The sequence below is a fragment of the Mesorhizobium sp. M0904 genome, from assembly GCF_040319475.1.
GTDB lineage: Bacteria > Pseudomonadota > Alphaproteobacteria > Rhizobiales > Rhizobiaceae > Mesorhizobium.
Genome location: NZ_JAMYOC010000037.1, coordinates 1 through 41,133 on the forward strand (window position 1 = coordinate 1; position 41,133 = coordinate 41,133).

Annotated in this window: 39 protein-coding genes and 2 pseudogenes; 19 read left to right on the top strand and 22 right to left on the bottom strand. The window is 59.2% G+C overall.

Annotation, left to right across the window (positions count from 1 at the left end):
- The first annotated feature begins 74 nt into the window (after positions 1-74).
- Entirely contained in the window at positions 75-836 is a 762-nt protein-coding gene (locus NKH80_RS28415; protein WP_352995049.1) for a tyrosine-type recombinase/integrase, read from the top strand.
- A gap of 10 nt (positions 837-846) precedes the next feature.
- Positions 847-2,005: pseudogene (locus tag NKH80_RS28420) on the top strand (IS91 family transposase); the annotation flags it as partial.
- Positions 2,006-2,626: 621 nt separating this feature from the next.
- Here the strand turns inward: NKH80_RS28420 and NKH80_RS28425 are convergent.
- From NKH80_RS28425 to NKH80_RS28480, 14 genes and pseudogenes are all read right to left on the bottom strand, one after another.
- Positions 2,627-4,774: a type IV secretory system conjugative DNA transfer family protein gene (locus NKH80_RS28425; RefSeq protein WP_352995052.1), complete on the bottom strand. Its 2,148-nt coding sequence runs from the start codon at positions 4,772-4,774 to the stop codon at positions 2,627-2,629.
- A gap of 12 nt (positions 4,775-4,786) precedes the next feature.
- Entirely contained in the window at positions 4,787-5,812 is a 1,026-nt protein-coding gene (gene virB11, locus NKH80_RS28430; RefSeq protein WP_023749594.1) for a P-type DNA transfer ATPase VirB11, read from the bottom strand.
- Positions 5,809-7,272 (bottom strand): type IV secretion system protein VirB10, encoded by a 1,464-nt coding sequence (virB10, locus tag NKH80_RS28435; RefSeq protein WP_352995055.1) that lies wholly within the window; start codon positions 7,270-7,272, stop codon positions 5,809-5,811. The genes virB11 and virB10 overlap by 4 nt, the downstream gene beginning before the upstream one ends.
- Positions 7,272-8,069: a TrbG/VirB9 family P-type conjugative transfer protein gene (locus tag NKH80_RS28440; RefSeq protein WP_352995058.1), complete on the bottom strand. Its 798-nt coding sequence runs from the start codon at positions 8,067-8,069 to the stop codon at positions 7,272-7,274. Before NKH80_RS28440 ends, virB10 begins: the two co-directional genes overlap by 1 nt.
- On the bottom strand, positions 8,066-8,842 hold the full coding sequence (locus NKH80_RS28445; protein ID WP_352725856.1) for a VirB8 family type IV secretion system protein: 777 nt from the start codon (positions 8,840-8,842) through the stop codon (positions 8,066-8,068). Before NKH80_RS28445 ends, NKH80_RS28440 begins: the two co-directional genes overlap by 4 nt.
- Before the next feature lie 8 nt (positions 8,843-8,850).
- Positions 8,851-9,894 (bottom strand): TrbL/VirB6 family protein, encoded by a 1,044-nt coding sequence (locus tag NKH80_RS28450; RefSeq protein WP_352995063.1) that lies wholly within the window; start codon positions 9,892-9,894, stop codon positions 8,851-8,853.
- A 183-nt stretch (positions 9,895-10,077) separates the two neighbouring features.
- Positions 10,078-10,812 carry a type IV secretion system protein gene (locus tag NKH80_RS28455; RefSeq protein ID WP_352919983.1) on the bottom strand — a complete coding sequence of 245 codons (735 nt, stop codon included), beginning with the start codon at positions 10,810-10,812 and terminating at the stop codon, positions 10,078-10,080.
- Between the two features lie 9 nt (positions 10,813-10,821).
- Positions 10,822-11,979 carry a transglycosylase SLT domain-containing protein gene (locus NKH80_RS28460; protein ID WP_352995066.1) on the bottom strand — a complete coding sequence of 386 codons (1,158 nt, stop codon included), beginning with the start codon at positions 11,977-11,979 and terminating at the stop codon, positions 10,822-10,824.
- The gene (locus NKH80_RS30180) at positions 11,963-12,541 is read right to left on the bottom strand and encodes a VirB4 family type IV secretion system protein (RefSeq protein WP_502901002.1); all 579 of its coding nucleotides are present in this window, start codon (positions 12,539-12,541) and stop codon (positions 11,963-11,965) included. The genes NKH80_RS28460 and NKH80_RS30180 overlap by 17 nt, the downstream gene beginning before the upstream one ends.
- Entirely contained in the window at positions 12,474-13,949 is a 1,476-nt protein-coding gene (locus NKH80_RS30185; protein WP_502901003.1) for a VirB4 family type IV secretion/conjugal transfer ATPase, read from the bottom strand. The genes NKH80_RS30180 and NKH80_RS30185 overlap by 68 nt, the downstream gene beginning before the upstream one ends.
- Before the next feature lie 78 nt (positions 13,950-14,027).
- Positions 14,028-14,366: pseudogene (locus NKH80_RS30190) on the bottom strand (VirB4 family type IV secretion/conjugal transfer ATPase); the annotation flags it as partial.
- Complete coding sequence (locus NKH80_RS28470) at positions 14,363-14,656, bottom strand: VirB3 family type IV secretion system protein (protein WP_023720449.1); 294 nt, start codon at positions 14,654-14,656, stop codon at positions 14,363-14,365. The pseudogene NKH80_RS30190 and the gene NKH80_RS28470, both read right to left, overlap by 4 nt.
- 3 nt (positions 14,657-14,659) lie before the next feature.
- Positions 14,660-14,974, bottom strand: a complete 315-nt coding sequence (locus tag NKH80_RS28475) for a TrbC/VirB2 family type IV secretion system protein (protein ID WP_023749602.1) — start codon at positions 14,972-14,974, stop codon at positions 14,660-14,662.
- A gap of 12 nt (positions 14,975-14,986) precedes the next feature.
- Positions 14,987-15,640 (bottom strand): lytic transglycosylase domain-containing protein, encoded by a 654-nt coding sequence (locus NKH80_RS28480; protein WP_051410263.1) that lies wholly within the window; start codon positions 15,638-15,640, stop codon positions 14,987-14,989.
- 27 nt (positions 15,641-15,667) lie between these two features.
- Here NKH80_RS28480 and NKH80_RS28485 point away from each other — a divergent pair, with 27 nt between their 5' ends.
- The 3 genes from NKH80_RS28485 to NKH80_RS28495 are packed head-to-tail and all read left to right on the top strand — an operon-like array spanning position 15,668 to position 17,036.
- Positions 15,668-16,330 (top strand): hypothetical protein, encoded by a 663-nt coding sequence (locus NKH80_RS28485; RefSeq protein WP_156942071.1) that lies wholly within the window; start codon positions 15,668-15,670, stop codon positions 16,328-16,330.
- A complete protein-coding gene (locus NKH80_RS28490) occupies positions 16,327-16,872 on the top strand; it encodes a thermonuclease family protein (RefSeq protein WP_352995069.1) in 546 nt (181 codons plus the stop codon). The genes NKH80_RS28485 and NKH80_RS28490 overlap by 4 nt, the downstream gene beginning before the upstream one ends.
- Positions 16,872-17,036 carry a hypothetical protein gene (locus NKH80_RS28495; RefSeq protein ID WP_352916715.1) on the top strand — a complete coding sequence of 55 codons (165 nt, stop codon included), beginning with the start codon at positions 16,872-16,874 and terminating at the stop codon, positions 17,034-17,036. The genes NKH80_RS28490 and NKH80_RS28495 overlap by 1 nt, the downstream gene beginning before the upstream one ends.
- Here NKH80_RS28495 and NKH80_RS28500 read toward each other — a convergent pair.
- Positions 17,033-17,377 (bottom strand): hypothetical protein, encoded by a 345-nt coding sequence (locus NKH80_RS28500; protein WP_352916713.1) that lies wholly within the window; start codon positions 17,375-17,377, stop codon positions 17,033-17,035. The two genes, NKH80_RS28495 and NKH80_RS28500, sit on opposite strands and share 4 nt — an antisense overlap.
- A gap of 140 nt (positions 17,378-17,517) precedes the next feature.
- Between NKH80_RS28500 and NKH80_RS28505 the strand changes: the two genes are divergently transcribed.
- Genes NKH80_RS28505 through NKH80_RS28520 form a run of 4 tightly spaced genes read left to right on the top strand, consistent with a single transcriptional unit; the run spans position 17,518 to position 20,701 of the window.
- Positions 17,518-18,147, top strand: a complete 630-nt coding sequence (locus NKH80_RS28505; protein WP_023785088.1) for a response regulator — start codon at positions 17,518-17,520, stop codon at positions 18,145-18,147.
- 4 nt (positions 18,148-18,151) lie between these two features.
- Complete coding sequence (locus NKH80_RS28510) at positions 18,152-18,853, top strand: FkbM family methyltransferase (RefSeq protein ID WP_352853628.1); 702 nt, start codon at positions 18,152-18,154, stop codon at positions 18,851-18,853.
- Positions 18,843-19,388, top strand: coding sequence for a putative pterin-binding protein (locus NKH80_RS28515; protein ID WP_352995074.1), 546 nt, complete (start codon positions 18,843-18,845; stop codon positions 19,386-19,388). The genes NKH80_RS28510 and NKH80_RS28515 overlap by 11 nt, the downstream gene beginning before the upstream one ends.
- Positions 19,385-20,701 carry a sensor histidine kinase gene (locus NKH80_RS28520; protein WP_352995077.1) on the top strand — a complete coding sequence of 439 codons (1,317 nt, stop codon included), beginning with the start codon at positions 19,385-19,387 and terminating at the stop codon, positions 20,699-20,701. The genes NKH80_RS28515 and NKH80_RS28520 overlap by 4 nt, the downstream gene beginning before the upstream one ends.
- A 129-nt stretch (positions 20,702-20,830) precedes the next feature.
- Here NKH80_RS28520 and NKH80_RS28525 read toward each other — a convergent pair whose 3' ends face one another.
- Entirely contained in the window at positions 20,831-21,430 is a 600-nt protein-coding gene (locus NKH80_RS28525) for a helix-turn-helix domain-containing protein (protein WP_352995079.1), read from the bottom strand.
- 34 nt (positions 21,431-21,464) lie between these two features.
- Between NKH80_RS28525 and NKH80_RS28530 the strand changes: the two genes are divergently transcribed.
- The 5 genes from NKH80_RS28530 (at position 21,465) to NKH80_RS28550 (ending at position 25,976) form a co-directional block, all read left to right on the top strand.
- Positions 21,465-22,067 (top strand): hypothetical protein, encoded by a 603-nt coding sequence (locus NKH80_RS28530; protein ID WP_352995082.1) that lies wholly within the window; start codon positions 21,465-21,467, stop codon positions 22,065-22,067.
- A 53-nt stretch (positions 22,068-22,120) separates the two neighbouring features.
- Entirely contained in the window at positions 22,121-22,579 is a 459-nt protein-coding gene (locus NKH80_RS28535) for a hypothetical protein (protein WP_352995085.1), read from the top strand.
- 587 nt (positions 22,580-23,166) lie between these two features.
- Positions 23,167-24,249, top strand: coding sequence for an MBL fold metallo-hydrolase (locus NKH80_RS28540; RefSeq protein ID WP_352995088.1), 1,083 nt, complete (start codon positions 23,167-23,169; stop codon positions 24,247-24,249).
- Between the two features lie 2 nt (positions 24,250-24,251).
- Positions 24,252-25,091, top strand: a complete 840-nt coding sequence (locus tag NKH80_RS28545) for a hypothetical protein (RefSeq protein WP_352995091.1) — start codon at positions 24,252-24,254, stop codon at positions 25,089-25,091.
- A gap of 3 nt (positions 25,092-25,094) precedes the next feature.
- Positions 25,095-25,976: a ComEC/Rec2 family competence protein gene (locus tag NKH80_RS28550; RefSeq protein ID WP_352995094.1), complete on the top strand. Its 882-nt coding sequence runs from the start codon at positions 25,095-25,097 to the stop codon at positions 25,974-25,976.
- A 39-nt stretch (positions 25,977-26,015) separates the two neighbouring features.
- Here NKH80_RS28550 and NKH80_RS28555 read toward each other — a convergent pair whose 3' ends face one another.
- Both NKH80_RS28555 and NKH80_RS28560 read right to left on the bottom strand, forming a co-directional pair.
- Positions 26,016-26,969 carry a toll/interleukin-1 receptor domain-containing protein gene (locus NKH80_RS28555; protein ID WP_352647630.1) on the bottom strand — a complete coding sequence of 318 codons (954 nt, stop codon included), beginning with the start codon at positions 26,967-26,969 and terminating at the stop codon, positions 26,016-26,018.
- A gap of 143 nt (positions 26,970-27,112) precedes the next feature.
- The gene (locus NKH80_RS28560) at positions 27,113-27,571 is read right to left on the bottom strand and encodes a hypothetical protein (protein WP_352995098.1); all 459 of its coding nucleotides are present in this window, start codon (positions 27,569-27,571) and stop codon (positions 27,113-27,115) included.
- 325 nt (positions 27,572-27,896) lie between these two features.
- Here NKH80_RS28560 and NKH80_RS28565 point away from each other — a divergent pair, with 325 nt between their 5' ends.
- On the top strand, positions 27,897-29,066 hold the full coding sequence (locus NKH80_RS28565; protein WP_352995101.1) for a T6SS phospholipase effector Tle1-like catalytic domain-containing protein: 1,170 nt from the start codon (positions 27,897-27,899) through the stop codon (positions 29,064-29,066).
- Positions 29,067-30,610: 1,544 nt separating this feature from the next.
- Here NKH80_RS28565 and NKH80_RS28570 read toward each other — a convergent pair.
- From NKH80_RS28570 to NKH80_RS28585, 4 genes are all read right to left on the bottom strand, one after another.
- Positions 30,611-31,933 carry an NAD(P)/FAD-dependent oxidoreductase gene (locus NKH80_RS28570; RefSeq protein WP_352995104.1) on the bottom strand — a complete coding sequence of 441 codons (1,323 nt, stop codon included), beginning with the start codon at positions 31,931-31,933 and terminating at the stop codon, positions 30,611-30,613.
- Positions 31,934-31,946: 13 nt separating this feature from the next.
- Entirely contained in the window at positions 31,947-33,473 is a 1,527-nt protein-coding gene (locus NKH80_RS28575; protein WP_352995107.1) for an aldehyde dehydrogenase, read from the bottom strand.
- Positions 33,451-34,395 carry a dihydrodipicolinate synthase family protein gene (locus tag NKH80_RS28580; protein ID WP_352995110.1) on the bottom strand — a complete coding sequence of 315 codons (945 nt, stop codon included), beginning with the start codon at positions 34,393-34,395 and terminating at the stop codon, positions 33,451-33,453. The genes NKH80_RS28575 and NKH80_RS28580 overlap by 23 nt, the downstream gene beginning before the upstream one ends.
- 548 nt (positions 34,396-34,943) lie before the next feature.
- A complete protein-coding gene (locus tag NKH80_RS28585; protein ID WP_352995113.1) occupies positions 34,944-35,855 on the bottom strand; it encodes a LysR substrate-binding domain-containing protein in 912 nt (303 codons plus the stop codon).
- 159 nt (positions 35,856-36,014) lie between these two features.
- On the opposite strand from NKH80_RS28585, the gene NKH80_RS28590 reads away from it, so the two are divergent.
- From NKH80_RS28590 to NKH80_RS28605, 4 genes are all read left to right on the top strand, one after another.
- Positions 36,015-37,568 (top strand): trimethylamine methyltransferase family protein, encoded by a 1,554-nt coding sequence (locus NKH80_RS28590; RefSeq protein ID WP_352995116.1) that lies wholly within the window; start codon positions 36,015-36,017, stop codon positions 37,566-37,568.
- An 8-nt stretch (positions 37,569-37,576) separates the two neighbouring features.
- Positions 37,577-38,686: a mandelate racemase/muconate lactonizing enzyme family protein gene (locus NKH80_RS28595; RefSeq protein WP_352995119.1), complete on the top strand. Its 1,110-nt coding sequence runs from the start codon at positions 37,577-37,579 to the stop codon at positions 38,684-38,686.
- Positions 38,686-39,732 carry a GlxA family transcriptional regulator gene (locus tag NKH80_RS28600; RefSeq protein ID WP_352995122.1) on the top strand — a complete coding sequence of 349 codons (1,047 nt, stop codon included), beginning with the start codon at positions 38,686-38,688 and terminating at the stop codon, positions 39,730-39,732. The genes NKH80_RS28595 and NKH80_RS28600 overlap by 1 nt, the downstream gene beginning before the upstream one ends.
- Positions 39,733-40,273: 541 nt before the next feature.
- Positions 40,274-41,029 (top strand): ABC transporter permease, encoded by a 756-nt coding sequence (locus tag NKH80_RS28605; protein WP_352995125.1) that lies wholly within the window; start codon positions 40,274-40,276, stop codon positions 41,027-41,029.
- The last annotated feature ends 104 nt before the right edge of the window (positions 41,030-41,133 follow it).

Sequence of the window (41,133 nt, forward strand, 5' to 3'; positions counted from 1 at the left end):
GTAAACCGCTTTCTCTTCATCAGTCCGTCCTTCAATCGAGGCCGGACTCTAATCTCAGATGGAGGAAATTACCCGTGGCAGGTCAGCGCGAGGACATTCGGACCTATCAGGTCTATCTGACCAACGAGAAGAAGCTGGCGCCCGGCTCGATCCACATCGCCATTGCGGCGCTGCGCTTTCTCTACAAGGTGACGCTCGAAAGGGACTGGGCGCTTGAAGAGGTCCTGCCGCTTCCCAAGAAGCCGCAGAAGCTGCCGATCATCCTCAGTCCCGAGGAAGTTCAGCGGTTCCTCGGTTGCGTCCTCGACGTCAAACACCACGCCATCCTGACCACTTGCTATGCCGCCGGCTTGCGCATCTCGGAAGCGGTTCGGCTGAAGCCCACGGGCATCGACAGCCAGAGAATGGTCATCCGCGTCGAGCAGGGCAAAGGCCAGAAGGACCGCTACGTGATGCTGTCGCCCAAGCTGCTGGAGATCCTGCGCAACTATTGGAAGGTGCGCCGGCCAAAGGCGTGGCTCTTCCCCGGCGATCGTGCCGACCAGCCGATCACCAGGGATGCCGTGGGACACGCCTGCGCGAAAGCGCGCGACCGCTCCGGCTTGTCCAAACCGGTCACGCCCCACAGTTTGCGGCACGCCTTCGCCGTCCATCTGTTGGAGGCCGGCGCCGACGAGCGCACCATTCAAGTCTTGCTCGGTCACCGCAGCCTCGCGACCACCGCCCATTACCTGCGGATTGCCACCAACAAAGTCTGCGCCACATCGAGCCCTTTTGAGCTCTTACCGCGTCCGGCGCCCATCCTGCCGCCACCCGCCAAGCCTCAGTACTTCTGAGCTCGCGCCGATGGCCCGCTCGGGGCCGGAAGTGGCGGATATCTTCCGCTACTACGGCGAAGCCTATCGCGAGCAGCATGACGCGTCGCTGTCGACCGCCCAGCGCCGCGTCATGACGGCGATCGAACTGTGCCGGACCGCCGCGCTCGGCGGGCATGTCGAGCAGTGCGATCACTGCGGCCATAACCGCATCGCCTTCAACAGCTGCCGCGATCGTCATTGCCCCCGCTGCCAGTCGCTGGCCCGCGCGCAATGGCTGGAGGATCGTCGCGCCGAGCTTCTCGACACGCAATACTTCCACGTCGTCTTCACGCTGCCGGAGCCCGTTGCCGCCATTGCCTATCAGAACAAGGCACTCGTCTACAGTCTTCTCTTCCGCGCCACCGCCGAGACCCATGCGCACCATCGCTGCCGACCCCAAGCACCTGGGCGCCGAGATCGGCTTCTTCGCCGTGCTGCACACCTGGGGCCAGAACCTGCTCCATCATCCGCATCTACATTGCGTCGTCCCAGGCGGCGGCCTTTCTGCCGACGGCCATCGATGGATCGCCTGCAAGCCCGGCTTCTTTCTGCCGGTCCGGGTGCTCTCACGCCTGTTCCGACGATTGTTCCTGGAGCATCTGGAGAAAGCCTTCGACGCCGGCCAGTTGAAGTTCTTCTCTGACTTGCAGGCCTTGAGCGAGCGCGATGCGTTCCGGCGCTATCTGGCACCGCTACGAAAGGCCGAATGGGTCATCTATGCCAAGCCACCCTTCGCCGGTCCCGAACAGGTCCTCGACTACGTAGGCCGCTATACCCACCGCGTCGCCATTTCCAACAATCGCCTCGTGGCCATCGAGGATGGCGCGGTCGCCTTTCGCTGGAAGGACTATCGGCACGGCAGTCGGCAGAAGGTCATGACCGTGGCGGCCGATGAGTTCATTCGTCGCTTCCTGCTACACGTCCTGCCCGAGGGCTTCCATCGCATCCGCTATTACGGCTTCCTCGGCAATCGCTATCGCGCGCAAAACCTCGCCTGCTGTCGTGACCTGCTCGGCATGCCGGTTCCTGAGCCGTCGGACAGCCGATCCGCAAAGGACTACCGCGACCGCTACGAGGCCCTCACCGGGCATTCCCTCAGGCAATGCCCCGCCTGTCGTCAAGGCCAGATGATCATCATCGAAACATTCGACGGCGTCACCGGACACCCGCCATACCAGGACACGTCATGAAGCAGGGACGTCGCCTTCCTATGGTCATCAGCATCGCGCCGGCCCCCTTGGAAGCCAAACTGAGCCGGTCCCGCAAAAGTGTGCGCTGTCATCACCGGCAACCTCTCCCAGGCAGGGCGCGGCGCCGATCCTCACATGCCGGAACCGATATCCGTGCCGCTTTCGGCGCACGCCACGCCTTCAATCGCCGCGTCCGCGACGCATCCGCACCGCCACGCGATGCCTGTTCATGGGTGCGGCCCCAATTGAAAACCCATAGCGGCCACCCGCGCCGGCGGCTTAGTCCAACACGTTTTTAGCTCACCGCCGCGATCCACCCCAGCGCACTCTCGCCATCCGCCTTGCAGCGCGACGCCAAGCTAAAAACGCTCTGCATTATGAGAAATTAAGTTATTAATATCAACGCAATAAACCTAAGTTCCATAGCAGATATTTCGCGATTTTGGAAAGGAAAAACTGCCACTGAGACGCGGAAGCTACTTTGAGCTCCCAGTTTAAACCGTGGCGGCTGGCGCATCAAATGCGGCCTTTTACGGTTGGCGGGAGGCCCGTTGGCGGCCATCGCCGTAGGCTGGTAGGCTAATCGACTAGATCAGGCAAAGCATCTTCGACGATGCTCAGATTTCGATCGAAAGTCTCGGTGTCGGATGCGTTGGCGCGCAGAGACCGCACCTTGTTCAGGATCGCCGCAACCGCCGCTTCCTTGTCGGGGGCTATGCGTGTTGTCACCGCTTTGGCGGTCAAAGCGGTAAAATCTATAGCGGCATAGACTGGTACGGCTGCAGCCTCTGTTGCTTTCAGGCGGTCTTTCACGATTGCGCGCCGGCCCGGAGGCGGAGCTATAGGGCCTGCTTTTGCGGCAAATGTTGCGCCGCGCCGCAGGCGGGTCTGCAAGAGGCCTGAGCGGTACGCCGGTGCTGTCGGCACAATTGTCGGGAGCGCAGGAGGTGGAACCCCCGCGGAAGCGTCCAATGCAGGGCTTTTCGTGCGCGAAGCGTCGGTAGAGGCGGGCAGGGGCATGAACGCGCGTTTGGCGAGCTGGCCGTCGGCGAAATAGAAATTGCGCGTGCCGAGGATCGGCAGTTCCCCACGCGGCAATATGATGACCTTGTTCTTGTCGAGCGTACGGATTTCATCCGGCCGCATGAGGGGCCGCCGCACTTCCTTGCGGTGCTCCGAACGCGTGTAATAAGTGTCAAACAACGTTGCCTTGGTGCGCGTCACGTCCTTCTGCACGTCCGACGTTTCGCCGAGCTGCTCGGAAACGTAGCGCAGATCGTCAACGTCCTGCGCACCGAAAAAGATCTGCACGCGAGCGGCGTTGATGAGCGTCTTGCGCCCTTCCTGGCGATAGATCTCGTCTACAGCCTTCAGCGACTGCACGAAGAACCACATGGAAACGCCGTTGCCGCCGAGCACGCTCGCCATTTCAGTCACGTTCTCGAGTTTGCCGAGGTTCTGGAACTCGTCGAGCAGCACGAGCACTGGATGCTCGCCCGGCTGCGGCAGACTTTCCGACATGAAGTTCATCATCTGCGTAATCAGGACATTGAACAGCGATCCAAGCGACGTAATCTGCTCACGCCGCACGTCGAGATAAAGAGAGATCCGGTCGCGCTTGAGCTTGCGAATATCGAACGTGCTGCGCGACGTGGCTCGCATTAGGCGCTCGTTGAGAAAGGGCGCCATCCCGGTGCGTACGCCAGCGTAGATTCCGGAAAACTGCCGCTCGGACATCTCAAAATATGGCAGCAGGGTTTGCAGGGTAAAATGCGAACATTCGCGGCGGCGTTCCTCGCGCAGTGAGCCAATGAATTCCAGGAGCGGCTGCTCGGCGCCGTTCATGATCTCGAGGATTGTGGCAAAGGTTTTTTTCTCGTTTGGGATCGCGGGCGATTCCATGACGAAGGACGCGATGCCGGTAAAAAGGAGGCGGGCATCGTTGACCCAGTACGGGTCTGCGTTGGACGGGGGCCGCGGAAACAATGCCGCAGCGATGTTGCGAAGGTCGATGTCGCGCTGTGCCGAATCCAGCGAGATGAAGTCCATCGGATTGTAGCATGCGGTATTGCTGTCCGGATCTGCCGGCGCGAAACGCACCACGCGGCTCATGGTGGAACGGTAGCCGGCGGTCGCCGCATAGGTCTCGCCGCGCAGGTCGAGAACCACGAGCGAATGCGGCCAGGTCAAGGCGTTCGGGATGATGAGAGACGTGCCTTTACCCGAGCGCGGCGGCCCTATGACGAAGCCGCCGACATCATCGCCATCAATCCACAATTTCTTGCCGCCAATCAGCCTGCGCTGCGTCAAGCGGAACTTGCCTGAGCGCTGATCGCGGCGGGGCGACAAAATTTCGGCCAGCCTGCCGCCGGCTCGACCGACGAAGACGCCGCCCACTTTCGTCAGGCCGGTTTTTGATACGTCGCTCATGGTCATGAAGCGAGAGTCATTGCGCTTTCTCGGACGCATGAGAAACAAGCTGACCAGTGGCAAGAGAAACCCCAATGCTCCTGCCGCAACGGCGTATTGTATCCGGCCAAAATTCCTCGCCATCGTGTCCGCCCAAGCCTGACGAACGACCGGCAAGGGATTGGCGTTCAGCTGGTCGAACAGGACGTGGGAGCCCGTCTGGTACCAATCCGTCGCGGCATAGGCGACGGTGAAGACCAGGGCGCCCAGGGCCATCGCCATGAGCACCATGAAAATTGCTGTTGCGACTTTCTGCATGGATGGGCCCCGCTAGATCGTCTCCGCCTTGGTGAACTTGATCTCGCTGATGCCACGCCGTCCGCCTTCGGTGCGGACCATCTGCACGACCACCGGAATGACCTCGCGCAGGTAGTCGAGGATTTCGCTTCGTGCGAGGCCCGAGCTGCCCTGCATGACCATGAGCGCCAGGCGCTCGTAGGCGGACCGGGCGGAATTGGCATGAACGGTGGTGAGCGAACCCGGGTGGCCGGTGTTGATCGCCTGGAGGAACGCGAAGGTTTCAGCGCCGCGCAACTCGCCCAACAGCAGACGGTCGGGCCGCATGCGAAGCGAGGCCTCGAGCAGCTGTTGCGCGGAGACCTTGGCAAGCCCCTGGTCGCCCTTCGAGGCTATCAGGGTAACGTTGTTGGGGGCCGGCAGCCTCAGTTCGCGGGTGTCTTCGATTGTGATGATCCGTTCATGGGCTGGGATCTCCTTCAGGAGTGCATTCAAGAACGTCGTCTTGCCGGTCGACGTACCGCCTGAAACAACGATCGAGACGCGGTTGCGTACCGCATACTGCAGGAACTCCATCGGCGAAGTGTCGTGCAGCATTTCGACAAGTCGCTTTTCTTCGGCTGACAGCGCAAGTCCGCTGCCCATCGCCGTGTTCTCGAATGCGCCGAGATCGTTGTAGGCATCAAGGCTCATATCCATGATGACCTGCTTGCGGATCGAAATCGCCCCGCCTTCGGGAGCCGCCGGCGGCAAGATGCATTGGATGCGCTCGCCCGAGGGAAGAGCGGCCGACAGGACCGGCTTTTCTTCGTTGATGACCTGGTTGGTCGCCGAGGCGACGCCGGTCGAGATATGCCTAATCCAGCCGGGTGTGACCTCTCGCTTGACGACGTGCTCCATCTCTTTCGCGCCGAGGCGTTCGATGAACAATTCACCCGGCCTGTTGATCGCAATCTCGGACACCGCATCTTCGTTCAAATAGGGCCATATCGGCTCCAGATGAGCGCGCAGGACCGGGGCTCTCGCCCATGGGTCGGGGAGGGGATGCACGGCATTCATTTCACCGCGCTCCGATAGCCGGGATAGAAATGATCCTTCGGCGTGCCGTATAGAGGCGTCGGATCGATCGCCGTCTTCGGCCGCCCGCCTGCCTTCAGGCGTGCAACTTCTTCCTGGACAGGATCGGCGTACAAATCCGAGAAATCGAGATCTCGGCGCACCAGCACGACAACCGATGTGCCCTGGTCGACGTAGACCGTCGGGCCAATGTTCTGCGTATCACGAAACGCCTCTTGCGCGAGTTGCTGCAGGGCGGTCGATGATTTGTCGAAGGCGATGCTACGCGCGTCGTGCTGCGAGCCATTGCCGCCATAAGTTACGGTCGTGGTCTCGCCGGTCACGGGATCGACCGTCGACACCTGGCGCTGTTGTCCATTCTGGCTGCTATCCGAAAGCGAGGACAGATATTCAGAGACACCGCCAACGACGGAAAGCATGATGGCGTTGCCGTAGCGTTCAACCCAGTGCGTATCAACACGCCCGCCCATGCCGCCACGGCCGAGCGCGTCTGCCCCAGGCGACTTGATATCGACGGAAATGCCGTCCGAGCGAATGACCCTGCTCCAGACGATGAAAACACGCTTCTGCCCGCGCGCAAGCCCCGAGCGGTATTCCCCGGTCAGGCGCGAGCCCTTCGGAATGAGGATCCGCCTGCCGTCGAGCGAGAAGACATCCTCACGCACGACAGCGCGCACGGCGCCGGCAAGGTCGGTGTTGACCGCGGTTTCCAAATAGCCGCGAATGATCGTTCCCTCTGGGATCAACGCGTCGGTACGTCGGAACGCCCTGGCTTTGACGATGCCGGAAGAACTTGCCTCAGACTGCGCCAAGAATGCCTTGTTGGGATCACTGTCGGCGCCGGGGACCGGGATGATCTGACCGTCGGGCGCAATTTCGACCTGCGCCGCCTTGGCGCCGGCATCCGTCGAGGCGGTTTGATCACTCGTCACCATCTGGTTCGACCGCAGGCGTTCCCACACCGCTTTTTCGCGCTCGGCCGCCTCCGCTTTACGACGAGCCTCGTCCTCAGCCGCGGCCTTGCGGCGGGCTTCTTCCGCCTCGGCCCTGCGGCGAGCTTCCTCGACCGCCATTTGCGCCTCCAGCGCCCGCCGCTGCGCATCGAGATCCACGCCCTCCTGCACCGTCTGATCGACATTATCGGCTTGTTGTGTGCCGCTCTGGTCGGCGGCCGGTGGCGGCACCACGATCTGGTCGACCGTGCCGTCGGCAGGTTGCGGCGGTTCGTTCAACGCCGGCGGGCGGAACTCGGGCGGGTTGAAGATTTCCTCGCCATCGCTGCGAACATCGCGCGATACCGGCTCCCGGGGCCAGTTCAGCCATATCAGCGCGCCTACCAGCACTACGCCGAGGCTGACCAGGGCGATCCTGGTACCGACGCCCGCACCACGGCGAGCGACCGTCGGGCTACCATCCAGTTGGTTATAATCGATTTGGGACATCAGCGCCCTCCGCTGGATCCGAACAGGGTGGAACCGCGTGTCAGTTTCGTTGGACCGTAGACTTGCTCGACGGGATCGATAGCGTTGGGTCGCGCCCGGTTGTAGAGGCAGAGCGTCTTGCCATCGGCCCGCAAGGTGAATTGCCGCGCGACCTTGTCGATGACTGTGTATTTGCCCTGCGTGCGAACATTGACCAGCGACTCATGGCGCTTGTCGTCGACAACGAAAATAGCCGGCATGTCGCCCTTGAACTCCAAAAACACCTTGGTGCCGTCGTCGAATACGGTGCGCGGCTTCAGGCTGTCGTCGCCCTTGTAGGCGTAGTCGTAGTTGAGGCCGGCATAGTTCAGGTCCTTCAAATCCGGATCGGCGGCGCTCTCCTTGGCCTGTGAGAGCAGCCGCGCGTTGATATCCTCGTCCGGGTATTTGAACCGGACCTGGAAGGATGCCCGGTCACGGCTATTGTCAGTGGCCTGCAGCAGCAGGGAATAGACGCGCCGGTTGGTGACCACGTTGACGTTGGTCCAGGCATCTCGCTCCAGCGGCTTGACGAACAGAAACCGCGATCCGCGTTTGGGGATGATCGACCAGCCTTTCGTGTCGCCAGCCGACACGGTTTCGATGACTTCGGTCGGACTGAGTTCGACCATCGTGGAAATCCCAAGAGCGGCGCGCACCGACGTCACGTCGTCATTGTTGAAGGTGACATATCGGATGCGGCCGTCGCGTGCGGCCGCGCCGTGAATCGTGCCGAGCAGAAAGGCGGCCGATAGGACGAGGCCCGCGCGCCATCTCATTGCAGGCTCCCCGCGGCCGGCGCCGATTCCTGGTCGCGGCGGTAATCCGTAACCTGAAATCCCAACGGGTTGTCAAAACGCCATTCGTTCTTGAGCGGCGTTGAGGTGTAGCGGAATTTTATCACCGCCACCCAATTGTCGGCTGTGGACGAATTGTCCCGCCGCGTCATCGTGGCAAAGCGCACCGAGGCTGTGTTGCGATTGAGCAGGGAAACCGACTTGATCTCGACCGAGATAGTGACATTGCGGCCAAAAATCTTGTCCAGCGATTGTGGGTTTGCTGGCGTATAAAGCCATGTCAAATCCTTGGACGCGGCGTCGGTCGAGTAGAGCTGCGCCAGGTCGTAATTCTGTTTCAGTTCACGCGAATCGTAGGTTTCGCGGGCCCTGATATAGCGCACCAGATTGGCCGCCGTGACGGCCTCGTTCTGCGACAAATCTCCAGGCTTCAGCGCGCGCATGATCTCGAGGTAGCCCGTCGATTTGTCGACCTCGACAACATACGGTTCGAACTGCCGGAGCGGCAGGATCAGCACGAGCGCCAGCAGCGACAGCACCGCCACCAGTCCGGAAACGCCGCTGACGATCCAGGCCAATGTACGCGATCGACGCATTGACCTGTGCGTGTCGTCTTCCCAGGTCGCGCCCGCCCTGTAATAGCGCTTGTCGACGAGTTCGCTGCTGCTGTTAGCAGCTGTTTCCATTGGAATTGCCACTTTACTATTGCCTCGTTTTCGGGACGCATCTGATCCAGCACCGCGATCGGTGATCATTGTGTGGTCTAGGCCAGAGGCCTGGAGTTATCGCGCGCACCTTGCTGGATAGCGGTCCGGGTTGCGGCATCCGCCCTGGCTGCTCGCGAAGTTCGAAAACTGTTTGCCGCGAGCTGCTGGGCGCCCCGAGCGGCGCGGCCGGCGGCCCACCGCGCGCCGGAGTAGCGCACGGCGTTTCTGCCGAAGTTTCTATAAGGATTGTATGCGCCCACGGTGCTGAGATACCCGCCGCCATTCAGGATCGAAGCAATCGAGGGTATCTGCATGAGAACGTAGATGCCGATGATCGTCACCAGCACCAACGGCAGCACCAGCGACATTTTGCTGTCCATGGTCGCTCCGCCGGACGTGGCGGTGTTCAGCGCCGCATTGACGAGCGAGAAGTAGAAACCGAGAAAGCCGTAGATCAGGATTTGCTGGATCATCAGAAAGGTGGTCAGCGAAAGAAAGCCTTCGCTCATGCGCGAGGACCATCGGTAAAGCCAAAGGATGATCCATATCGGCGCCAAGGCCAGCGTGATGAACAACATCACCTTGGCGGCGATGATCGCGGCAATGGCAAGCGCTGCGAAGATGATGGCTGATAGCAGAACGAGCAGCGACAAGAGCGCGCCAAAAATGTCATAGAAGGATCCGCTGTAGACCTGATTGGCGACGTCCTGCGCCCCTTGGTAGAGATTGTCGATCAGCGCTGGAATTGCCGTCTGGTCGCTGAGCTGATTGCCGGTGGCCCGCGACACGGCGCCGACGATCACCTTACCGACCTCGTCTGGAATGCTTTGCACGAGCTGATAGATCGTCGCCGAAAATGTGCCCCATCCGGTCAGCAGCAGATAGATGATGACGGCGCGGCCGAGGCGATAGGCCGCTTCGATTGGCGAAATCGACTCTCGCCCGCTCAAAATCGAGTAGCCCCACCACACGATATAGAGGGTGAGCATGAGGGTGAAGACGTTGCCCATCGCATTGCCCAACTGCATATAGACGGTGCGAACGAAGTCCTCGCCGATGTTGTCAATGCCACCGAGGATGCTTGCGGCGAGACCGTTCATGGATCCTCGTCAATGATGCTGGCGAACGGCGTTGAATTGACCGGCTTCAGCGCGCCGCATTCATCGGCGTGGGCATACGCCAAAGGCCCGCACGGCGCTTTCCGTTCGCGATTTGCGCAACCGAAAAGCCCCGCGCTGAGCCCAATCACAAGGCATGTGCGCAACACCCGCCTCAACAAAGGGCTAACCCCCGCTCTTGCCAAAGTCCGCGAACGGATTGACGGTGCGCGGTGTCATCATCTTCTGCACCTGGCTCTGGCGAAGAAGATCTCCCTTCAGCTTCTCATTCAGGGCCGCGACCGCACCGTTCTGGACGCCGATCAATTCGTTGACCGCGCGCGCGTTTTCCAGCTGCATTCGTGTGTTCTGGTCCACCGAACCCTTGACGTCCTGCGACTGCCCGATCTGCCCACTTGCGGACTGCAAAGACTGTTGGCGCTGGGTAACGCCCTGCGAAGCCTGCGAGGTCAATGCGCTTAGCAGCGAAGCCACGTTGACGCTGCCGCCATAGGCCGTGTTGACGGCGCTGGTCTCCTTGCCGGCAATCTGCTGGAGCTGCTTCACCAGCTGCAGCCCGTTGATGACGGCGCCGGCGATTTTCTGAATTTCGGGCGACAGGCCACCAAACGAAAGCGCACCGCCGTTCAGGATCGATCCGAACGACGGAGCCTGGGCAATTGACATGTTGCCGCCCAGACCCATTTGTCCGATGCCGAGCGAACCGTCACGACTGCCACTGAGAGCCTGCAGGATCTCTTCGCTCTTTTTCAGGATATCCTTGTTCGAATCCATGATGGAGTTGGTGTTGTCCGCATTCTTGCGGGCGACATCGAGATTGGCGCCATCAATGACAGCAATCTGTGCGTGGGCCGTGCTTGCCCAAAGCGCCAGACTGGCAGCAATCGCGAATTTGTTCATGTCAGCCTCCTATTGCTGTAGAGAATTAATGACGCTGGCAGCGCCGGCAGGATCACTGGTGATGATCATCGAGCGACTGTCGGCCGAGCTTGCCCCCGCGTTCTCAAGTGCGCATGGTAGCCACCGGCCGCGATCGATCCTCAACCGCTCCAATTCCGCGGGATCACAGGAGAACGGGTTTGGAGAGCCGCTCTTCGGCTGTTGCACCAGCTTGGACGACTGCGATGCCTGAACATTCTGCAACGATAGAAGTTGGGCCAGCAATGCCGTGAAGTCCCCCGCCTGGGCGAGGTACTGGTTGGTGACATCGGCGTTGATCCCACGAGCCGACGAGTTTAGCTCCCAAGCGTCCTTGTATTCGGTCACCTGGCCAACATTGCCCGCCAGCGCGTCGATCGCCGCATTGTTGGCGCCCATCTGCGATGAGCTTGCATCGAGGCCGCCAGCCGCCTTCCTGACCGTGCCCATGGCCGCGTCCTGGGCCGTGCCGCCTGCGCCGTCGGCCGTTACGATCGAGAATGGTGGCGGCGCGGCGGCCGGAGCCTTGCCGCTCGACACATAGTCGTTGAAGTAGCTGCTCCAGCGGCCGACACCGCCGGCCCACTGGTTTTGCTCGCCAGCGTTCGATCCGTTGTAGAAGGAGGCGAGACAGCTATAATTCGTCGCCCCGCATTGCTTCACGCCCATTCCGAGATATTTGACGCCGCCTTCGACATTCTGCTCGTTGACGTCGCGGTCAAGCCCCATGGACTTGCCGGTGCCCTTAGTCAGCTGCATGACGCCTTTGACGCCGGTGTGGCTTCCGGCGCATGTGTCGAAGCGCGATTCCTGATAGGCGACGGACAGCGCCAGGCCTTCGGGCACCCCGTATTTTTGCGCATAATAGCGGATCATCTTCACGTTGCCCGCGTCGCGCTGCAACGCTTCGGCTGGCGACCGGCGAAACATTTGTGAGCGGTATTTGTTCGAATAGGTGCAGACGACGCTTTTCTTCTTGTCGGTTTCGTCGTTCTTCGCTTCATCCGACTTCTTGCTGTGCTGCTCGTCCTCCTGCCGTTTGTCGAGGTTCTGCCCGTCGATCACCGCGATCTGAGCGACAGCCACGCTCATGCTTTCCGCCGTCGCGAGAGCCACGGCCAGACAAGCGCTGCTAAGCCGCTTCGTCATGCTCGTTCTCCCATCCGCAGAAGTATGGCAGCCAAATCTCCGGCTCGTCGCCGAAGGCCTCCCGGAGCCGGGCGCATTCCTTGCTGTTGGCTTCGTTCGAGGACAAGACCTTGATGAGATCGGGCATCGCCGACAAATCGAGCTTGGCAACGATCGAGTCGCTGTCGTGCTTGACAAGGAAGGTGCGTGTTTCCTTGGCGGTGCGGCGCACGAACTCGAATTCCTTCGCTGTCAGCGAGAAGCGCTCCATGTAGGACTCCTTGCTCGCCTTCGGGTTGGGGAAGAAAATGTTGGTCTTCGTTTGCTCGATCAGCGACGACGAGATGGAGGAATTGACGACGTCTTCCGCCGTCTGCGTGCCAAAGCCGACCACGCCGTTGCGGCGACGAATGGTCTTCAGCGTCTCATTGATGAAAGCAGCGAAAACCTCGTCGTCCAACAGCTTCCAGCCTTCATCGAGGAAGAGCATGATCGGCGAGCCGTCGATGACGTCCTCAAGCCGATGGAAAATGTAGAGCAACGCCGCCGAACGCAGCTTTCGATCGCCCAGGATCTTGGTCATATCGAACCCGACAACCGGCTTCGAAAAATCGACCAGATCGACGGGATTGTTGAAAAGCCAGCCCTTGTCCTTTCGGGTCGAGCCAGGGCTGTATCCGCGCGGCCAGATCGTTCATGCCAGGCATGAGCGACCCCCGCAGCACTTCCGGCAGCAGGTCGAAGGTACGCTGTTCGCGCGGGATCTTGTAGATCATGTCGACGGCGGCGTTGATGACGCGCATCTCCGCTACATCCAGCGCGCCGCCTTCCGGCGTCAGAATGTAGATGAGCAAATCTTCCAGGAAGGACCGGTTTTCTGCCGTGTCCTCAAGCTGCAATGGCGCGAACCCGGTCGGCTGGGAAGGCTCCATCACCTCATAGCGACCGCCGAGCGCCCGAACGAAAATTTCAGCGCCGCGCATATAATCGAAATAAACACATCGTGGCCGCGGCATGATGCGCATGGCCTGCGCCATCAGGAATGACAGCACCACGGTCTTGCCCGAGCCAGTCGGGCCGAACACCGTGAAGTGCCCGACATCATGAACGTGGAAATTGAAATAATAGGCTGTCTGGCTGGTCGTTTCGAGCAAAGCGATGGGCCGTTTCCAATGCAGCCGCTCACGTTGGCCCGACGGGAAATTGTGTCCTGAAAAAAGGCCGGCGAAATTGAGGGACGAGATCAACGCACGTCGCGCGATGTAGCTGAAATTTCCCGGCAACTGCGCCCAAAAGGCCAGTTCCGTGTTCAGTGTCTCGCGAACCGGCACGATCGACATGCGCGAAAGCTCCGCCGTGATGTCGGATAGCGCACGGTTGAGACCCCCCATATCCGGTGCCAAGGCCATGACGCTCATGTGATGTTGTCCGAAGACCACTTCGCCGCCGGCCAGCTTGTCAGCGCCGTCGTGGACGGACTCCTCAACCGTCGTGCCCGCCTCGTCGGAGCCCTCAACCTGGTTCGCGATGGTGTTGATCCTGCGCATCGCCGTGACACGATCTTCGATCGCAAAACTCTGCGTCAGGACAAACTCATGCGGCAGGCGCAAGAGACCGTCCAATGAGCCCGGCGCGGTGAACGGTGGGTATTCCTTGATCGACACCATGGCGCCGAGCTTGCCAGCGTCCGGTCCGCGAAGTTCCAGCGCGGATTTGCCGAAAAACAATTGTCGTGTCGCCAGCACATCGCCAAGGCTCATGCGCGGCAAAGGCATTTCCACGTCGCCGCCGCCGGCGAGGATCTTCGCCAAAAAGTCCGCGGGCTCGGAAAAGAAGCTGTCGCGGCGCTTCACGACGCCGAGAAGACGTGCACCATAAGCCGTGAAATCCTTGACGACTCCGTCGAGAACGTCATGCAGTTCGGCCATCGCCTCTTCGCGGGTTTCTTCGCCCGCGGTACTGATGCGGAACGCATTGAGCGCCTTGTCCACCCAGCCGACGCGACCGACCATCGGTCGGCGTATGACCGCCAGATACGCCTCGTTGACGAAAAGGTTTTTCGCCCCAAGCTCATCCATGTAGCGGGCGTCGAGCTCGGCCACGAAAGGATTGTCAAAGTCGCCTTCGATCTCCGGCGTTACGTGGCGGCGGATGATCGTTGTGTAGACTGCAAAGCGAGAGGTCGAGAGATTGCGGAACGTCGTGTTGCGGTTGAACATGCGGCTGTTCAACTCGGCTTGGTCCATCGTCTGGAAGGGCAGGCCACTGAGCTGGATGACGCCGATCAGAAAGCCGCTCTTCGTCACGATCAGATTGTCATCGACATGGCGAAGGTAAGGGATGTGCATCGCCGCGGGTTTTTCACGCCGGCGCTCGCGGCCAAATTTCAGGTCGGCATCGAGGCTCATGGCGAATAGCTCCTCGCGCCCCAAAAAGTAAGGTTCGCCACCGCTCCGCGTTTGGAGACGCGCCGCTCGAAAATATGAAACATGTAGGGGTCGCGCTGGCACAGATATGCGCTGACCAGATGCACCACGCCGAACACGCCAAGGCCGAGCATGAAGCTGCTCGTGGCAATGAAGCCGATAACCGCCAGGATGCCGTTCAGAGCGAAGACCTCATAGCGCACTCCCCATTTCATCGGGGGGCGTGTCAGTGGCAGGCTGACCGGCTCGACATAGACTTCCTCGTCATCCATGTCTCAGCTGCCTCCCGCGGTCGCACGAACCGCATCCACCAGCTGGGCAGCGCCGAAGATCAGAGCGATGCCAATGATGATGGAGAAAGCCATCATCCACGCGAGCCGGCCCGTCATGGCGAGGAAACCGAGAAAACAGACGGCGATGATGGCGAATGAACGCGCTATGTTGCCCTGCAGAACTCCGACGAACCACTCCAGCACATTTTCGACTGGCGCCGCCGACTGGGCATACGCAGTGGCTGGCGCGAGAGCTATTCCGACCGCCGAGGCCAAGGCCAGTTTCAGGGCAAATCTGCCCGCTTTCCTGTATTCCACCCTTGGCTCCTTTCAGTTGCCGAAATCCATGACATGACCACCCTGCCAAGCGTCCTCGCTTGCTGGCGGAGCGGCCGCGAGCGTCTCGGATTTGGTCAGGGCGGACTTCTTCACCACACCGCCGAACTTCCAGCGGTTCAGTATTTTCACAATGTATTCCGCCGTCTCCGGATTCACCGGAATACCCTGGGCCTTGTAGACGCTGTTGGGCCCGGCGTTGTATGCTGCCAGCATCAGCAGCGGGTCCCCGAATTCGTCATAGAGTGACTTCAGATAGCGAAGGCCAGCCCGGACATTTGCCTGTGTATCGCAACGGTCGCTCACCCCCAGATCGGCCGCCGTGCCCGGCATCAGCTGCATGATTCCCAAGGCTCCGGCCTTTGAGGGGCCCTGACTGGCGCCGAGATCGCTTTCGGCCCATGCAATTGTCTCGGCCAGATCGGCGTCGAACCCTTCGTCCTGCGCGATTGAACGCACAAGTTGGGAGACCTCGGCACGATTTCCGGTCTCACACGCCCCCGGCCTTTGCGCCCCGACCGCGGCAAGGGCTTGCGCCGGCGTTGCAAAGGCGACTGCGACGCGGTCTGATGCCCTGTCCTGGCCGTGCGCTTGCAACGGCATCGTGGCGCCAAAGAGGGTGACCAGAAGAGCGAATCGAGTGTTCATACTGTCGCCAAAATTTAACACTTTACTATGGCTACACGCAGCCCTAGTAAAGTGTCAACACGATATGCGCCGCAGGGACGAATTTCAATGAAACAGACTGCCCTTTGCACGGTCTTGCTGCTCCAAGGTGCCGTCGCTTATGCTGCCGGCGCCGATGCCCCAAGTGCCTTCGCGCAGCCGTCGGAGCGCTACCTGCTCCAGTTTGCCAAGCCGGGAGAGAAAGTGTTCGTCTATGAGCGCTACGATGCGAAAGGCGCGCTCTTTCAGCGCGATGCGGCGACCCTTGTCTCGCCGGTCAAGGTGCCCTCGGCGACCGAGCGCGTCATCAACGGCATGGCTTATCGACTGCGCGGCCTTGCAGCCTGTCCAAAACCAAAGATTACCTACAAGGCGCAGCAATGGGACTGCACGAAAGCCGCGCAGGACTATGAAGAGGCAATCTACAACGATCGTGCATCTGTCGTGCTTTGCAAAACGCTTGTGCTGCAAAGCAAGAAGGGTGAACCCGACGCCGTGTCGTGTTTCTCTCTCGTGGGTGCGGGCAACGCAAACGACCCGTACAACGTCGCCTACGACGATGACGAAATGGTTTTTTTCGACATGGCAGCGATCGGACGCAACAAGGACGGCAAGTCGCTGCGCCCCGATCTCGAGCATTCCGCCGACCTCGGTGGACAGTTCCAGGAATGAAACAGGCGAGCTTTGCAGTGCTGGCCGCATTCTCGGTATGCGCATCGGCGCAGGCGCAGGATGCATCCGAGTCTGCCGTGCCAACGCCCTTCGCGGTATCGAAATCGGCTCAACTGCTGACCGGAGATACCTGGCGTGACGGAGATCACCTTTTCCGCCTCTATGGCGTCCAGTCATGTCTTCGAGGCACATCAGCTGAAGAGCCAAATGGGAACAAAATCGATTGCGGGAACACCTCGCTGGCGCACCTTGCTGCGCTGTTCGATAGCGCGGCGGTTACATGCCAGCCAATCGGCTACGCCCTGGATAAGGCGGTTTTTGTCGTGTGCGGTGCGCAGCTGAATGGCGAAACAATCGACGTCGGCACCGCGCTGATAGCGACCGGATACGCATTTGCCGCAACGACAGCAAAGGGCAAAGCCGTCAATGAGAACTACCTCGTCGCGGAAATCAACGCTAAGATGAATCGTGCGGGTTTGTGGGGCGCGACGTTTCAGCATCCTGTGCAACTGCTGCTGAGCCAAGGGCTGGAGAGGCGATAATGAAGCAAGAGGATGAGGCGCACAAATATTACTATCCCGTCGAAGGACGCGGTGATGGTGCTATTGGTGGAGCCGCTGCATTCATCGCGATCATCTTGGTGCCGGCAGGACTCTATGCGGCCTGGAATACCGTGGTCTCATGGATTTCAGCGCTCTTCTCCTAGGACTGCAGTTTCGCGAAAGAACCGAGCAACGCGCGAAAATCGTCGACATCAACCTCGCACCAGTCATGAGCCGTCAGCCGTTGAAAGTAAGCAGCCTTCATTTTCATTTCCGCGATAGTGGCTACTGGAGCAATGGCAGCACGCCTTCGCACAGCGGCCTCCTCCGCCATAACCGCGTCCAGCCTCTCACCCAGCACGATCGCGTCAGGCCCTTCGGCCCCCATCCAACGCTTGCCGATACGTTCAAGCGCGGCGACGCGCTGACGATGTTCCGCAATCAATTTCGCGACGCCTTCAGCCGCTTCCATCACTCCGGTGCTACAGACCAATCGAATAGGCATCGTCCTGCTCCCTGCGTATATCGGTCACATACAAATACCTGTGGAGGCGAGGAAAACTAGGGATGTTCACATCCCTAGATTGAAGCGACCAATTCTGAAATACAGGGCGGGGGGCGGCTGCGTAGAAGGATTGGCTTCCGATGTTTCGTGCCCTGGTGGTCGAAGACCAGACGCTTATGCGTCTGGCTCTGATGAATGAAGTGCAAGCGAGTTTCAAAAAATGCGTCGTCCTCGGCGCGGAATCGCTGACGATCGCCACTGCCGAGCTTCAAAACAATCATTTCGATCTGGTCGTCATCGACCCTGGCTTGCCCGGCTTTGATCCCACCTCACAAGGCGATCGCATCGCTGTCGTCGATAGGATCATCGAAGCTTCACCCAGTGCAATCCATGTTGTCGTCACCGGTTCCGACAACCGTTGCGAGGCAGATGGTTTCCGGCGAATCGGCGCCGCCGCATATCTCGGCAAAACCGGCCTTGCGCCCGGCGTATTCAGCGACGTGCTGGACGATATTTCCACCAAGGGGTTCTCCTTGCGCCTCTCGCGGGCTGTCATGACCAAACCCGATTATCGATTTTCAGCCCTCACTCCGCGCGAGCAGGAGGCCATCGACATGATGGCGCACCGTGCTCCCGGCGTGAAACGCAAGGAGATCTTTTCTCTCATGGCCGATCGGCTCGCCATTGAGCCCGGCTCGGCGGAGAAATACTACAAGCAGGCTCGCGCCAAGCTCATGCGGCAAGGCCATCGGCTCCCGCAGGGGCTGTGAGCCAATGGCGCCCATGATCGTCCATGGAATCAAGGTTCCTGTCGCACCACAGGATGTTTCGCCGGTTATCTGGCGTGCGCTTCAAAGCCAGAGCTATGAGGCTAAGGAAGCGAAGTGGATCTTCAGGGCGGTCAAGGCGCGCGATCGCGTACTGGAGCTGGGGTCGGGTATCGGCATCATCACCGCACTGATCGCAAAAATCCCCGGCGTTCAGGTATGGGCTTTTGAAGCAAATCCCGCAACGGCGGAGCTAGCGAAACGCGTGATAGCGGCCAACGATCTCGACAATGTCACATATTCCCAGGGTATCCTCACAGCGGGCCCGCCGCGGTCCTTCACCTTCTACGTTCGCCGCGACCTTTGGATGTCTTCCACGGACAAAGACCAAGGACCCTACGAGCGCGAACTTTCGATCGTCTCGGCCGACGTCGATCGTTTCATCACCGATCATCGAATAAACGCCCTCGTCATGGACATTGAAGGTGCTGAGAAAGAACTTCTGCAGGATGCCGAGCTGCCCGGGGTCGAGCGCATCTTTCTTGAGCTGCACGACCATCTCTATGGCCTTGACGGCATCCGAAACATCACGCTTGCCCTGGCGGAAAAGGGATTTGCCTACGATCCGCGGGGCTCCCGAGGACCTTGCGTGCTCTTCGCCAAGAACGATGGCCCCCGCGAATACGAGGATGTGGAAGATGTTGCGTAGTGCTCTCGCCGTCATATTTGCCGTTGCCCTTCCGCTCGCCAGCGCCGCCGAGGAAATTCCGCTCGATCCCAACGAAGTGTCGGTTCAAGATGCCGGCGGCAAGACCATCGCGGTCTTTTCCGTGAAGCAGCTGCGGGCAGAGTTTCCGCAACAGGCCTATGACACGCGTACACCCTGGACGAGCGACAGCGAAAAAATCGAATATCGTGGGCCGCTGCTTGCAAACGTGCTTTCCAAGGCTGGAATAACCGCCGCGCAGGAGGTGAAAGTTGTCGCCTATGACAACTTCGTTTCCGATATTCGAATGGACGAAATCCGGTCCTATAATCCGATTCTGGCGGTCGAGCGTCGTTGCAACGAGAACGACAAGGCCGGCTCGCTTTGCCCCCCGGGCCATGATTTCCGCCCGATCAGCATGGTGGAGAAAGGCCCTATCTTCATTGTTTGGCCCTTCGACCAATTGCCCGCTTCATACGTTCCAGCAAGAAACTCGATCTGGGTGTTTTTCCCGGTCGTCCTGCGCGCCACGCAATGAAGTTCTTCAACGGCCGATTGCTCACTGTTCTGCCATATCTCGGTATGGCTGCGGCGCTTGGGCTGAGTGCCTGGACATTCATCCAATCGAACCGCTACCGTCAGGAGACGGATGCCATCCTCAACCAGACCTTCGAGATTCAGTGGCGCGCGGCACAGATTCGCGAGCGCCTTATACGGGTGTATGGCTATCTTCGTATTGCTGACCAGACGGGCAAGCTTGATGCCGACATCGATCGGCAAATGGCGCTGGTGAGCGTGAACGTCGCGCAGCTGGAAAACCTGCCCTATCTGAACCGCTTTTTTCCGGATCATGACGCCGCACTACTGGGCGGGATTCGCCAGACCCTCGAAGAGAAAATCGCCCCCCTTGTGTCGGCCCGCAAAAACTACACTCAAGCCATTGCCGACATGGCCAAGCTGGAACAGTCAATTTATGAGATTTCCAGCTCTACTGTTGATCACAGCGCCACCTTGCAGCAGACCGCCGGCATCGACATTGCCGCCTCGCGCAACTGGTTCATCTTCGCCATCGCGCTTGGCCTCGGCGCCACCTTCTATCTCGTTATCCATCAGCGCTACTCCTCGGCCAACCGCCGTGACCAGCACATGCGCTCGTTCGCGTCGCTCTTTGCGCATACTACTCGATCGCGTGTTACAGCCCTCAGACTGTTCCTTGAGCATTCACAGCCAGATACGCAGCCAAGCAGCGAAATGCTTGAGGCTGCGCGCAATGCCGCGAGCGAACTGGAATCGATCACCAACAGTGTGCTCCAGATCGCCTATGCGCCACAAGAGTCCAGCACTGTGCCGCTCGGCCGACTGCTAGAAGATGTAACGGCAGAGCGTAGCGGTTTGGTGCAAGTCCGTATCGACTCCAAAGCGCGCTTGCACCCCGTACCCTCGGCGCCATTCCGGTTGGTCGTGAACGAGCTGATCGAAAACGCTCTTGCCGCTTCGTCGGACGTCAATAACGCCCAAGTTCTTGTCTCCGCGACAGTCAAGCGACAGCCATTCCTCCCCCGCACCTATCTAGTGCTTGAGGTGGCCGACAAGGGCTCAGGCATGCCGCCTACGATCGCTGCAAAAGCGACCACCCCTTTCTTTTCAACGCGAGCCGGGAATCATACTGGCCTTGGCCTGACCGCATGTTCTCAGATGGTCTCGACGCTGAACGGAAAGCTCATCATCAAAAGCGCTCAAGGTATCGGCACAACCGTGCAGGTCAGAATTCCCCTGGCCTCCGCCGCAGCCATTTTTTGGCAATCGTTCCGCAGGTACGGGCGAACAAAGGAACACTCGTGGGGCGGCTAGGTATCAGTTCTGCTCTATTTTGTTCACGGTCTGCGCGAGCATCGCCAGAGCTTGCCAGGTCATTCCGTTGTCTCCGCTAGAAGGATGATGACGCTGGATCAGCTCTCAAATGGGTGCCTACCCCTCCAGCTAATCAGAAACAGGTAGGTCTGCTGTTGGTGGGATCTTTTCGGAAAAGAGGAAGGTCGCTGGATCCAGTTTCAACGCCTTGGCGATCCCGGCAATCGTGTCCACGCTGATGTTGCCGCTCGCGCGCTCCAGTTTCGTGAATGTCGCCTCCGCCACACCGATGAGTTTGGCCATCTCATAGCGGTGCAAAGTACGTCGTTGTCGCTCAAAATCGATGATGTGCGCCAGCCGCTTGCGGATCGCATTGTCGTCCAACCGATGCGCCCATTCCGGAACCTTCTTACCGCCGGCGAGCAGTCCTGCAAAGGACACTTGCAAGCCGTTTGCCATGATCTGCAGCGTCGTCAATGTGACATTATTTTTCTGACGCACAGTCTGAATGTAGGTTCGATAGGCCAGTTTTTCGCCCTCGGCGGTCCGAAACAGTTCCGCCATGTGCATATGGGATAGGCCGCGTTTGGCTCTCTCCCGCTCAAGCGTCAGAGCAATGTTGGCGCGCAATGGGTTGTTGACCACGCCTCCGTCGTCTCGTTTCATAAATCGATGTAGTCGCACAAACCTGCCTTTTTCGACCTGTCCTTTTTCGCGCGGATCATCCATAGTAAACTGTCAAATCTGCAGCGAGGAAAAGGCTATGACCATACTCAAATTCCTACTGGGGGGTGCCGTCGCCATCGCGGGCGCCGCAGCTCTTCCATCCCAATCAAAAGCGTCGGAATGGGGCTGTCAGGTCCTCCTATGTCTTTCCGGCGAATGGCAAGGCACCCCCTCATGCCACCCGCCAATTTACAAGTTGATTGCGGCGATGGAAGCCCCGGGTTTTAATTGGCCGACCTGTCCGCAAGCCAACTCCAGCGCGGCGAGATTTGAGAAGTATGAGGATTGTCCGTCTGGCTGGCAAGCAGTTGGCGGCTCCGAATCCGATCGGCCGGGCTTAGGTCAAGAACGAAACATCTGCCGCATCGCGGCCGGTAGGCTCTCCTTGCCCGTCGTTTTCAAAAACAACGCCCTCGGCGGACATCATGGAGACGGATCACGTCAGGTCCAAATCGAAATCGACGGTAAGGTGGTGACGGCAAAAATTCAGACCGCGGGGAACGATCGAGGGCATTCCCTTGGTAATGGCCCCACCTACTACACCATCCCTCGACCGATGCGCGGAAAGCCCTGGTTCATCGAGTATGATGACGCGAACGGCATGCGCCAGAAAAGCTGGTTCGATCTCAACATGCCATAAGCCAGGAGATCACCAGGCCAAAACCCAAGAGCCACAATTCAGGGAGGTTTGTAGTGTTCAAGGCGCTTCTCCTGTCCACAGTGATTTTGAACACAGGCGCAGTGTTGACGGCGGCTGCTCAGAGCGACAAGCCGCGATCAAGCGTGGAGAATCCTATGTGGCCCGCTTCACTGAAGTGGGACTGCAAGACCGCTGCCAAGATTGTATGCGAGCGTGATGGCGGTTGCTCAGTGACTGAGGAACGCTCTGGATTTGTGCTGAACTACGGCAGCAACGAAGCCGAATTCTCAGCTGGCAATGTCAGGATCAAGCGCCACTATCAACAGACCGTGCAGGCAAGCCCTTTGCAGCAGGAAGTTAAAGTCGAACTGGCCGACAATCGCGTTCTTTGGCTGACGGCCGTGGATGCCAGCCGCACTTATTCGGAAGCGTGGGTCGGCGCACTGAGCGAGTTGAAGGGTGGCGCGGTACTGATGCAATCCGAAGGGGTATATTGCATGCCGCACAAGTGAGTGCGCCGAGAGGGGAGGGGAAGGTAGCGGAGGCCGATGGTCTGGCCTCAACCGCCAGCCACTGGCGGTTCAGAAAAGCCCCGGGGACAATCGTCGGACCCTTGCTGCTGAGGCGCTTCGGAAGGGCCGACTGGGGCGTATTCCGCTGAACCGCTAGGCCGAACCTTCGAAAATCGCGGCGGTCATCGCTCACCTGCTTTCCGAGTATGCCAGCATGTCTTCGGCTAGATCTTTTACGGTTCCATCACTGAAAGTGCACCGTGCGATGGCAAGCGCGGTGCCAGGAAGCGTCCTCGCGAGCTTGACACGCTGATGTACGGGCTTGCCAGTTCTCAGGTGCGCCAAACACTCATTCTCGGATGAGGCAAATTACTGAAGCGCTACCGTCGGGCAGGCGGGGCGAAGATCGGAAGCGGCTTAGCCGCTCCTGCATCGTGGGCGTAGCTACCCAACGTGGTTTCTACTTCGTAAATTAACTGTATAGGGGCTCTTGTAACCGAGAGCATCAAGTCACATCTGACGACAAAACTTTGCGACTGAAGGAATTTCCAGTAATTCAATGCACCCGGAGGGGAGGGGACCAACAAGTGGCTGACTATTTTGAAATCGATTTTCTTGGCGTAGAAACCAAGAAGAGCGGCGACGCGATTGCGCTTCGCTACGAAAAAGACGGTGCAACGTTCATCCACGTCGTTGATGGCGGCTATGCCACCACCGGTGAAACCCTGCGCAACCATGTGCTGGCACACTACGACAATCCCAAATTCATCGACCATGTAGTTGCCACGCACAATGATGGCGACCACGCCCGCGGCCTGGTGGCGGTCCTTGAGCATTTTGAGGTCGGCGTCCTGTGGATGCTCCGGCCATGGATGTATGCGGACGAGCTTATTGGACGGTTCGAGACCTACACCAGCATCGATCGTTTGCGGTCCACTCTGCGGTCGGCCTACGCCAACCTGGCTGCGCTTGAGGATATCGCGGTCAAGAAGGGCATAGAGATCCGCGAGCCCTTCCAGGGCGCGTGGATCGGCGCATTCCACGTGATGGCGCCGACCCGGGCACGGTTTCTCGATCTGATCGTCACGTCCAACAAAACGCCGGAGGCCAAGGCCGAGGAGGTTACGGGCGGCGGGATCTTCACGACGCTTCTCGAGAAAGCGATCACGGCCGTCGCCCTGATCAGGGCTGCGTGGGGGGCCGAAGCGTTCCCGGCAGAGGACACCAGCAACGAAAACGAGATGAGCGTGGTGCAGTACGCGGAGATGTGCGGCGAGAAGATCTTGCTTACGGCGGACACCGGCCGGGACGGATTGGCGGAAGTCATTGATTATGCGCCTGCTGCAGGGCTCTCGCTCCCTGGCATCAGTCGCTTTCAGGTCCCGCATCACGGCGGGCGCCGCAACCTCACGACTGATTTGCTGGATAAGATCCTAGGTCCACGCCTCGAAAACCCTCCTGCGCAGGGCCATTTCACGGCGATCATCAGCTCGGCAAAAGAAGACGAGGATCATCCGCGAAAGGTGGTCATGCGCGCCGCGATCCACCGCGGCGCGAACCTGCACATGACCGAGGGCAGGGACATCCGTTCCTCCTCCGCCGGTGCACCCGCCCGGAGTGGATGGAATGCGCTCACGCCCGCAAGCTATCCTGACGAGTACGAGGAATAGCCATGGCGATTCCTCTCACCACTGACATCGCGCAGATGTTCGACGGCTATGGTCGCCAGGCCCGACTGTTCCCGGGCCTGCTGACGATCTTTCCGCCTTTGCTGGCAGTCATGGCTTGGTTTCCCTGGCTGATCGTGTCGAGTGTCGCAGCAACTTTGCTCACGATTGCGACGTCATGCGGCCTGCTCTACGCGCTCGGGTCATGGGCCCGAACCAAGGGGCGACGGATCGAGCCTGGACTGCGCAGGCGGTGGGGCGGATGGCCTACGACCATCCTGCTGCGGCACACTAGCGAGCTCGACGTGCATACCCGCCGTCGCTATCACGCCTTCCTGGGCGCTGCCGTGCCGAACATTCCGGTTTTCCCGACCGCCGAACAGGAGGCGGCAGATCCCGCCGCCGCCAATGCCGTTTACGATTCGGCCGTGATTTGGCTCAAGGAACGGGCGAGGGGGAAGGAGTTCGCAATGGTGAACCGCGAAAATGCCCAATACGGCTTTCGCCGCAACCTGCGCGGGCTCAAGCCGATCGGCATCACCGCCTGTGCCATCACCCTGCTGGCTTCACTAGGCGCCATCATCTACAGCAACCCCGGCTTCATTGACCTCGTGCAGGCGCACGCATGGCGTTCAGCGATCGCAATCCTGACCCCGCTGGGTCCGGCGGTGCTGTCCGCCATGGTAGTGAACGCGTTTGCGATACTCATCTGGATCTTCGTGGTCACGAACCGCTGGGTATGGGAGGCTGGAATCCAGTACGCCACGGCCTTGCTCACGACCTGTGACAAAGTCCAGCTGCAGCAAACGCCTGCGGTACGCAATGCCGCGAGCACGGGCAACTGAGTCATGGACCTCAGGATTTTCGATGTCGAGCACGGACAGTGCTCGCATATCGTCACCAGCACCAACAGGCACATCCTGATTGATGCCGGCCACAACTCAAGCACCAATTGGCGGCCTTCGACCTATCTTCCGCGCCGGGGCATCTCCCACATCGACAAACTCATCATTTCGAATTTCGACGAGGACCATGCGAGCGACCTGCACAACCTGGTGGAGACCGTCAGCATAGGAACGCTGATGAAAAATCCCTCGGTGTCGCCGCACAACCTCCGGCAACTCAAGGAAATCGGTGGCATAGGCCGAGGCATTGATGCGCTCGCGGATTTGATGGCGAGGTACACTGCGTCCGTCAGCAGCAATATCGACTACGGCGACTTCAAGATCCGCAGCTTCTGGAACCGTTATCCGGCCGAATTCGAGGATGAGAACAACCTCAGCCTGGTCTCGATCATTGAAAGCCATGGCATAAGGATTTGTTTTCCGGGCGATATGGAAGTTGCTGGGTGGGAGCGTCTGTTGGCTCGCGAAAGCTTCCGCGCGGCCATGGGCGAGGTCGACATCTTGGTCGCCTCCCACCACGGCAGACGCAACGGGTGCAGCGAGCGTCTTTTCGATGAGACAGGCCTCTCCCCGTACTTTGTCCGCATCGCAGGACACCGTGCGCTGGTACCGCCATCGTTGCCGCGGATTCGAGCTGAACGGGGAACGACGGCATGTCCTAACCACGCGAAGGGATGGTCGGGTCCGGATACAAACAAGCCCGCAAGGGGCAGTAGTCGACGTGTTCTGATCTGTGGCAGGACAATATATCCTTCGTGTCGTTTCGCTTTGCAAAACGGAAGCGCCCCGATCTGTCTCGCGGCGCCCGTGAAACGCTCAAGTTGATATCCTGCGCAGCCAGCCCCTTCGCAAGCGGCCGGAATATTACCATGAAGGCGCCAGCCGCGACGTGAAGCGATGCCACAGATAGTCTGCGGCCTGTTCAGCTGTCATCCGTTTCACGTTGATTGACCTTTCGAATTCGGACAGGCCCATTGCCATCGTCGCTGCGAAATGCAGGCCGTCTTCTTGGTCGATCGTCAAAAGCTCGTTGAAGCTGTTGTCGTTGCTGCGTAGGCCCTCGGAGAACTGAATGCCGTTGTCCGAGAAGGGACCGCCCATCCAAACCCTGCACGCACATTTGCTGCCGCCGTCGACGAAAAGCTCCGCGCGGAAGTCGGTGGTAACGGCCTGAAAATCGGTCTCGATGCGCGGATCTTGCTGAGCAAGGTTGAGATTCTTTTCGAACAACGCCCGGATGATTTCAAAGCCCTCTCGGATGAAGCGCCGTTTTTCGGCATCGGTAGGAATTCGTTTGAGGTTCGGGAGGATAGTCGTCAGGCGCGACCCGCCCGCGCTGTCCTGTCTGTCAGGTCCCGGGAAATCCTTATGTGGGACACTTCCGGCGAGGCCCGGAAAGTTCGGTCGAGTTAGAGGCTTCGCACGGTTGCTATCGATGCCGGCCAGCAAGGTTGCCCGAGCAGTTTCTTCTGGCATGTCGATGATACGGATTTGAACGAGCGACGTCAGGAGACCAATCGGTTGGCAAGGGCGCACCAGTACAGGAACCAGCTTACGGTTCAGCCCCTGTGGGTCGCTTGTAAAGGCCGCAGCCCATTCCGGAGAGGTGAACTGCGATTTCAGGTAGTCGGGCGACAAGACCAAAATTGTGCGGACTGCTTCCGCGGCAGCCCGTTGCATCTCGAGCACAAAGTTGCTTCCCGGCCGGAAATCCCAAGCCTGGATGGTGACAGTTAATCCGGCCTCCTCGAGCACGTAACCAATCCATTCGGCCCAAGCCGTATCGGCATGCGTATAGCTGATGAAGAAGTCAGTCATGATGGTTCCAGCCTATTCTCGGGCGACTCATAGAAGCATGGATTGCGGGTAATGCGAGAGATCCCATCGCGTTCGTCGGGGCACGGGTTCAGGGGGTCTAAACCCTAAAAGGACAATGTGGCGCTGCTCTTAACCTCAAGGGATTATGGAGGGCCACGAGTGCTGTGAGCGGCGTCCTTGGTCCGCTTTCGCAAACTTCGCGCGCGGTAGCGTTCGCTCTCAACAAAAGTATGCTCATGGGTGCGGAGCTTCGAAACCAACGCCTGCAAATTAGGGCTTTTGTCGATCGAATTCAAAATGCCGTCGATGCTGTGTTGGAGGAACTTACCGCTTCGACCGGCAAGAATTCCGTCGGCCTCGATCCCACAGGCGATCTCCGTAAGGTTCAGGACTTCCGCTAAATGATCCTCTTGGTCGTCAGGAGAGGCTTTATCAAAGGCCCTCCACTCCTCCCGCATCGATTGGACGACCGCAAGATAGATAGCGGCTGACGTGGCACGACGGTTCGCCCTGGCTTCCCAGAATGAGAATAACAACGTCACCACCGCGACAGGAAGGCCCGCGATGGTAATCACGTCAGCGATGGTCTGAATTTGGCTCAAGCTAGAAAGCTCTATGAGCGCTTCTTGTCCCCCGACGCACCACCACCGGCGCCGGTTTGTCTAGCGCCGGCGTTGTCGGTGCTCGAGCCAGACGGTTTCGAGCCCCACTGATCGAGGCGATCAGTCACCCTGGCGTTCGATGTTGTCCTGGTCGTATGTGCATCGCCGATTTTAGTGGTTGATAGGTTCGAAGGCTTTTTCTCTTTGTTTGACATTTAAGCCTCTGTGTTCGCGAGTTGGGTGTAAAGTTTTTCCAAGGCTACAGCGCCGAGTCGCCATTTAATAAATGCTAGACTAGCACAGCTTTTTCAGCAGAGCAGGGGACATGGGCAATCCAAAGCGTCTTGCGGTTTTTCTCGACGGCACCTGGAATACGGTCGGAGACAACACCAACGTCTGGCGCCTGAAGTCTCTTTGTGATCCCGATGATCCGGCACAACTGGTCTACTACAGCACGGGCGTAGGTACGCAACTCGGGGAGAAAATCCGTGGTGGCCTGTTCGGCCTTGGGATCGACCATGAAATTTCCGAAGCCTACGAATGGTTAGTCGATCACTACAATAAGGGAGACAAGCTCTACATTTTTGGTTTTAGCCGCGGCGCCTACACCGCCCGGAGCTTGTCCGGGCTCATATCCAAATGTGGACTGCTCAAACCGGGCTCTCCAATCTCCATAAGGCAGCTCTACGATCGCTATCGGCGGCGAACCGACAAGACGATTCGTGAACTGCTTCAGGTTCTCGAGCGGGCAGGAGGAGATGCGACCGCTGTCCAACTCGAGGAGCGCTGGCTTCTGCGGTATTCCAATCCGATCAATATTGATTTTGTTGGCATCTGGGACACCGTGGGCTCCCTCGGAGTGCCGATCGGCGCAAAGCGCAATATTGCGAAATACAGGTTTCTTGATACGCATCTCAGGCTCAGCAACCTCAATGCTTATCATGCGCTGGCGATCGATGAGCATCGCGCTTCATTTGCGCCGACGCTCTGGACCAGGACGGTGGCGGCCGGTGCTTCCAATCCAGCACCAGCTCGAGCGATCGAGAACGTGGAACAGCGATGGTTTGTGGGTGCGCATGCCAACATTGGCGGGGGTTACCCAAGTGATCTGCTGGCCCAGATTCCATTGAAGTGGCTGATGGCCAAGGCCGAGTTCCATGGACTCAAATTCCGATCGCAGGTCGATGTAGACCAGGGCAATGCTCTCCCACCAGTTGCCGACTCCTACGCCGGCTTTCTTGGCGGAATTTATCGCTATTTTACAAAGCCCTATAATCGGCCGATAGGCGCACCGCCGCTTGCGGGCAGCGACGCCACGACTTCAACGATCAATGAGACGATCGACGGCAGTGTTTTCGACCGTTGGCGCGCGCAGCTTACCTACAGACCCAAGAATTTGCAGGACTGGGCCGCCAGAATAGGTGTTGATCCGGCAACCATCAACCGCTCAGTGCCGGCGGCTGACCCGCTTCGTGGCGAGCCTATTCCTAGGTAAGCATTTATTGGCGGCTCAGGCGGCACAGAGCTTTGCTCTTGGCGGTCTGCAGCGCTGAAATGATGCACGAAGAGAGGGTTTTTGTAAGCCGCTACACGCTAAAGTTGCATAATATCTGTTATGGAACTTAGAGGCAGTTCCAGAAGTGTTGCAAATTTGGGTTGCGGTACGCTTGGCACGTGCGCTTTCTTTCCGCAAGGAAACCGCCGTCAATGCCAATCTCAGCGTTGAATGAGGTGTTTGCGGGCCGCGAAGCGGAGCGCCCCAATAGAGGAGCGTAGCGGCCCGTAAACACCGCTAGGCGGTGTTTTTCGTTGCGGTTTGAAGTTACCTTCGAGACATGCCGTGTTTGAAGCTGCGTCATCGACCGCTGCCTCCGTCGTTGGCTGGCTGGGTCCTTACAGACCGACACGGCCGGCCTCGCTATTGGCCGACGATCTGCGTGGAAATGGCTCACGCTCGCGCGTCCGATCGAACGCAGCAGGTGCATCTTGGCGCTCTCGACCGCCTCTATGCGTCGGCGGCGGCACAGCTAGGAACGGATCGGCTGGATAGTGTCTCCTGGCAGAGGGCGACCTCGATGCTCTTGAGCAGGTGCTGGCTGGCTTTCTCGGCAAGCTGCGCATTGTATGGTCAACTGACGCCGGCACCTCCGTCGACGAGAGCCCCGCTGAAGGCGCTTCCGGCGCTTGTCATCGAGGATCTCTGGGAGCAGTTCGATTCCACCTCGGCACGCAATCCGTTCCGTAGCACCCCACTTCGATGGCGCAATCTTCTGATCTTCCTTTTACTACTGCACTGGGACTGCGGCGCGGAGAAGTCGGACTTCTGCCGGCAAATGCCATCAAAGACGAATTCGATCCCTCAACCGGTGAGAACGCTACTGGATCAATGTCGAGCCGAGCCCTGACTTAGATCCCCGATATGAAGCACCTGGGCTGAAGACGGAAACAGCCGCCGGCAATTACCGATGTCCCTTGAAGTCCCGAAGGTCCATGACCTCTACGTTCAGAATTATCGGGCCAAGGGACGCCATCCCTTTCTGATCACGTCCCAGCAAGCACGTCCGTTGTCGCTTCGGGCATTCGGCTACGTCTTCGAGACCATTACCGCGAACCTGACCAGCCCTGCCCGGCGCGCTGAAACCGTTGCCCGCTCTATACCGTGCCGCGCTCGGGCCGTCTGCTCATGACGGTGATCGAAACCCACCTCCGGCCGGTCGCGGCGCTTCGATGACGGAGATTGTGTGTGCCGCTCATTCTTCCATCCGGGGCTGGGGCGAGGCTGGCATAGTCGAGACCGGTGTATGGCGAGCAGAGCAGGCCGGCAGAAGAAGCGGGGGCGTTCCTGTAGCTCGGCAAGCTCCAGAAATAGACGCTCTTTTTCAAGCCTACGGCCTCGACGGCAAGCGCAATGGCCGGACGGTTTCTTGCCTGTGCCCGCAGGCCGAGCGATATTATCTCACCTGGAACGATAATCGAACGTTGTCGCCTGCGGCGAGCTATTCCGGACATTCTCCACCGAGGGAGCGGGCCATTTGATCGCTACAGCTCTCTCCCAGCGCGCCTCTGCATCGCCCAAAGCCTCAGCGGCGCGCCGATCGACATGATCGGCTTCGGATAGAGCCGAACAGGAGTCGGCTCGTTCAAGGCATCGGCAACCATTGGTTCATTGCGGCCGGTGGCAAGGTCGGCGGCCAGCATGCCATAGAGCGTGCCCTGCACCGTTCCGAGCCCGTTGCAGCAGCCGGCCACGAAAACCCGCTCTTCGACTTCGCCAAATGCCGGCGCGGAGTTGAGAGAAAGACAGAGATGGCCTCCCCAACGAAATTCCATCGGTATCCTACCCAACATCGGGAAGCGCGCCCGGAACGACAGATCGTGCGCGGCCCCAATCCGATTGATCTGTTTCTCGCTCGTGGACATGTCCGGGTTATAGGTAAAGGTGTTGCGGACGACGATGCGGTCTCCGATGCGGCGGATGGTCGAGCCCATCGGATCAGCCGGGATCAAGCCCCAATGCGGCTCACCGCCCAGGACAGCCTGCTCGCTTTTGGAGAGCGGCCTTGTCATGCTGGCGTAGGTGCACACATGCAGCAGGCGTTTTTTGAAAAAGCCAAAACTTTCGAGATGGCCATTGATTGTGAATATCAGCCGCGGGGCCGAGATCTCGCCCTCGGCCGTTTTCACCGTGTGCAGTTTGCCGGTCTGCAGGGATGTGACGGGTGAATTCTCGAATAGCTGCACGCGGCTGGATAAACCTTCAGCGAGTCCACGAATGAATCCGGCTGGCTGTGCCATCACCGTCCCCGGCGTGAAGGTGCCGCCGACGAAGAAATCGGTTCCAGTGATCTGCTTTAGCTGCGTCCGGTCGAGTCGCTCGAACGGTTCGGCCAAGCCTGTCAGGTGGTTTTCAAACTCGCGTAGCACGGCGAGGCCATGATCGGTCGCTGCGCCATGGAACTTGCCGGCCCGAACGAAGAAGCTCTGCAATCCGTATTCGTCCGCTGCGGAAGCCGAGAACTCGATCGCGGCGCGGTTCATGCGGATGCGCTTGCGGTCGTGGTCCTGGCTTCCGCCATAGTTCTCGCCGCCAAGCTCGTGCGGCAGGTCGATCATGAAGCCGGAGTTGCGCCCTGCAGCACCCCAGCCAACACGCTGCGCGTCGACTACCACTATGCGCTCGTTCGGCACCAATTGTGAGAGGCGCCGCGCGGCCGCCAATCCAGCAAACCCAGCTCCTACAATGAGCCAGTCCGCCTTGTGGCGGCCGCGCAGCACCTCAGGTGCCTTGGGAGGCGGCAGAATACCGTACCAGCCGGGCATCGATGTGTCCGCGGGCGTGCGGACAGCTTCATGATCGCTCATCGGTGCGGCCAGGCTAGTCTACCGAACTCGAAACTTTAGGATCGGAGATGTCCGCCCAGATGGTCTTGAGTTCAGTATATTGGTCGTGGGCGTGCAATGACTTGTCTCGTCCGCCGAAGCCCGAAAGCTTGAAGCCGCCGAAGGGGGTCGAGACGTCTCCTTCGCCGTAGCAGTTGATGGTCACCGTCCCGGCGCGAATGTCGCGCGCGATGCGATGCGCCTTGCCGAGATTGGCGGTAAAGATTGAAGCTGCAAGCCCGTATTGCGTATCGTTGGCGACCCGGAGTGCCTCGTCAGCGTTGGCTACCTTGATGACCGAGAGCACTGGACCGAAAATCTCCTCTCGCGCAATCGTCATTTCGGGCGTGACATCGTCGAATACGGTGGGCTCGATGAAATAGCCTTTCCCATGCTTGTGGGCGTTGCCGCCCGTGACGATCCTGGCGCCTTCCGCCCGCCCCTTCTTGATGTAGCCCATGATGCGGTCGAACTGCTCCTTCGACACAATGGCGCCCAGCCGATTGCCCGGATCCAACGGCTCGCCCAAAGGCCATTCCTTGAGCTTGTGGAGGACCGTTTCCACCAAGCGGTCCTTGATCTTCTCGTGCACGATCAGGCGGGAATTGGACGAGCAGTTCTCGCCCATGTTCCAGAAGACAGCCTGGGTGACATGCTGTGCGACGACATCCAAGTTCTCGGCGTCATCGAGCACGATGCACGGATTCTTCCCCCCGCATTCGAGCACGATGCGCTTTAGGTTGGACTTGGCGGAATATTCCAGGAATTTCCGGCCGACATCAGTGGATCCCGTGAAGGCAACCATGTCGATATCGGGATGCATGCCGATTGCCTTGCCGGTCACTTCGCCCGGCCCCGTGACGATCTGCAAGACGCCCGGCGGCAAGCCGGCCTCATGCGCCAGCTCCGCGATCCGCAACGTCGACATGTTGGTCTGCTCGGCCGGCTTGACGATTACCGAATTACCGGTTGCCAGTGCCGGCCCGATCTTCCAGGCCAACATCAGGATCGGAAAATTCCAGGGCAGAACGCAAGCGACCACGCCCAGCGGCTGGCGCACGATCATGGACACGACGCCATCGCCTGATGGCGACGTCTGACCGTATACCTTGTCGGTCGCTTCCGCGTGCCATTCCAGGCAATGCAGGGCCTCGGGAATGTCAATACTTTCGACATCGTAGATCGGCTTGCCGCTTTCAATGGTCTCAAGCACGGCAAGCTCGTGAGCGCTGCGCTTCATCAGCTTGACAAGGCGGCGCAGCACGCGCTTGCGCTCGCTCGGATGCGCACGCGACCAAGCGCCCGATTCAAACGCCAGCCGGGCTTTTTGGACGGCGAGATCGACGTCAACCTGACTGCAGGAGGCTATCCTAGCAATCACCTGCCCCGTCGCGGGATTGATGGTTTCGAACGTCCCGCCGGAGTGTGCCGGCCGCGCCGTTCCGTCGATCACCGCGTTGGTTGGCAGCGGCAGGCTCTCCGCCAGATTCTGGTACTCATCACGCGTTAATAGCGATGACATTCTCGGAAGCCCTCTTTTGGGATTTTGCGGTGATTGATGCAATGACTGCCTTAAGGGTGCGGATCGTCGTCTCGAGTTCCCGCTTCTGTTCGTCGTCGAGTGCGCGCATCGGCCGGCGCACTGGCCCAGCCGGCAATCCTGCCAGCTCGCAGCCAAATTTGATGCTCTGGACGAATTTGCCGCCTTGTTCGAGAAGTCTCATCAAAGGCAGCAGCGCCGACATAATCTGCCGGCCCTTGGTGAAGTCCTTCTCAATCACGCATGCGTCATAGAGCGCAAGATGCTCCGCAGGCAGACAGTTGCCGGCGCCGCAGACCCAGCCCTTTGCGCCCCAGGCGAAGAACTCCAGCGCCTGATCATCCATACCGCAGAACAGGTCGATATGCGGATAGTCACGCGCCAGCGCATGCAACTGGTTCATGCTGCCGCTGGATTCCTTGATGGCGCAGAAATTGGTGCTGCGACCGACTCGATCCAGGAACTCGAGCTCCATCATCGTGCCGGTTCGTCCGGGATAGTTGTAGAGCATCACCGGCAGATTGGCGGCCTTGTCGATCGCCAGAGCATGATTGGCAAGTTCGAGCTGCGTGGGAACGGCGTAGTACGGCGAGCCGATAAGGATGCCGTCGTACTTCAGGTCTTTCGCTATTAGCGCATATTCAATGCAGTCGTCGGTGCGAATAGCACCAACACCGGCGATTAGAGGCATCTTCCCCTTCACCACGCTCCTGGCAAGCTTCAGTAGGCTGACACGTTCATCGCGGGATTGGGCATAGTATTCCCCGGTCGTCCCTCCGACGATGATGCCGTGCACACCCGACGAGACAAGGTACTCGACCATCACACAGAAGCCGTCGCGGTCGATCGATCCGTCCAAATGAAACGGCGTGGTAACGGGCGGAATAACGCCTTTGAACGACATCTGCCTGGCTCCAAATTGGGTTCAGGCCCATGGTTATAGGGAAGGATGGTGCGCCTAGCAGTCGAAATAAAATCACTCGACAGGCGACTTTTTTGCTGGGACCCGGCGAGCCGGCCGTTGCAGTGTCCGCTAGTGATCCGCCAATAAGATGAATGGGCTGCTTCCCTGCGGGGTTAATCGGCCTGCGAAAACTGTTGCCCGCGAACAGAAAGCAGCGCATCGAAACCCGAGTTACGGAACGCAGCGAGCGAGGATAGAACAGGTAGTTGCGCCACACATGCTCTCGCGCCTCACCAGCGCGGCCGGATTAAAAGGTGCGTTTCGCCGATTGGTTGACTAGTCAGCAGACATCGCTCACATCGAAAAGAACGCCTCGGGCACTATTACATCTCTTGGGCAATCGGCTGGCAAAGCGAGCCTAGCGGTGAGCCTCGCAACACGCGCCGCGCTCGATCGTGAGGCCAAGGGCTGCTTGACGACGAGTGTCCCTCCGACACACGCCGGGGACTTTGGGTGCAAATGGCGTACCGGTGTACGAGCTACAGGCATCAGTTTTCCCGCTCTTCCGCGGCGAGCTCTCTTAGCCATTTTCGCAAGAGCTCCGCGGCGGGCGAAAGTGTTCGGTTGTCATTCCAGGTAAGATAATACCCCCCCGGAGCAGGCAGCTCGAGGTCGGTGATCCTGACTAATTTGCCGTCTTTTATGAGCGGCAGCACCAACCGGTGCCACCCCACGGCGATGCCTTGGTCGGCCTGAGCGGCCTGCAACGTCACCGAAAATTTGCCAAATCTGCGGCCGCGAGGAGTTCCATGGGGGATACCGGCGCGCCTGAATACCTCATCCCACCCAGTCCAATCTGGATCTACCCAGTTGACGTGGAGGAGCGGCAGCTCGGGAAGCGACTCTGCCGTGGCATCCCGGTGCTCTTGAGCAAAATCAGGCCCGCACACAGGATAAATTGTGTCGTCAAATAGCAGTTCTGTGCTTTCGTCCGGCCATGAACCGAACCCATAGCGGATCCGCAACTCGACTTCAGCGCGCCGGTAGTCGCGCGAATTGTCGGAAATCAGGTGGTCGACCGCGATTTCCGGATAACGATTCCAGAAACCCGGCATACGCGGTATCAGCCACATTGACGCGATGCCATCTGAACAGGCGATTGTGACGTTCTTGGAGCGATCACCCTTCTTAATGCTTCTGACAACCTCCGACGCCCTGGAAAAGCCAGTTGCCAGTACCGCATAAAGGTCCTCACCGGCACTGGTGAGCATGACTCCGGTTCCCAGCCGTACGAAAAGAGGAACGCCAATCTCGTCCTCAATGGCCTTAATCTGCCGACTCACTGCACCCGGTGTCACGTTAAGTTCGGCAGCCGCGAGCTTGAACGACAAGTGCCGTGCAGATGCCTCGAACACTGCAAGGGCGGTCAGGGACGGGAGATCGTAGTAGCGACGAACCATTGGACACTTCAACCAAACTGCCCGCCCCGAAATCCGGACGGCGCTTTAGTCAACACCGGGGTGAGACTTTTGCATTAGGTCGAGTCCCCAGGATTAAGCAATAGTCACGCTGAGGGCGCTTACTCATTGCCCTGCTTTTCTTTTGTTTTGGAGACCAGCATGACTGCTGAAGCGAGAGCTTCGCGAAGAGGTGGGCGGGATGCGCGCCGAACGATCCGCACGGCGCCCAACGTCGAAATGCTGCCGACGCTCAGGCGTGGTCTCCCGGTGGTCGAGCCGATGGACGCTGAGCAGGTCGAGCGCATTCACGAGGCCTCTCTTGCAATCCTGGAGGAAGTTGGCGTTGTTTTCCGCGATCCGATCGCGATTGAGGACTGGAAGCGTGCCGGAGCGGACGTGCGCGCAGACGATCGCGTTCACCTCGACCGCGGCCTCGTTATGGAGCTTATCAAGACCATTCCACCCGAAATCGAATATTTCGCTCGCGACCCTTCGAAGAATGTCGAGCTTGGAGGCGGCAAGTCGATATTCGTGCCGATGACCGGCGCTCCTTATATGCGTGACCTCGATGACGTCAGGCGAGGCCCGACCATCGCGGACTTGGGCACCTTCCACAAGCTGGCGCACATGATGCCGGCGCTGCATTCATCGGCGCATCACATCGTCGAGCCGATGGACCTCGTCGTCGCGCATCGGCACCTGCATATCACCTATTCGTCAATGAAGCATTCCGATAAGATCTTCATGGGTATGACGACCTCGCCCAAGAATGCCGAGGATGTGCTCGACATGTGCGAGATCCTCTTCGGCGAGGGCTTCCTCGAGACCCATGCCGTCACGACCGGCAATTGCAATGGCAATTCGCCGCTTGTGTGGGATCAGGTCATGCTTGGTGCCATGCGGGCGTTCTGCCGGCGCAACCAGCCGGTCTTGTGCTCGCCGTTCGTGCTCGGCGGCGCGAACACGCCCGCCTCGACGGCGGCCGCTGTGGCGCAGCTCAACGCTGAAGCGCTCTCGGCGCTCGCCTATACCCAGGTGATCCGCAAGGGCTGCCCGGCCATCTACGGCCATTACCTTTCGACGGTCTCGATGCAGTCTGGCGCCCCTATGGCTGGAACGCCCGAGATATCGCTCATGAACTTCATGATCGGTCAGATGGCTCGGCGATACAACATCCCATGGCGCACCTCCAACTTGCTGGGCGGCGCGAAAATATTCGACGCTCAGGCGGGCTACGAAAGCGCGATGACGATGATGGCGGTGCTGATGTCGGGGGCCAACTATATCTGGCATTCGGCAGGCTGGAACGAAGCCGGCATGCATTGCTCAATCGCCAAATTTGTTGTCGACGCGGAGGTCTGCGACATGGGCTACCGCATGACCAAGGGCATCCAATGGGATGATTTCGACGAAGCTCTGTCGGCCATTCGTGATGTTGGACCTGGCGGCCATTACCTCGGCCACCCACACACCCAGGCCAATTTTCAACGCGCCTTTTTCATTCCAAAGCTCTTCGACAACAATTCCATTGAGCAGTGGAAGGCCGATGGATCGAAGGACATAAAACAGCGCGCCCTTGAACACGCCAGGCATCTTTTGGGAGAGTATCAGGAGCCCAAGTTGGACCCGGCCAAAGATGAGGAACTGCGAGCATATATCGAACGCCGTTCGCGCGAGATTCCTGCGGTTGAAGCCCTCAACGACGAACATTGAGTTCAACGATGCGCATCGAGACAATCAATGTATATACGACCCCGCTCCCGGTGAAGGGGGGCGTGTACCGGATGGCGAGTACCGACGTCCAGTCGCTCGACAGTACCTTGATCGAGATCGTCACGGATGATGGCATTATCGGTTGGGGTGAGACGTGTCCGGTCGGGCCTGTCTATCAGCCGCACCACGCACTCGGCGCCCGCGCCGCGATCGCCGAAATCGCGCCGGGCCTCGTCGGTCTGGAGATCGCCTCGATCAGGCTTCTGGCAACACGAATGGACGAGCGCCTGAACGGGCACGGCTATGCCAAGGCCGCATTCGACATTGCCTTTCTCGATCTTCTCGGCCAGAAGCTCGGCGTGCCAGTCTCGACGCTTCTGGGCGGCGCGCTGACGGACCGGGTCCCGGCCTACTATTCGCTGATCGTCGGCCCGCCGGACGAAACAGCCAGGGTCGCCGCCGACAAGGTGAAGGCAGGCTATCCGCGCCTGCAGATCAAGATCGCCGGGCGCAACCTCGAGGAGGATGTTGCCACGGTCCATAAGGTCTGGGAGGCGGTCGGCTACAAGGCGCGCATCGCGGTGGACGGTAACAGGGGCCTGACCGTCGCCGCCGCAATCCACCTCGACAGACTCTGCCAGACTATCCCGTTCGTCTTCGAGCAGCCCTGCAACACGATGGAAGAGGTCGCGACACTCAAGGGCCGCGTGACGCACCCTGTCTATCTGGACGAAAACACCGAGGACCAGAACGCAGTGCTGCGGGCGATTTCGACCGGCATTGCGGACGGCTTCGGCTTCAAGGTCACGCGACTGGGCGGCCTCACGAAGATGACCACTGTCCGGGACATCTGTGCGATCCGATCTCTTCCGCACACTTGCGATGACGCGTGGGGCGGCGATGTGATTGCAGCAGCTTGCGTCCATCTCGCCTCGACAGTCGAGCCACGGCGGTTTGAAGGCGCATGGATTGCCCAGGAGTACATCGACGGGCACTATGATCCCGAGAACCCAATAGTGATACGAAACGGGCATATTGCCGTGCCGCAGCGGCCTGGGCTCGGTGTTCAGCCCCAGGCAAAGAAACTCGGCGGACCAATAGTAACATACGGACGCTGATGAACGCTCCGGCTACAATCCACGCGATAAAAGCTATAGAGCGGCCGGATGATCTGTCCCTCGATCGAACGCTGGACATTGCCATTCTGGTACTGCCAGGCTTTTCGCACCTTGCGCTTCACGCTTACCTCGAGCCGTTTCGGATAGCGAATGTGCTGACGAAGGCCTCTTTGTTTCGGTGGCAAATTGCGGGGCTAGACAACAAGCCGGTTTACGGTGCGAACAACATCGCAATTTCTGTTGAAGTCACCACCGGGGCCTTAAGCGCTAGCAATGCGCATCTCAACCAGCTCGTAATCATCGCGGGTGAGCAGGTTGAACATCAGCACACTCCGCAGTTGCAGGCGTTCCTACGACGCGTGGCAAGGCAGGGCATTTTCATCTCGGCATTGGGCACGGCCACGTGGCTCCTGGCAGAAACTGGCTTGTTAGCCGATACCTCCTGCACGATCCATTGGTCCCGGCTCGCCGCTTTTTCCGAGGTGTTCCGCAAACCGCGTATACTAGAAACGCTCTTCGTGAAGGACGGACAGTACTCCACTTGCGCCGGCGAACTGGCGGCGTTCGACCTGGCAGTCGATCTCATTGCGAGCCACGCTGGCGCAACGGTGGCGCAACAAGTATGTCGTCATGCGATTGTTGACGGTCAACGCTCTGGTTCAAATCGCCAGACTGCTCCATCGGGACTGTCGTACGCAAACGTCAGCCAAAAACTTGTTGTCGCCGTTCAGACGATGGAGGCAAACCTTGATAACCCGCTCTCGATGCATGCCGTGGCCCACCGCGCCGGGGTTTCAAGGCGCCAACTTGAGCGACTTTTTGTCACACACGTTGGCGTCTCGCCGGCGAAGCATTATTTGAAAGTTAGACTCGATCACGCAAAGAGACTGATCGAGGGCACACGGATGCCATTGATCGACATTGCCATTGCATGCGGCTTCGTTTCATCATCGCATTTCTCGAAATGTTTCAAGGTGATCCATGGGACGACTCCGCAGCAATGCCGCCTTGAGGTACCAGCGTGGGTTGGACCGGGCCTAGGCTGATAGCGGGCGCTCGACTGCTCGAACGGTATTCCGAAGAACCCCATCGACTGATCGTAATCCAACCAGGCTTCCGATTGTCCAATCCGTCGGCTGCCCTATTGTCCCGTATGAATCGCGGGCCCGAGCGCGTATTCGATGCAATCCTCTGTGGGGATGGCCGACTCGCGCAATGAGCGGAATATTGCCTTGATCAGCGTCCTTGCTGACGTGGGAAGACTGACGTTCTCATCGCGTGACTGGGCATTAATACTCCCCAGTGGTGCCACCCACGATGGTGCCGTGCAGGGCTGAAGAAACGAGGTGCTCCACCATGACGCAAAGCCTCCGGGTGGAAGAGTCTGGTAACGGGCGGAATATGCCTTGAACGGCAGATCCTGGCTCCAGTTCGCCTATAGGCTCGTGGTTATTAAGATAAGGGAAGGACAGACACAGTCTACAGCCGAAATAAAATCACTTGGCATGCTACTTTTTTACGCAACCCCGCTCTGAAAAGTCATGCTAGCGCTGACCTTGAATCGGCTCATAGCAACGGGGAGCAACGATGAGCGGATGTGGAATCTTAAATCCGTTTGCTTGTGGCACCCTGCCGCTCGCACAATCGGTCAGCGATGGTCTGCGGTGGCTGGTCGACAATTACAGGCCGTTTTTCCAGCTGGTAAAGGCCCCTTTCGACACGGTTCTCCAGTCGCTGGTGTCGGTCATGACGTCGGCGCCGCCGCTGCTTGTGATCGCAGTGATTGTCCTCGTTGCATGGCAGCTGGCCAGCTGGCGCCTCGCTATCGTTTTGGGCGCGATCCTTTTCTTTATCGGCTTTATCGGCGTGTGGACGGAAACCATGATCACCCTTTCGATCGTCCTTACAGCCCTAATTTTTGCCCTGGCCATAGGCATTCCTCTCGGCATTATGTCCACCCGATCGGAGTGGCTGTATGCCGTTTTGCGACCAGTGCTGGACGGGATGCAGACCATTCCGGCATTTGTGTACCTCGTGCCCATCGTAATGCTTTTCGGCATCGGCAATGTGCCCGGCGTCATCGTGACGGTTATTTTTGCAGTCTCCCCCGTGATCCGGCTCATTTATCTTGGTATTGTGCAGGTTCCTGAAGAAGTGATCGAGGCCATGCGGGCGTTCGGAGCCAACGACCGCCAATTGCTTCTGAAGGCGCAGCTGCCGCTTGCCCTCCCGACAATAATGGCAGGTGTCAATCAGACGCTCATGATGTCTCTGTCGATGGTGGTCGTCGCGTCCATGATTGCGGTGGGAGGTCTCGGCCAAGGCAGCCCGATTCCCTTGTGAGTTATTGCTTCCCTTTGAGAAGCGATCAAGCACATTCGACGTAACCTTCGAGGTATAAAAGTCGTCTCCTTCAAGTCCTAGGACCCAGTCAGTTGTCGCGGCTG

Bases quoted from the DNA above. Each gene is read 5' to 3' on its own strand.
- NKH80_RS28555 (WP_352647630.1), bottom strand. From the start codon at position 26,969: ATGACTGACTTCTTCATCAGCTATACGCATGCCGATACGGCTTGGGCC.
- NKH80_RS28515 (WP_352995074.1), top strand. From the start codon at position 18,843: ATGTTGCGTAGTGCTCTCGCCGTCATATTTGCCGTTGCCCTTCCGCTC.
- NKH80_RS28440 (WP_352995058.1), bottom strand. From the start codon at position 8,069: ATGAGATGGCGCGCGGGCCTCGTCCTATCGGCCGCCTTTCTGCTCGGC.
- NKH80_RS28590 (WP_352995116.1), top strand. From the start codon at position 36,015: ATGACTGCTGAAGCGAGAGCTTCGCGAAGAGGTGGGCGGGATGCGCGC.
- NKH80_RS28480 (WP_051410263.1), bottom strand. From the start codon at position 15,640: ATGAACACTCGATTCGCTCTTCTGGTCACCCTCTTTGGCGCCACGATG.
- NKH80_RS28500 (WP_352916713.1), bottom strand. From the start codon at position 17,377: ATGCCTATTCGATTGGTCTGTAGCACCGGAGTGATGGAAGCGGCTGAA.
- NKH80_RS28565 (WP_352995101.1), top strand. From the start codon at position 27,897: ATGGGCAATCCAAAGCGTCTTGCGGTTTTTCTCGACGGCACCTGGAAT.
- NKH80_RS28550 (WP_352995094.1), top strand. From the start codon at position 25,095: ATGGACCTCAGGATTTTCGATGTCGAGCACGGACAGTGCTCGCATATC.
- virB11 (WP_023749594.1), bottom strand. From the start codon at position 5,812: ATGAATGCCGTGCATCCCCTCCCCGACCCATGGGCGAGAGCCCCGGTC.
- NKH80_RS28445 (WP_352725856.1), bottom strand. From the start codon at position 8,842: ATGATCACCGATCGCGGTGCTGGATCAGATGCGTCCCGAAAACGAGGC.
- NKH80_RS28545 (WP_352995091.1), top strand. From the start codon at position 24,252: ATGGCGATTCCTCTCACCACTGACATCGCGCAGATGTTCGACGGCTAT.
- NKH80_RS28530 (WP_352995082.1), top strand. From the start codon at position 21,465: ATGACCATACTCAAATTCCTACTGGGGGGTGCCGTCGCCATCGCGGGC.
- NKH80_RS28575 (WP_352995107.1), bottom strand. From the start codon at position 33,473: ATGTCATCGCTATTAACGCGTGATGAGTACCAGAATCTGGCGGAGAGC.
- NKH80_RS28600 (WP_352995122.1), top strand. From the start codon at position 38,686: ATGAACGCTCCGGCTACAATCCACGCGATAAAAGCTATAGAGCGGCCG.
- NKH80_RS28425 (WP_352995052.1), bottom strand. From the start codon at position 4,774: ATGCAGAAAGTCGCAACAGCAATTTTCATGGTGCTCATGGCGATGGCC.
- NKH80_RS28520 (WP_352995077.1), top strand. From the start codon at position 19,385: ATGAAGTTCTTCAACGGCCGATTGCTCACTGTTCTGCCATATCTCGGT.
- NKH80_RS28505 (WP_023785088.1), top strand. From the start codon at position 17,518: ATGTTTCGTGCCCTGGTGGTCGAAGACCAGACGCTTATGCGTCTGGCT.
- NKH80_RS28570 (WP_352995104.1), bottom strand. From the start codon at position 31,933: ATGAGCGATCATGAAGCTGTCCGCACGCCCGCGGACACATCGATGCCC.
- NKH80_RS28595 (WP_352995119.1), top strand. From the start codon at position 37,577: ATGCGCATCGAGACAATCAATGTATATACGACCCCGCTCCCGGTGAAG.
- NKH80_RS28450 (WP_352995063.1), bottom strand. From the start codon at position 9,894: ATGAACGGTCTCGCCGCAAGCATCCTCGGTGGCATTGACAACATCGGC.
- NKH80_RS28495 (WP_352916715.1), top strand. From the start codon at position 16,872: ATGAAGCAAGAGGATGAGGCGCACAAATATTACTATCCCGTCGAAGGA.
- NKH80_RS28605 (WP_352995125.1), top strand. From the start codon at position 40,274: ATGAGCGGATGTGGAATCTTAAATCCGTTTGCTTGTGGCACCCTGCCG.
- NKH80_RS28580 (WP_352995110.1), bottom strand. From the start codon at position 34,395: ATGTCGTTCAAAGGCGTTATTCCGCCCGTTACCACGCCGTTTCATTTG.
- virB10 (WP_352995055.1), bottom strand. From the start codon at position 7,272: ATGTCCCAAATCGATTATAACCAACTGGATGGTAGCCCGACGGTCGCT.
- NKH80_RS28485 (WP_156942071.1), top strand. From the start codon at position 15,668: ATGGCTACACGCAGCCCTAGTAAAGTGTCAACACGATATGCGCCGCAG.
- NKH80_RS28455 (WP_352919983.1), bottom strand. From the start codon at position 10,812: ATGAACAAATTCGCGATTGCTGCCAGTCTGGCGCTTTGGGCAAGCACG.
- NKH80_RS28490 (WP_352995069.1), top strand. From the start codon at position 16,327: ATGAAACAGGCGAGCTTTGCAGTGCTGGCCGCATTCTCGGTATGCGCA.
- NKH80_RS28470 (WP_023720449.1), bottom strand. From the start codon at position 14,656: ATGGATGACGAGGAAGTCTATGTCGAGCCGGTCAGCCTGCCACTGACA.
- NKH80_RS28585 (WP_352995113.1), bottom strand. From the start codon at position 35,855: ATGGTTCGTCGCTACTACGATCTCCCGTCCCTGACCGCCCTTGCAGTG.
- NKH80_RS30180 (WP_502901002.1), bottom strand. From the start codon at position 12,541: ATGACCAAGATCCTGGGCGATCGAAAGCTGCGTTCGGCGGCGTTGCTC.
- NKH80_RS28460 (WP_352995066.1), bottom strand. From the start codon at position 11,979: ATGACGAAGCGGCTTAGCAGCGCTTGTCTGGCCGTGGCTCTCGCGACG.
- NKH80_RS28510 (WP_352853628.1), top strand. From the start codon at position 18,152: ATGGCGCCCATGATCGTCCATGGAATCAAGGTTCCTGTCGCACCACAG.
- NKH80_RS28525 (WP_352995079.1), bottom strand. From the start codon at position 21,430: ATGGATGATCCGCGCGAAAAAGGACAGGTCGAAAAAGGCAGGTTTGTG.